This is a genomic window from Streptomyces sp. NPDC098101 (genome assembly GCF_044760185.1).
In the GTDB taxonomy this organism is placed as follows: domain Bacteria; phylum Actinomycetota; class Actinomycetes; order Streptomycetales; family Streptomycetaceae; genus Streptomyces.
Genome location: NZ_JBIWAS010000001.1, coordinates 330,421 through 388,091, shown reverse-complemented (window position 1 = coordinate 388,091; position 57,671 = coordinate 330,421). Strand labels below are relative to the sequence as shown.

Below are 57,671 nucleotides of genomic sequence, written 5' to 3'. Positions count from 1 at the left end.
TCCTCTGCGGGACCCGCGGGCCCGTTACGGGGCCTGCGGGCCCTCCGCGAGGCGGGTCAGCCGGATGCGGTTGATCTTGCCCAGTTCGGTGCGGACGATCTCGCGCTCCGCCTCGGGCGAGTTGCCGATCCGCTCGCGGACCGCGTCGCGCATCTGCTCGCCGCTCTTGCCGGTGGCGCAGATGAGGAAGACATGACCGAACCTGTCCTGGTACGCCAGGTTGAGTTCGAGCATCTCGGCCTTGAGCTCCTCGGAGGCTCCGGCCATCCCGCTCTGCTCGCGGGAGGAGGTCGGGTCCCCGGCCTTCGGACGACCGATCGGCGGGTGCCCGGCCATCGCCTCGGCCAGGTCCTCGGCGGTCAGCTCGGCCATGGCGGCGTCGCTGGCGAGGAAGAGGGCTTCGGCGGTGGTGTACGGGCGCTGGGCGAGGATCTTGCTCCCCCACGCCGAGCTGGAGCACACCTCGTGGAGCGCGGCGAGGGCCTCGCTGTCCGCCGAGGTGTTGAACCGGGCCAGGCCCGGTGTCGTACCTGAAGTCACGGGAAGCCTCCGTGGCTGTTTTTCGCTGTGCGTCGGACGGGCTGCGGATAGCTAACGCCCTCCGCAACACAACGTCAACACTTTGTTGAAAAGTCGGTGACACAAAAGCCGTCGTCCCGACATCCGGACGACGGCTTGTGGACACACATGATCAACTAGTCGGCCTTGACGGCCTTTTCCCTGTTCAGGGCGGTCTCGCGGTTCAGGTAGTTGTACACGGTGAAGCGGCTGACGCCGAGCGCGCCCGCCACCGTCTCCACCCCGTGGCGCACGGAGAACGCGCCGCGCGCCTCCAGGAGCCGGACGATCTCCTGCTTCGACTTGCGGTCGAGCTCCGCGAGCGGCGTCCCGTGCCGCCGCTCCATCGCGGCCAGGATGTGGTCCAGGGACTCCGAGAGCTGCGGGAGGCGCACGGCGAGCACGTCCTCCCCCTCCCAGGACAGGACGACGTCGTCGGGCTCGGCCAGCTCGGGCCCCAGCAGCTCGGCGCCCATGGCGTCGACCAGGGGCTTCACCGCGGCGATCAAGGGGTGTTCGTTCACTTCTCGCCCTCCCCGATCACGTTGACCTGGAGCGAGACGCGCGTGGCGCCGGCCGCGAGCGACTCGCGGAGCAGCGCGTCGACGGCGGTGAGGACCGCGTCGGCGCCACCCTCCGCCGTGTTGCCGAAGGGGCCGACGTCGACCGCGTCCAGGTCGGCCGACTGGATGACCTCACGGGCCACGACCGCGTGCGCCGGCGCCTCGTCGAGGTCGAACGGCTCGGTCGTGAACTCCACTCTCAAACGCACCATGGCCCCACGCTACGGCCCCTCCCCGGCCCCGCGGGAGCCCCGGACCTGCGGGGACCCCTTGACAAGCGCGGCGACCTGCTTGCAACATTCCGTCAGACAGAAACTTACTTCCGCGATACGGAAGGAGCGCCTACCCCTCATGGGATACTCCGATCAGCGCTTCGATGTGAACCTGTCGATCCTCTTCACGGAACTCCCGCTCCTGGAGCGCCCCGCGGCCGCCGCCGCGGCGGGCTTCACCGCGGTCGAGCTGTGGTGGCCCTGGATCGACACCGCCACCCCCGAGCAGAGCGAGCTCGACGCCCTCAAGAAGGCCCTCGAGGACGCCGGCACCCAGCTGGTGGGACTGAACTTCTACGCCGGGCAGCTCCCCGGCCCGGACCGCGGGGCCCTCTCCGTGCCGGGCGAGGAGTCGGACCGCTTCCGCGCCAACATCGACGTGGCCGCCGACTTCGCCGCCTCGGTCGGCTGCAAGGCGCTCAACGCGCTCTACGGCAACCGCGTCGAGGGCGTGGACCCGCAGGTCCAGGACGCCCTCGCCCTGGAGAACCTGGTCCTGGCCGCCCGGGCCGCCGACCGCGTCGGCGCGATCCTCCTGGTCGAGACCCTCAACGAGCCGGAGTCGCCGCTCTACCCGCTGGTGAGCGCCCCCTCCGCGATCGAGGTCGTCGACAAGGTCAACGCGGCGACCGGCCTCGGCAACGCCAAGTTCCTGCTCGACGTCTACCACCTGTCGATGAACGGCGAGGACGTGAGCGCGGTCATCGCGCGGTACGCGGACAAGACCGGCCACGTGCAGATCGCGGACAACCCGGGCCGGGGCGCGCCGGGCACCGGCGACCTGCCGCTGGAGCAGCTCCTCGACGAGCTGAAGAAGGCCGGTTACGACGGCTGGGTCGGCCTGGAGTACAAGGCCGCCGACACCGCCGCGTCCTTCGCGTGGCTCCCGGCCGAGGCCCGCGCGGCCCGCTGACCAGCGCCCCCTCCCCCGTACCACCAGTTTTCGAGAGGCACCCTCATGAGCAACAACCTCCCCAAGGTCGCCTGGATCGGCCTCGGCATCATGGGTTCCCCCATGTCCGAGAACCTCCTCAAGGCCGGCTACCAGGTCACCGGCTTCACCCTGGAGCAGGACAAGCTGGACCGCCTGGCCCAGGCCGGCGGCTCCGCCGCGGGCTCGATCGCCGAGGCCGTGAAGGACGCCGACGTGATCATCACGATGGTGCCCGCCTCCCCGCAGGTCGAGGCGATCGCCTACGGCCCCGAGGGCATCCTGGAGAACGCGAAGCGGGGCGCGCTGATCGTCGACATGTCGTCGATCACCCCGCAGACCTCGGTCGACCTCGCCAAGAACGCCGCCGAGAAGGGGATACGCGTCATCGACGCCCCGGTCTCCGGCGGCGAGGCCGGCGCCATCGAGGCCGTGCTCTCGATCATGGTCGGCGGCGAGCGGGCCGACTTCGACGAGGCCCTGCCGATCCTGGAGGCCCTCGGCAAGACGATCGTGCTGTGCGGTCCGCACGGCTCCGGCCAGACGGTGAAGGCCGCCAACCAGCTCATCGTGGCGGTCAACATCCAGGCCTGCGCCGAGGCCGTGGTCTTCCTGGAGAAGTCCGGTGTGGACCTCACCGCGGCCCTCGACGTCCTCAACGGCGGTCTGGCCGGCTCGACCGTGCTGACCCGCAAGAAGGACAACTTCCTGAACCGGGACTTCAAGCCGGGCTTCCGCATCGACCTGCACCACAAGGACATGGGCATCGTCACCGACGCCGCCCGCAACGTGGGCGCCGCCCTTCCGGTCGGCGCGGTCGTCGCCCAGCTCGTCGCCTCCCTGCGCGCCCAGGGTGACGGCGGCCTGGACCACTCGGCCCTGCTGCGCGCCGTCGAGCGCCTCTCCGGCCAGCAGGTCTGACCCCGTCCCCGCTTCCCCGGGGCCCCCGATTTCCGGTCGGCGGCGGCGCTGACAACTGTCCTGTCGCGCCCAGGCGCCGCCGCCGACCGGAACACCACACTTCATTTTCAACAAACTGTTGACGTTTTTCGGAGGGCGTACCTACGCTCCTGAGCACCGTCACACAGTGCAGCTCCCGTACGGAAGGTCACGATGTCGCAGCGCGTGCTTACGACCGAGTCCGGCGCCCCCGTCGCCGACAACCAGAACTCCGCCACCGCCGGCGTCGGTGGCCCCCTGCTCCTCCAGGACCAGCACCTGCTGGAGAAGCTCGCGCGCTTCAACCGTGAGCGGATCCCGGAGCGCGTGGTGCACGCCCGCGGCTCCGGCGCGTACGGGTACTTCGAGGTCACCGACGACGTCACCGGCTTCACGAAGGCCGCCTTCCTCTCCGAGGTCGGCAAGCGGACCGAGACCTTCATCCGCTTCTCCACCGTGGCCGACTCACTCGGCGGCGCGGACGCGGTCCGCGACCCCCGGGGCTTCGCGCTGAAGTTCTACACCGAGGAGGGCAACTACGACCTCGTCGGCAACAACACCCCGGTGTTCTTCATCAAGGACCCGATCAAGTTCCCCGACTTCATCCACTCGCAGAAGCGCGACCCCTTCACGGGCCGTCAGGAGCCGGACAACGTCTGGGACTTCTGGGCGCACTCCCCCGAGTCCACCCACCAGATCACCTGGCTCTTCGGCGACCGCGGCATCCCGGCCTCGTACCGGCACATGCACGGCTTCGGCTCGCACACCTACCAGTGGACCAACGAGGCGGGCGAGGCCTTCTTCGTCAAGTACCACTTCAAGACGAACCAGGGCATCCGCAGCCTCTCCGCCGAGCAGGCCGCCGAGCTGGTCGGCAAGGACGCCAACTCGCACCAGACCGACCTGCTCCAGGCGATCGAGCGCGGGGTCAACCCCTCCTGGACCCTGTACGTCCAGGTCATGCCGGCCGCCGAGGCGGCGGACTACCGCTTCAACCCGTTCGACCTCACCAAGGTGTGGCCGCACGCCGACTACCCGCTCCAGCGGGTGGGCCGCCTGGTCCTCGACCGCAACCCGGACAACGTCTTCGCCGAGGTCGAGCAGGCCGCGTTCTCCCCGAACAACTTCGTCCCGGGCATCGGCCCCTCGCCGGACAAGATGCTCCAGGGCCGCCTCTTCGCCTACGCGGACGCCCACCGCTACCGCCTCGGCGTCAACCACACCCTGCTGCCGGTGAACGCCCCCAAGGCGACCACGGCGCAGAACTACGGCCGGGACGGCTTCATGGCCACCCGCAACGGCTCGCGCCACGACAAGAACTACGAGCCCAACTCGTACCAGGGCCCGGCCCAGACCGACGCCGCGCTCTCCGCACCGCTCGCGATCCACGGCTGGACCGGCACCCACGAGGCGCCCGCGCACGTCAAGGACGACGACTTCTTCCAGGCCGGCGAGCTCTACCGCCTGATGTCCGAGGACGAGAAGGCCCGGCTGGTCGCCAACATCGCCGGCGGCCTGTCCCAGGTGTCCCGCGAGGACGTCATCGAGAAGAACATCGCGCACTTCGCCGCCGCCGACCCGGAGTACGGCCGGCGCGTGGCCGAGGCGGTCGCCGCCCTGCGCGACTGATCCACGGCGACACCCAGACTGCGTACGGCACTTGACGGGAGGTCAGCGCCGTACGCGGTCCGGAACACCGGCCCGAATGAGGGGTGGCCGGTGGACCGGACAGCGTGAGGACCGCGGCGGCTCCGAGCCAGTGCGGTGGTAAGGGCGACGGCCCCCTTCTTGACCTGAAGGAAGGACGGCCGCTCCGCCCGTCGGCACCGCCGCGGTCCCAACGCCCTCCCCTTATATAGGGGAAGGACATCCCGAGACTCCGCCCGGCGGCGCGAACGTCCTGTCGCGCCAGCCTCGCACCGTCGGGCGGTCATCAGACGGGAGAGCGCGGAACCAGGTTTACGGTCCCTGGTTCCGCGCTCTTCTTCGTCTCCCGGCGGTCGGCCCGCGCCAGGAGGAACGTCACGGCGAGCGAGGCGACGGCGAGGAGCACCATCCCGGTCCGCGGCGAGGCGTACTGGGCCAGGGTGCCGGCCAGGGCCGCGCTCACCCCCTGGAACGCGAGCATCCCCGAGGAGTGCAGACCCAGGGCGTGACCGCCCAGCTCCTCCGGCACCAGGGCCATCAGCCGCTCCTGGTGCAGCAGGCTCGCCCCGTACCCCACCGCCGACACGGTCACGGCGGCGAGCGCGAGCGGAAGCCCGGGGTCGAGGGCGAAGAGCAGGAACGGGGCCGCGAGCAGCACCTGGAGCGGGAAGCGGAGCCGGGCGCGCAGCCGCTCCGGCAGGAAGCGGCCGACGGCGGTGTCCCCGACCAGCATCCCGAACGCGCCGCAGACGAAGAGGAGTCCGGCGCGCTCGGGGGCGTACGGCACGAACAGCGACTCGCAGCCCACGATCAGCCCGTTGGGCACCCAGAGCGCGAGGTAGCAGCGGCGGCGGGCGGGCAGGGACAGGAGCCGGGCGTTGGTGCGCCGGGTCACGGCGATCGAGGGGCGCCCCTCCGCGCGCGGAGGGCGCGCCTCGAGTCCGAGCCGGGCGAGGAGGGCGGCGGCGAGGTAGAGCCCGGCGCCGGCGAGGACCGCGCCGCGCGGCGAGAGCAGAGCGACGAGGAGCCCGCCGGCCGCGAAGCCGCCGATCTGGCAGACGCCGGTGGCCGTGTTCGTCACCGAGCGGCCGAGGAGGTACGCCTCGCGCGGAAGGACCTCGTTCAGGAGGCCGTAGCGCACCCCGCCGCCCAGCGAGGCGGCGAGCCCCTCGGCGAGGAGGACCGCGAAGACCGCCCAGAGGGGCAGGGCGGGGACCGCCAGGACGGCCGTGCCCACCGCGAAGAAGAGGGCGGTGCCGGAGAGCGCGGCGCGCGGCGGCAGCCGGTCGGCGGCGGAGAGCAGCGTGGTCGCGCCGAGGAGCTGGGCGAGCGAGGGCCCGAAGAGGGCCAGGGCCGAGAGGAGCGGCGAACCGGTGGCGTGGAAGACGAGGGTGGCGAGCCCGAGCCCGGCCACCGTCTGCGCGGCGGTGTGGGCGGAGCCGGTGAGGAAGAGCGGGGTGAATTCGGGGGTGCGGAAGAGGGAACGGTAGCGGGGAGGGGACATGCGGGGAGTCTCGGGGGCGTCCGGCGCCCGCCGTTATCGTTTCGCACGGAGGCGAAACCGAGGGACTCGGGAGGGCGGCGGGAGGGCGGCGGGATGGGCTGGTGGCGGATCGGGACCGACTCGCTCGCGGGCGGCCGCTTCGTGGTCTCGCCGCTGGCCGAGACGATCGCCGCGCTCAAGACCCTGCACGCGGCCGCCGCGACCCATCCGGGCGAACGGGCCTGGCTGGCCTCTTCGCTGCCCGCCTACCGGGCGCGCCTGGCGGCCGAGCCGCTCGACGCCCTGCTCGTACGGGCCGCGATCGGGCCCACCTGGAACGCGGACTTCCTGACGCCGACGCCGCTCGGCGACGGCGAGCGGTCCTTCGCGGAGGAGGTCGGGGCCGTCCGCGCCGCCGACCCGGCCGGGGCGGTGCCGCAACTGGCCGTCGCCCTCGGCGGCCCCGTGCCGGAGCCGCTGCGGTCGGCGCGGGACCTGCCGGGGCGGATGGCGGAGGTCCTGACGTGGGTGTGGGAGGAGACCGTGCTCCCGGAGTGGCCGCGGCGGCGGAGGATCCTCGAAGCCGACGTGGTCGCGCGGACCGCGCGCTTGGGGCGGGCCGGCTGGGCGGCGGCCCTGGACGAGCTGTCGCCGGGCCGGATGCGCTGGCTCGGCGACGGCCGGCTCCAGGTCAACGCCCGCCCGTACCCGCCGCGTTCGGTCGACGGCGGCCGGCTGCTCTTCGTGCCGGTGACCCCGGCGACGGGCTGGGCGTCCTGGGAGGGCACGGAGCGGTTCGCGGTGGTCTACCCCTGCGCGGGCGTCCTGGCGGACGCCTCGGGCCCGGTCGTGCCGCAGGCGCTGGGCGCGCTCCTCGGACCGGCGCGGGCGGGGGTGCTCGTACGTCTGGGGACGCCGCTGTCCACCAGCCAGTTGGTGGCCCTGACCGGGCAGGGCCTCGGCTCGGTGGGCCGGCACCTGAAGGTGCTGCGGGAGGCGGGGCTCGTACGGCGGGGACGGGCGGGCCGGTCGGTGCTCTACGCATGGACGGAGGCGGGCGCGGTGCTCGTACGGGCGCAGGGGGCGGAAGGGGCGCGGGGCCGCTCGGGAGGGGCGTGAGGCGGGGGGTGTGAAGCGGGGGACGTGAGGGGCGGAAAGGGCGTGAGGCGGCCCCCGGCCCGGTGCTCCTCGGGACGGGGGCCGCCTCACGGCTCCGGGATCAGACCTGGAGGGCCTTGATCGCGGTCGGGGCGTGGCCGGGCTCGGTGGCCAGGTCCTCGAACTCGGTGACGTCGCTCATGTCGACCGTCTTGCTCATCGCGATGTTGGTGATGCGCTCCAGGATCGCCTCGACGACGACCGGGACCCGGTGCTCGACGGCCAGCTTCTTGGCCTGCTCCAGGGCCTCGCCCAGCTTCTCCGGGTCCTCGACGCGGATGGCCTTGACGCCCAGGCCCTCGGCGACCTTGACGTGGTCGACGCCGTAGACGCCGATCTCCGGGGTGTTGATGTTCTCGAACTCCAGGTTGACCTCGAAGTTGATGCCGAGGCCGCCCTGCGCCTGCCGGATGAGGCCCAGGTAGGCGTTGTTCACCAGGACGTGGACGTAGGGGACCTTGTGCTGGGCGGCGACCGCCAGCTCCTCGATCATGAACTGGAAGTCGTAGTCGCCGGAGAGCGCGACGACCGGGGTCTCCGGGTCGGCGGTGGCGGCGCCGATGGCGGCCGGGATGGTCCAGCCGAGCGGGCCGGCCTGGCCGCAGTTGATCCAGTGGCGCGGCTTGTAGACGTGCAGGAACTGCGCGGCGGCGATCTGGGAGAGGCCGATGGTGGTGACGTACCGGGTCTCCGGGCCGAAGGCCTTGTTCATCTCCTCGTAGACGCGCTGCGGCTTCATCGGGATGTTCTCGAAGTGCGTGCGGCGCTGGAGGGTGGCCTTGCGCTCCTGCGCGGAGGCGGCCCAGGCGGTGAAGTCGGGGAGGCGGCCTGCGGCCTTCCACTCCTTGGCGATCTCCAGGAAGAGCTCCAGGGCGGCCTTGGCGTCGGAGGCGATGCCGTAGTCCGGGGCGAAGATCTTGCCGAGCTGGGTGGGCTCGATGTCGACGTGGACGAACTTCCGGCCCTTGGTGTACGCGTCCAGGTTGTAGCCCGTGTGGCGGTTGGCCCAGCGGTTGCCGACGCCGAGGACGAAGTCGGACTCCAGGAAGGTCGCGTTGCCGTAGCGGTGCGCGGTCTGGACGCCGACCATGCCGGCGGCCAGCTCGTGGTCGTCCGGGATGGTGCCCCAGCCCATCAGGGTGGAGATGACCGGGACGCCCGTCAGCTCGGCGAACTCGACGAGCAGGTCGGAGGCGTCGGCGTTGATGATGCCGCCGCCGGCGACGATCAGCGGCCGCTCGGACTCCAGGAGGAAGCTCAGCGCCTTCTCGGCCTGGGCGCGGGTGGCGCGCGGCTTGTAGACCGGCAGCGGCTCGTACGTCTCCGGGTCGAACTCGATCTCGGTCAGCTGGACGTCGATCGGCAGGTCGATGAGGACCGGACCGGGACGGCCGGAGCGCATCAGGTGGAAGGCCTGCTGGAAGACGCCGGGGACCTGCGCGGCCTCCAGGACGGTGGTGGCGGCCTTGGTGACCGGCTTGGCGATGGTCGCGATGTCGACGGCCTGGAAGTCCTCCTTGTGGAGCTTCGAGACCGGGGCCTGGCCGGTGATGCAGAGGATCGGGATCGAGTCGGCGATCGCCGAGTACAGGCCGGTGATCATGTCGGTGCCGGCCGGGCCCGAGGTACCGATGCAGACGCCGATGTTGCCGGCCTTGGCGCGGGTGTAGCCCTCGGCCATGTGGGACGCGCCCTCGACGTGGCGGGCGAGGGTGTGGCCGACGCCGCCCACGTTCTTGAGCTCGCGGTAGAAGGGGTTGATCGCCGCGCCGGGGACGCCGAACGCCTGGGTGACGCCTTCGCGCTTGAGGATCTCAACGGCCGCTGCGGCGGCGGTCATACGAGGCATGGGAGTGCTCCTGCTTCGGCCGGGCGGATCCAGGCGGGCTCCTCCTCGACCGGGGAGTTCTCCACCTGTTTCCGTAATACGGAAAATCTGTTCTGCTATGTGGAAGCAATGTAGGTGGGGTGGCGAAGGGCCGTCAAGGGAGGTCCGCGCTGCGGGACGGTTCCGGGGTCCCGAAGTGGCCGAACAGCCTCCCCCGGGGCGGTGGATGGGTGGACGATGGGAGCGGACGACAGGGGGTTGGATCGTGGGCGATTCGGTACCGGTGCGCTGCCCGGAATGCCTGAGCACACAGGCGTACGCGGCACCCGTCTTCCCCTGCGCGTGCGGGAGCCCGGTGGCCCCGGCGGTGGCGGCGGGCGCGGTGGCGGAACCGCTCACGCGCCGGAGCTGGACGGACGAGTGGGTCACCGTCCGCTGCGGGGCCTGCGGCCGCGAGAACGACTGGCCCCACCCGGAGCTCGGCTGCCAGTGCGGGACGGTCCTGCGGGTGCGGGTGAGCCCTGCGGACGGCGGGGACGGCTCGGGCGGCTCGACGGAGCCGGGCGGGCCGGGTGACCTGGGCGGTCTCGACGGGCCGGATGCTCCGGGCGCTCCGGGTGCTCGTAGAGCCGGGAACGTGACGGGGGCCGGAGACGTGGCGGGCGGTCCCGATGTTTCGGGCGCCCCGGGTGCGGGGCCGTACCCCGGCGCGGTCCCGCCCCGGGCGGCGGACCCGGACGCCGGGAGCGGCACCGGCGCGTCCGGCCCGGACGCTTCCCGTACGGGTGGCTCCCGCGCCGGTACGCACGGACCCGACACCGGACCCGACACCGGCCCCGACCCCGTCGGCCCGCACGGGCACGGTACCGGCCCCGACACCGTCGGCCCGCACGAGCAGGACACAGACCCCGGGCCCGGAGGGCCGCCGCGACAGGAGTCGTACCGGGCGTTCGCGGAGCGCTACCCCGCGCACATCCCGCTGCCGCCCACCGGCCCGCGCCCGGTTCCGGGGCGGGGGATCTTCCGGCCCGTGACGATCAGGACCGGGCGGGACGCGGTGGCCGCGGCCGCCGGGTACCTGCGCTGGCTCGGCTTCCGGGACGTCGTCCAGCCCGAGGAGCGGCCCGCCTCCGGGGTGGACCTGCGGGCGGCGGGGCTCGTCGCCCAGGTGGACCCGAGCACCCGCCCCACCGGGCTGCGGGCAGTCGAGTGCCTCTGGCTCAACGGTCTGAGCACCTCGGCCGTGAGCGTGTTCTTCTCGCTCGCCGGCTACACCCCGGAGGCCCGTACGCGCGCCGCCGAGATCGGCCTGCCGCTCTTCGTCCTCGACCTGACCGGCACCCCGCAGCCGGTCAACCGCGCCGCCGACGACCTGGCGGCGGGCGGCGCCTGACCCCGGCGCCCGGACCCCGCGAAGCGCGCCCCCCGGCCTCCCCCCACAACACCTCGGCATCCGAAATCGGCCATTCACGCGTGAGGAACACGCTCCGCCGGGCACAACTCCCTTGGGGGGTGGGCGTCATGCCGACGGGGATGTGGTGGTTCATCGGAGCGGCCTGGGCCGAACTGCTGCTCGCCGCCGCGCTGCTGCGAACCTGCAGCCGGGAGAGCGCGGCACCGGACGCGGACGCCGTGCCGACGCCGCAGGCGCTCGCGCTGCTGCGGGGCGGACGGCGGGCCGCCGTCACCGTGGCGCTCGTGGCGCTGCACCAGCGCGGGGCGGTCGCGGCGGGCCGCAAACATACGATTCGGGCCAACGGCGGACCGGGCCGGACCCGTGACCCGGTCCAGCTCGGGGTGCACGGGGCGCTCCGCCGGGCCCTCGCCCTGGAGGACCTCACGCAGCGCCCCGAGGCGCGGCGGGCCGTGGACGCGCTGAGCGGCGAGCTGCGCGGGGCCGGGCTGCTGCGCCCGGTCGCGCAGCTGTGGGTCGTCCGGGCGCTGCTCGGCTGCGTGCTCCTGACCGTCCTCGTCGGGCCGCTCGCGACCGGCGCGTCCCGGGCGGACCTCCCGGGGGTGTTCGCGACCGGCCTTCCGCCGGTCCTCGGGGCAGCGGCGGTGCTGCTGCGGCTGCCGGTCACGACGGGCGCGGCGCGGCGGCTGCTCGCCGGGCTGCGGGAGCGGTACCCGCTGCCGGCCCACCGCCGGGAGGTGACGGACGGACGGCTCGTCCAGCTGTACGTGGCGCTGTACGGCGATCCGGCCCTCGCCCTCTTCCTGCCCCGCTTCTCCCGGGACGGCGGGCTGCTCGACCGGCCCCGGGACGCGGACCGGAACCGGCCGTCGCCGGGCGGCGCCGCCGGCCGCTGAGCCCGCGCCGCGCCGGCCCCGCGTCATACTGTCGTATGCGCATCAGAGCGGCCGTCGCGGCCGAACTCCCGCTGCTCCAGGACATCGAACGGGCGGCGGGCGAACCGTTCCGCTCCCTCGGCATGGCGGCGATCGCCGACGACGACCCGCCGCCCCTGGAGACCCTGGAGGCGTACCGCCGGGCGGGCCGGGCCTGGGTGGCGGCGGACGCCGCCGACCGCCCGGTGGCGTACCTGCTCACCGATCCGGTCGACGGCGCCGCCCACATCGAGCAGGTGTCGGTGCACCCGGACGCCGCCCGCCGGGGCGTCGGCCGGGCCCTGATCGAGCACCTGGCGGTGATCGCGGAAAAGGAGGGCCTGACGGCGCTGACCCTGACCACGTTCGCCGAGGTGCCGTGGAACGCCCCGTACTACGCCCGGCTCGGCTTCCGTCCGCTCGACGACTCCGACCCGGCCCTCACGGAGGGCCTGCGCGCGATCGCCCGCGCGGAGGCGGCCCACGGCCTGGCGGCCTGGCCCCGCGTCCTCATGCGCCGGGACCTCACCGACGCCCCTTAGCTCCCTGCGTACCGCTCCCGCAGCTCCACCTTCCGCACCTTTCCGCTCACCGTCATGGGGAACTCCGCGAGGATCTCCACCCGGCGCGGGATCTTGTAGTGGGCGAGGCGGTCGCGGCAGAAGGCCGTGACCGCCTCCGGGGTGGGCGGGTCGGCCGGGTCGCGGGGGATCACGCAGGCGAGGATCTCCTCGCCGTAGCGCTCGTCGGGGACGCCGACCACCTGGACGTCCGCGATCTTGGCGTGGCCGTGCAGGAACTCCTCGATCTCGCGCGGGTACACGTTCTCCCCGCCCCGGATGATCATGTCCTTGATGCGGCCGACGATCCGCACGTAGCCGTCGTCGCGCATCACCGCCAGGTCGCCCGTGTGCATCCAGCGGCCCGGGTCGATCGCCTCGGCGGTCTTCTCCGGCTCGTCCCAGTAGCCGAGCATCACGCCGTAGCCGCGGGTGCACAGCTCGCCCGCCGCGCCGCGCTCCACGGTCAGCCCGCTCGCCGGGTCGACGATCTTCACCTCGACGTGCGGCATGACCCGGCCGACCGTGCCGGTGCGGCGCTCCAGGTCGTCGTCGCGGCGGGTCTGGGTGGAGACGGGAGAGGTCTCGGTCATGCCGTAGCAGATCGACACCTCCGCCATGTTCATCTCGGCGACCACCCGCTTCATCACCTCCACCGGGCACGGCGAGCCCGCCATGATGCCGGTGCGGAGGGTGGAGAGGTCGTACGTCTTGAAGTCGGGGAGGTTCAGCTCCGCGATGAACATCGTCGGCACCCCGTACAGCGAGGTGCAGCGCTCCTCCTGGACCGCCCGGAGGGTGGCGGCGGGGTCGAAGGAGGGCGCGGGGATCACCATGCAGGCGCCGTGGGAGGTGGCCGCGAGGTTGCCCATGACCATGCCGAAGCAGTGGTAGAAGGGGACGGGGATGCAGATCCTGTCCTGCTCCCCGTAGGCGATCATCTCCCCGACGAAGTAACCGTTGTTGAGGATGTTGTGGTGGGAGAGCGTGGCTCCCTTGGGGAAGCCCGTGGTGCCCGAGGTGTACTGGATGTTGACGGGCTCGTCGCAGGAGAGCGGCTCCGGGCGCAGCTCCCCGGGCTCCCGGGTGAGGAACGCGTCCCAGCTCGCGTCCCCGAAGTACACCGCCTCGCGCAACGCCGGGCATTCCCCGCGCACTTGGTCGACCATCGCCCGGTAGTCGCTCGTCTTGTGGGCGAGGGAGGCGAAGAGCAGGGAGACGCCCGACTGGTTCAGCACGTACGCCAACTCGTGCGGGCGGTAGGCCGGGTTGACGGTGACCATGACGGCGCCGATGCGGGCGGTGGCGTACTGGACGAGGACCCATTCGGCGCGGTTCACGGCCCAGATGCCGACCCGGTCGCCCTTGCGGACGCCGCTGCCGAGCAGCGAGCCGGCCAGCCGGTCCACGTCCGCGCCGAACTCCGCGTACGTCCAGCGGCGTCCGTGGGGGACGTCGACGAGCGCCTCGCGGTCGGGCCAGGCGGCGACGGCCCGGTCCAGGTTGGCGCCGATGGTGTCGCCGAGCAGCGGGGTGGTGGACGCCCCGTGGGCGTACGAGAGTTCCTTCGGCGCGCTCACGCGAGGTCCCCTTCCGTGTACTCGGTGCCGCCGCCCTCGGCGGTGAGGCGGCGCAGCTCGACCCGGCGGATCTTGCCGGAGACGGTCTTGGGCAGCTCGGCGAACTCGATGCGCCGGATCCGCTTGTACGGGGCGAGGACCGCGCGCGCGTGCGCGAAGAGGGCCTTCGCGGTCTCCGCGCCCGGCTCCCAGCCCGCCGCGAGGACCACGTACGCCTTGGGGACGGCGAGCCGCAGCGGGTCGGGGGCCGGGACGACGGCGGCCTCGGCGACGGCCTCGTGCTCCAGGAGCGCGCTCTCCAGCTCGAAGGGGCTGATCTTGTAGTCGGAGGCCTTGAAGACGTCGTCGCCGCGGCCGATGTACGTGATGTAGCCGTCCGCGTCGCGCGTGCCGATGTCGCCCGTGCGGTAGTAGCCGCCGGCCATCGCCTCCGCCGTGCGCTCCGGGTCGCCGTGGTAGCCGGTCATCAGGCCCACCGGGCGGGCGGACAGGTCGAGGCAGATCTCGCCCTCGTCGGCGTCCGGGCGGCCGCTCACCGGGTCGAGCAGGGTGACCCGGTAGCCGGGGCTCGGGCGGCCCATGGAGCCCTCCTTGAGCCGCTGGCCGGGGCTGTTGGAGACCTGGACGGCGGTCTCGGTCTGGCCGAAGCCGTCCCGGATCGTGATGCCCCAGGCGCGCCGGACGGCCTCGATGACTTCGGGGTTGAGCGGTTCGCCGGCGGCGACGACCTCGCGCGGCGGGGACTTGAGCTGCCCCAGGTCGGCCTGGATGAGCATCCGCCAGACGGTCGGCGGGGCGCAGAAACTCGTGACCCCGTGGCGTTCCATCTCGTCCATGAGGCGGGCCGGGTCGAAGCGCGTGTAGTTGTGGACGAAGACGGTCGCCTCGGCGTTCCACGGCGCGAAGAGGTTCGACCAGGCGTGCTTGGCCCAGCCGGGCGAGGAGATGTTGAGGTGGACGTCGCCGGGCTTCAGGCCGATCCAGTACATGGTGGCGAGGTGCCCGACCGGGTACGAGGTGTGGGTGTGCTCGACCAGCTTGGGGCGGGCGGTCGTGCCGGAGGTGAAGTACAGCATCAGGGCGTCGTCGGCGAGGGTGGCGCCGTCCGGCGCGAAGTCGGCGGACTCGCGGGCGGCGAGGCCGTAGTCCAGCCAGTCCGGCCCGCCCCCGCCGACCGCGATCCGGGTGTAGTCGCCGGGGACGCCGTCGAACTTGGCGGTGTCCTCCGCGCGCACGAGGACGTGGCGGGCGCGGCCCCGGTCGACGCGGTCGCGCAGGTCGGCGGGGCCGAGGAGCGGGGTGGCGGGGATGACGACGGCCCGCAGCTTCATCGCGGCGAGGACGGTCTCCCACAGCTCGATCTGGTTGCCCAGCATGACGACGATCCGGTCGCCCGCGCGCACGCCGTGGGCCCGCAGCCAGTTCGCGATCCGGTTCGAGCGGGCGGACATCTCCGCGAAGGACGCCTTGGTCTCGGAGCCGTCCTCCTCGACGATGTGCAGGGCGGTGCGGTCGTTGCCCTCCGCGACGACGTCGAACCATTCGAGCGCCCAGTTGAACCGCTCGGGCCGGGGCCAGGCGAAGCCCGCGCGGGCCGCCTCGTAGTCCTCCCGGTGTTCGAGGAGGAAGTCCCGGGCGGCCCGGAACTCCTCGGTCGCACTGGTTGCCGTCATGTGTCCTCCTCATTGCGGGACCGGTCCCGGACATCGTGTAATCAGTGACCCCGGTCTCACTACCCCCGTTCGGGGGTGAACCGGCGGACGTCAAGGGCCGACCGGGTCGGCGGCCACGAAGGAGAGCGCGGTGCGCGAGCACGTCGAATCGTCGGTGGAGCTGCGCGGCGCGCTGCTGAGGCTGCGCCGGACCACCGGGCTCCCGGTGGTCTTCGGGGGGCTGCTGCACGAGGGCCGGGGGCTGCGGATCGGTGAGCTGAGCGGGGCGGTGACGCCGGCCCTGCGCGGGCTCGCGATCTCGGCGGGCTCCGGTCTGGGCGGAAAGTGCCTGGCGCTCGGGCGGCCGTGCGCGGTGACGGACTACCCCTCGGCCCGGCACATCACCCACGAGTACGACCGCCCGGTGTCGGCGGAGGGGCTGCGCTCGGTGATCGCGGTGCCGGTCGTCGTGCGCCGGAAGGTGCGGGGCGTGCTGTACGGGGCGCTGCGCGACGCGCTGCCGGTCGGGGAGCGGGTCTTCGACGCGGCGGTCGCGGCGGCCCGGGACGTGGAGCAGGCGCTCGCGGTACGGGACGAGGTCCGGGAGCTCCTGGCCCCGCCGCCGTCCGGGCCCTCCTGGGAGGAGGTGCGGCAGGCGTACGGGGAGCTGCGCGAGCTGGCGCCGAAGGTCACCGACCCGGAGCTGCGGGAACGGCTCCTCGCGGTGTGCGGCCGCCTGGAGACGGCCTCGGGCTCCCCCGCCCCCCTCCCCGGGGTGACCCTGACGCCGCGCGAGACGGACGTCCTGGCGGCGGTGGCCTCGGGCGCGACGAACGCGACGGCGGCGGCACGGCTCGGGCTGCGCCCGGAGACGGTGAAGGGCTATCTGCGCTCCGCGATGCGGAAGCTGGGCGCGCACACGCGACTGGAGGCGGTGGTGGCGGCGCGACGGGCGGGGGTGTTGCCGTAGGGCATCGGGCGGGGGCGCTGCCGCGAGGGCACGGGGCCGCGGCTGGGGCGCTGCTGTAAAGGGCGCGGGGCCGGGGACGCCGCCGCAAGGACACGGGGCCGGGGCCGGGGTATTGCCGCAAGGACACGGGGCCGAGGTATTGCCGTAAGGGCGGGGCGCTGCCGCGAGGGCGCGGGCCGGGATGGGGGTACTGCCGTAAGGGCGGAGGCACTGCCGCAAAGCGCACGAGGCCAGGGCGGAGCCGGGCCGGGGACGCTGTCGTGAGGGTGGGGCCCGCGTGCCGGCACGCGGGCCCCGGGGGCGTCAGGCCGTGGCCGCCGCCGGGGCGCTCAGGGCGACGACGATCTCCTCGTCCTCGAAGTCGCCGGTGGGCTCGAAGCCCAGCGACTTGTAGAGGGCGGCGGCGGGCGCGTTGTCCGGGTGGTACGAGAGGCGGACCTCCCGGCAGTCCGGCAGGGCCGCGAGGCGGCGCAGCAGGGCCCGCACCGCGGCGCGGCCGACGCCCCGGCCCTGCTCCCCGGCGTTGACGATCATGCCGCCGATCCAGTGGGTGCCGTCCTCGTCGTCGTACGCCCACATGACGTGGCCCACGACCTCGTCGCCGGCCCGGACGCCGAGGGAATTCCAGAGCCCGCCGCGCTGGGAGAGCAGCAGATAGCGCGCGCCGAGGGCGGCCACGAAGCGGCGCTGGTCGTCGGCGGGGGCCACGTCGGCGACGTCCCGCCAGTTCTCGTCGGTGATTTCCTCCAGCACCACGCGCCGGTCCCGGCGGTCGGTGATTTCCTGCGTCGGTTCCGTCATCGGTTCCGTTCTTTCGTTCGACGTCGTATTCATATCCATCCGCGGCGGACGGCCTCGGCGCCCACCTGGAATCTGCTCTGCGCGTTGAGCCTCTTCATGAGATCGGCCATGGTGCGCCGGACGGTCCGGATCGAGACGCCCATCTTCCGGCTGATCCCCTCGTCCGTGAGGCCGTCCTCCAGCATGGCCAGCAGGGCCAGGTCGCGGTCGCTCGGCCCGTCGGACACGGGCACCGACGGGGTGTTGAGCGGATCGGCGCGGTTCCACACGTGCTCGAACAGCTCCCCCAGGGCGAGGACCATGCTCTGGTAGCGGACGACGAAGGCCCCCTGCCGGCTCTCGTCGACGTTCACGGGGACGACGGCCGCCGACCGGTCGCAGATGATCATCCGCATGGGCAGGGAGGGGACCGTCCTGATCTCGCCGCCGCGCGAGGCGAGCCAGCCCGCGTACTCCACCGTGGCGCAGTCGTTCCGGACGCTGTCGAGGTAGAGGGTCCGCATCCGGACCCCCCGGGACAGGTGCTGCTCGTCCAGCGGCCGGCAGGCTTCGAGGGCGGCGGCGCTCAGCGCGCCGCCCGGCATGAAGGAGCGCACCTCGACCGTGGCCTGCCGGGAGAGTTCCGTCAGCCGGACCCGGACGGCCTCGACGCCCACCAGCCGCTCGATGCCGTCCCCGCCCCGCTGGGCCCCCAGGGCCGCGTACTCGGCGGCCAGGGAGGCCACGGCGGCCCGGTCCCGGGACAACGAGGCGCGCTGCTCGTCGAGTTCGGCCGTCCGCCGCTCCAGGAGCGGATAGATGCCGACCTCCGGATTGGCGGGGATGAACTGGGCGCTGCCCTCCACGCTGTGCAGGAGCGACAGGTCGGTGAGCCTGTCGAGGGCGTCCCGCGTCTCCTCCGGGGACAGTCCGGCCTCGCGCGCTATCTCGTCGAGGCCGCTGTCCGGCTTCAGCAGCAGGGCCCGGTAGACGTCGTGCGCCCGCCTGCCCAGACCCACACTTTCCAGCATCAGTTCAACTCCCCCGACCGCCCGGCGACTCTTCGGCTGCGTATGGACCGAATTCAGCCAATGAGCGGAGCATTTCGCCCTCATACGGGATGGAGGGCGAAAGCCTGTTCCCCTTGGTGATCACCGCGAGCATACCTGCACGTCAGCCCCTGGTAAAGCGTTTCCGCGCCGCCTCCATTCCCTCACCTGGCGGCCCGAAAGGTCGGAGCCGACCCGTTCCCTCCCTTTGGTTCACCGAGGATCCGCAGGAGGGAATGGAGTCCGCTTTTGACATCTTTTACCCTCGGAAACGTCGTCACTTCGGCATGATCTTCACCCACTCCGCATTGGCTTGAATATGCGGTCCGGACATCATCTCGGCGTGCCGGCCGGAGCCCCGCACCACCCGCAGGGCGCCCGTGGTCAGCCCGCGCCAGGCGGCCTCCTCGCGGGGGCCGAGCTCCGAGCCGTCCGCCGTCACCAGGAGCAGTTCCGCGGCGACCGGCCCGGTGTGGACGAGGGAGTCCCAGTACTCCGTGTACCGCACGCGCCGGGCGGCGGCCATCTCCTGGATCTCCGGGGCGGACAGCGCCTCGGCGAGCACCGGGTCGAGTCGGTCGAGGCCCTCCCGCATGTTCCTGCGGACCCGGTCGACCAGCGCCTCCCCGGTCTCCTCCGGCTCCTCGCCGGTCTCCCCGGTCAGCGGCGCGCTGTCGAAGAGGACGACGCGCTCCACCTCCCGTCCCCTGCGCTCCAGTTCGCGCGCCACCTCGAACGCGACGTTGCCGCCCGCCGAGTAGCCGCCGAGCCGCAGCGGGCCCGCCGGAGAGGCCCGCTCCACCAGGTCCGCGTAGAGGCCGGTCCGGTGCTCCTCCTCCACGAAGTCGAAGGCGTACACCGACTGTTCGGGCAGAAGCTCGGCGAGGGGCAGGTAGACCAGGCCCCAGCCGGCGATCGGTGGGAAGAGGAAGATCCTCTCCTCCCGCTCGGAACGGCCGAGCCTGGTCATCACCTGCTGCCCCGGCGTGCCGGGGCCGGCCTCGGCCGCCCGGTCCACCAGGGCCGCGACCTCCCGCACGGTCGGCCCCTGGAACACGCCCGCCAGCGGCAGCCGCGCTCCGGTGCGGCTCCGCAGGAGGGCGAGCAGGGTGACGACCTTGAGCGAGTGGCCGCCCAGGGCGAAGAAGTCGGCGGCCGCGTCCAGCGGACCGGTGCCCAGGACCTCCGCGAACAGCTCCGCGACCAGCTCCTCGGTGGCCCCGGCGAGCGGGACCTCCCGGACGCGGGCGGCGGCGGGCGCCGGCGCGGGGAGCGCCTTGCGGTCGATCTTGCCGTTCGGGGTGAGCGGGAACCGTTCGAGCGGCACCGTCACGGCGGGCACCATGTACGAGGGGAGCCGGGCGGCCAGCCGTTCGCGTACGGCCCCGGCCCAGGCCGGAAGGTCCTCCGGCCCGCCGGCCGGCACCACGTACGCCACCAGCCGCGGCCCGCTGCCGCCGTCGTCCCGGACGGTCGCGGCGGCCAGCGCCACCTCGGGGTCGGCGGCCAGCGCCTCCTCGATCTCGCCCAGTTCGATCCGGTGGCCGCGGATCTTGACCTGGTGGTCCTTGCGGCCGAGGAACTCCAGGGTGCCGTCGGGCAGCCAGCGCCCGATGTCCCCGGTGCGGTAGAGCCGGCCCCCGGCGGAGGGGCCGAAGGGGTCCTCGTGGAAGGCCGCCGCGGTCCGCTCGGCGTCGCCGACGTAGCCCCGGCCCACGCACGGGCCCGCCACGCAGATCTCGCCCTGGACGCCGCGCGGCGCGAGGGCGCCGCCGCCGGGAGTGTCCAGCGGGACCGTCGGGTCGACGACGTACAGGCGCGCGTTGCGGATCGGGCGTCCGATGGGGACGGAGCCCGCGCCCGGCGGTTCGGTGAGCAGGTGGTGGGTGATGTCGTCGGACGCCTCCGTCGGGCCGTACGCGTTGACCACGACGACGTCCGGGAAGGCCGTCAGCCAGCGGCGCGCCAGCGAGTGGGGCAGTGCCTCGCCGGTCGGGACGAGGGCGCGCAGCGCGGGCAGTTCGGCGGGCTCCCGCTCCAGGAGGTCGAGCATCACCTCCAGCATCGACGGCACCACCTCCAGGACGGTGGCGCGGCGTCCGGCGACCTCGGCGAGGAGCGCGCCGGGGTCGGCGGCGGTCGCGTCGTCGCAGACCAGGGTGCGGCCGCCGAGGACCAGCGCGCCGAACATCTGCCACACGGAGATGTCGAAGCACTGGGAGGCGTTCTGGACCAGGACCGTGTCCCGGCCGAGGCCCAGGTCCTCGGCCTTGGCCAGCATGTGGTTGAGCATTCCGCGCTGTTCGACCATGGCGCCCTTGGGACGGCCGGTGGAGCCGGAGGTGAACAGCACGTAGGCGAGGTCGTCCTGGGTGACGGCGGTGGCGGTGGTGTCCCCCGGGGCCTCCCCGGCCGGGTGCGGGGCGTCGGTCAGCGGCAGCACCGTGCCGTCGAACCCGGCGCGCAACTCCTCGGTGAGCAGGTGCGGTTCGGCCAGGAGCACCCGGCAGCCGGCGTCGGCGAGCACGCCCAGGCTGCGGGCCGCCGGGTGGCGGTGGTCCAGCGGGATGTAGGCGCCGCCGGCCTTCCAGGTGCCGAGGACCGCCTCGGCGAGCAGCGGCCCGCGCGCGGCGAGGATGCCGACGAGCTGTTCCCTCGCGAGCCCGGCACCGGTGCGCAGGGTCGCCGCCACGGCGGCGGCGCGGGCGTCGAGTTCGCCGTACGTGCGCCGCGCGGCGCCCGCCTCCAGCGCGATCCGGTCCGGATCGGCGGCGGCCACCGCCTCGATCCGCGACAGGACGGTCTGGCCGGCCGGGATCTCCGCGTGCCGCGCGCCGAGGCCGGCCGTCAGCTCGGCCCGCTCCCCCGCGGTGAGCACGTCGATCCGGGCGAGGGGCAGCTCCGGGGCCCGGCCGATCCGGTCGAGCACGGCGCCGAACCGGTCGCACAGCGCCTCGGCGGTCTCCCGGCGGAAGAGCCGGGTGGCGAAGTCGAGGCGGCACTCCAGGAGGCCGTCGCGGGGGTGGGCGAACAGCTCCAGGTCGAAGAGGCTGCGGCCGGTGTCGGTGTCGAGCTGCCGGACCGAGGTGGTGCCGTCCGGGCCGTCGAGGGCGGTGCCGTCGGCGGCGCCCGTCATGTTCTGGAAGGCGAACATCACGTCGAAGAGCGGGTTGCGGCTCGGGTCGCGCTCGACCCTGAGCCGGTCCACCAGCCGCTCGAACGGGTAGGCCTGGTGCCGCAGGGCCTCGGCGGTGGCGGTGCCGACCCGGTCGAGCAGCGTGCCGAAGTCCTCGGCGGGGTCGACGGAGCCGCGCATCGGCAGGGTGTTGAGGAACGGGCCCGCCATGGCCTCGGTGCCGGGGACGGTCCGGCCCGCGAAGGGGCTGCCCACGACCAGGTCGGTCTGCCCGGTGTGCCGCCACAGCGTGACGTACAGCGCCGCGAGCAGGGTCGCGTAGAGCGTGGTGCCCGCCTCCCGGGCGATCCGCTCCAGGCGCCCCGTCACCCCGGCCGGGACGGTGAACCGCACCGCGTCGCCCTCGGTCGCCTGGACCGGCGGGCGGGGGAAGTCGGCGGGCAGCTCCAGGCGCGGCGGGAGCTGGGCGAAGCGGGTCAGCCAGTACTCCTCGTGCTCGGCCAGTTCGGCGCGGTACTCCCCGGTGCGCTCGTGGGCGGCCCAGTCGCGGTACTGCCGCGCCGGCGGCAGCTCCCCGCCCGCGTACAGGGTGAGGAACTCCGAGACGAGCAGGGCGAGGCCGACGCCGTCCGCCGCGATGTGGTGGATGTCGAAGAGCAGCAGGTGGACCGGGCCGCCGTCCGGCGCGGGCGCGCGCCGGACCACGGACATCCGCATCAGCGGGGCGCCGCCGAGGTCGAAGGGCCGGACGAAGGCCGCGAGGACCCGGTCCGCCGGGCGGTCGTCGGACACCACGGCGACGTCGGCGCGCAGTTCCTCCGGCGGGCACACCACCTGGACGGGCTCGCCGTCCTCGACGCGCAGCGAGGTGCGCAGCAGCTCGTGGCGCTCCAGCAGGCCCCGGTAGGCCGCGCGGACCCGTGCGACGTCGAGGGCGCCGGAGACCTCCAGGGCGTGCGGGAGGTTGTAGTGGGTGCCCAGCGGGTCGAGTTCGTGCAGGACGAAGAAGCGGCGCTGAGCGGCGGAGGCCGGCTGGACGGCCCCCTCGGGCCCGTGGACGAGGGCGCGCGGGCCGCTCGTCGCCGTCCGGCCGAGGGCCCCGGCGAGCGCGGCGGGGGTCGGGTGGTCGAACAGCTGGTGGAGCTCGACGGAGACGCCGTCGTCCCGGCGCAGTCCGGCCAGCAGCGTGACGGCGCGCAGCGAGTGGCCGCCGAGGGCGAAGAAGCTGTCGTGGACGCCGACCCGGTCCACGCCGAGCACCCGGCCGAAGGCCTCGCAGAGCACCGCCTCCAGCGGGGAGCGCGGGGCCTCGTACGGGGTGTGGCCGGCCGCGGCCGTGCCGGAGGAGCGGGCGACGGCCGCCAGCAGGTCCCGGGCGACCGGGTAGCGCAGCGGGAGCAGGTGGGCCCGGTGCGCCATGGCCCCGGTGCCGGCCGGGGAGGCCTCCTCGTCCGGGGAGGCGGCGTCGGCCGGGAGGGCGGCGTCGAGGGCGGCCGGCCAGCGCGGGGCGGGGCGCCCGGCGCCGTCGCCCGCGGTCGTGGCGGGGGTCGGCGCGGGCAGGGCGGCCAGGTACGGCGGCCGGGTCCCGGCCCCTCCGTCCGGGGCGTCGGCAAGGTCCGCGATCCGCAGGCCGAGGGGGCGCGGGCCCCCCGCGTCCAGCCGGGCCGCCAGGTCGCTCCCCCGGTGCGGGTGGACCAGGAGGAGCGGGGCGGAGCCGGGGCGGCGCAGGGTGCGGGTGTCCGCGTCCGCCGCGTCCGGGTCGTCGGCCGCGGGCACGAGCGGGGCCCCCGGACGGTAGCCCAGCAGGGCGAAGAACGCGGCGGCCCGGTCCGGGTCGGCGACGAGCAGGGCGATCCGGGCCCCGGTCCGCTCGGGCCCGGAAGCCACGTCCTCCGGCTCCCCGGTCTCCAGGAGTTCGACCAGGCCGACCCCGGCGACGGAGAAGAACCGCACGCGCCGGCCGCCGAAGAGCACGGCGGGGGCGGCGTCGCCGACGGCCTCGAAGGCGATGCCCGCCGCCCGCCAGGCCCGCTGGGCCCCGTCGAGGGAGGGCACGCGGTAGCAGAGGTGGTAGGGGCGCTCGCCGAAGCGCTCCAGGACGCCCCGGCTGGGGGACGTGTCGTCCACGGGCGCGACGAGTTCGACCGAGGGGCGGTCGGGGTGGGTCAGCATCCGCAGCAGCGAGCGCTGCTCCGGGTCGTGGACGGTCCCGCCCGCCGTGAAGCCGAGCGCGGCGAGGGCGGCGGCCGGTGCCTCCGGTTCGGCGACGGCGACCCCGACGTGGTCGAGGGGCGCGCACGCGACGGGGGCGGCGTCCGCCGGGGACGCCGGGGCCGGGTCGGCGGGCCGCTCGTGGCGCAGGGCGACGAAGCGGGGCGTGCGCGGCAGGTCCGCCACGGGAAGCTCCCACAGGGTGCCCCCGGCGGCCCCCGCGGCCCCGGAGTCCGTACGGGTGAAGCCGTACCGGTCGAGGAAGGCGCGGGCGGGCTCGTTGCGCTCCGTGGCCGTGAAGCGGGCGCGCAGGACCGAGGCCCCGGTCTCCTCGCAGACCGTCCGGAGTCCGGCCAGGACCGCCTCCTCGACGGTCCGGCCGAGCACCCGGCAGCTCAGCAGGACGTTGTCCAGCTCCAGGACGGTGCCGTTCAGGGTGGACAGGACCACGCCGGTCAGGCCGTGGTCGCCGAAGCGGTCGCGGACGCGGACCACGTGGGCGGCCCTCCCGGGCTCCGCGAGCCGCGCGGCGAACCGGTCGGCCGTCAGGCGCAGTCCGCTCAGGTTGAACTGGTTGGTGCGGCGGGTGAGCTGGGCGGCCCGCTCCCGCTCGTCCTCCGCGACGGGGGTGAAGAAGGCCTCCAGCTCCATGCCCTCCAGGAAGGCCTCGACGGAGGGCGCGGCGCTCTCGTGCTCGCGGCGGGCCCGCTCGGTCCGGTAGCGGTCGGCGCGCCGCCGGTCGTCCTCGGTCACGACCGCGCTGTCGAACGCCCAGACGTGCTCCAGGAAGAGGGCGTGCTCGGCGCGGTCCTCCGGGAGGCGCAGGGTGAGCACCTGCGGGAGGGCGGCCGCGACCTCGGCGCACTCGGCGGGGCTGTCGTCCAGGAAGACGAAGGAGTCCGGGCCGAGGCTCAGCTCTTCGGCGATGTCGCGCAGGTTCCGCGACTTGGGCGCCCAGTCGGCCCGTACGGCGGCGAAGTGGTCCCAGTCGAGCAGCATCCCGGGGTGGGTGTCGAACACGGCGCGGGCGTCGGCCTCGGCGTTCTTGCTGACCAGGACGAGCAGCACGCCCTCGGAGCGCTTGCGCAGCAGCAGGCGCTGGACGGCGGCCGCGGCCTCGTCGACCTCCACGCCGAGCGGGCCGTCCTCGCCGACGACCCCGCGCCAGAGGGTGTTGTCGGCGTCGACCGCGATGACCTTGTAGGAGGGCAGCAGTCCGGCGAGGAGGCGGCGCGCGACCTCGGTCGCGGCCACGGCGAAGAACTCCTCGGTGTACGGGACGCGGCCCAGCGCGTACGCGGCGGGGTCCTCCCACCGGGTCAGGCCGAAGCGCTCGGCGGCGGCCGGCAGGTCGACGGCGGTGAGGCCGGGGAGCGCGGCCAGGTCCGTGCGCCACCGGGCGGCGAGCCGTGCGACGGCGGCGGCCACCGGGTCGGCGTCCCCGGCAACCGGGTTCGCCGGGGGGAGGGCGACGAGGCGGGGCGCGGAGGCGCGGCAGCCCCGGACGGCCTCCACGAGTTCGCCGTAGGTGCGTTCGAGCCGGGCGACCGTGGCGTCGGGGTCCTCCCCGGCGGGCGCGTCGGTGAGCCAGTCCTCGAAGCGCACGAGCAGCAGGGCGGGCCCGTCGGACGCGTTCCAGGCGCCGGCGGGGTCGAGGAGCTCCTGGAAGACCTGGCCGTATCCGGCGAAGTCCACGCGGGCGTCGAAGCCGAACCGGCCGCACCACCAGCGCAGCGGTTCGAGCAGCGGCTCCGCCGTGTAGGAGGCGACGACGGCGAGGTCGAGCGGGCGGCCGTGGATCCGCTCGCGGCGGGCGCGGAGGTCGTCGGCCTCCTCGGGGGCGAGCGGGGCGAGCTCCGGCAGGGGCGCGGCGGGGCGGTCGGCGGCCGCCGCGCACAGCGCGGTGAAGTGCTCGCCGAAGCGGGTGACGGTGTCCTCGTCGAAGAGGGCCCGGTTCGCCTCGGCCTTGACGCGCAGGCCGCCGTCGGGCGCGGGGAAGACGTCGAGCTTGAGGTCGAGCTTGGCGGTGCCGTGGCGGACCTCGACGGGGGCGAAGAGGAGGTCGCCGTGGCGGTCCGGGCCGTCGGCGCCCCGCTCGCCGTGGAAGATCAGCATGGTGTCGAAGAGCGGGTTGCGGCCGTCCCGGGCGGCGGCTCCGGCGAGTTCGACGATCTCGTCGAACGGCAGCTCCTGGTGGTCGTAGTCGGCCAGGACCGTGGTCCTGGTGCGGGCCAGGAGGGTCCGGAAGTCGTCCCCGGCGGCGGTCGCCACCCGGACGGGCAGGAAGTTGGCGAACATCCCGACCGTGCGGTCGAGGTCGGGGTGGTGGCGGCCGGCGACGAGCGAGCCGACGACGACCTCGTCCTGGTCCGCCCAGCGGCCGAGGACGGTGCCGAAGACCGCGAGGAGCGCCATGTTGAGGGTGGCGCCCTCGGCGCGGGCCCGGTCGGCGAGGGCGGCGGTCGCGTCCGGGGAGAGCGCGAAGGCGGTGGTGAAGCCCTCGGGGTCGCGCCGGTCGGACCGGGGCCGGTCCAGCGGCAGGGTCAGCCGCGGCAGGCCGTCGGTGCGGCGGGTCCAGTGCGCGCGCAGGGCGGGGGCGCGCTCGGTCTCGCGGGCGCGCTGCCAGTGGGTGAAGTCCCGGTAGCGGGTGCGGACCGGCGGGAGCGCGGCTCCGTCGAGGAGGGCCAGGAACTCCTCGACCAGGATCTGCAGGGACGTGCCGTCGGCGGCGATGTGGTGGATGTCGAGGAAGAGGACGCCGGTCTCCGGGCCGGTGGGCAGCCAGCGGGCGCGGACCAGCGGGCCGGACGCCAGGTCGAAGGGGCGCACCAGGGCCGTCAGGGCGTCGTCGAGCGCCGCGTCCGGGACGGTCGGGTGCTCGGCGAAGTCGACCTCCGCCGAGGGGCGGATCCGCTGGCGCACCTCGCCGGACGGGAGGTCGAGCCGGAAGGTCGTACGGAGGGACTCGTGGCGGTCCACGAGGCGCTGGAGCGCGGCGCGCAGCGCCGCCGGGTCGGCGGGGCCCTCGACGCGCAGCGCCACGGGCATGTTGTAGCCGGTGCCGGTGCCGGAGGAGTTCTGGATGAGGAAGATGCGGCGCTGGGCCGGGGAGGCGGGGTGCTCGTCGCCGGGGGGCGCGGGGGCGATCGGCGCGCCCGAGGAGCGGGCGGCGAGCGGGAGGCGGGCGGCCATCGCCGCGAGGGTGGGGTGGGTGAAGACCTCCGCGAGGGGCAGGACGCGGCCCAGGTCGCGTTCGACGCGGGAGGCGAGCACGGTGGCGGTCAGCGAGGTGCCGCCCCGGGCGAAGAAGTCGTCGTCCCGGCTGACCGGCCCGCAGTCCAGGACCTCCCGCCACAGTGCGGCGAGGGCCTCCTCGTCGGGTCCGGACGGCGGGACGGACTCGGTGCGGACGGCGGCGGGTTCGGGCAGGGCGCGCCGGTCGACCTTGCCGTTCGGGGTGAGCGGCAGGACGTCGTGGCGGGCGAATCCGGCCGGGACCATGTAGGCGGGGAGCCGGGCGGCGAGGTGCGCGGCGAGCTCGCCCGCGCCGGTGTCCCCGCGCAGGACCACGTGGGCGCCGAGCCGGTGGTCGCCCCGGCCGTCGGGGTAGGCGACGACGGCGCACTGGGTGACGGCCGGGTGGGCGGCGAGGCAGGTCTCCACCTCGCCGAGCTCGACGCGGTTGCCGCGGACCTTGACCTGGCCGTCGATGCGTCCGACGAACTCCAGGGTGCCGTCGGGGCGCCAGCGGACGTAGTCGCCGGTGCGGTACATCCGGGCGCCGGGCGCGGTGGCGTACGGGTCGGGGACGAAGCGGTCGGCGGTCGCGGCCGGGGCGCCGAGGTAGCCGAGGCTGACGCCGGCGCCGCCGACGCACAGCTCGCCCACGGCGCCGTCGGGGAGCAGCCGCAACCGCTCGTCGAGGACGTACGGGCGGTAGCCGGGCCAGGGGGTGCCGATGGGGACGTCCCCGGTGGCCGGGGCGCGGCCGGCGGTCCCGGCGACGGCGTGGGTGCTGGTGGTGACGGTGGCCTCGGTCGGCCCGTAGGTGTTGACCAGTTCGACGCGGGCGGTCGCGGGGTCGTCCTGCCAGCGGCGCACCGACTCGGGGTTGACCCGCTGCCCGGAGAGGGTGACCAGGCGGACGGAGGGGGCGGGGCCGCCGTCGCCGTCCCGCAGGTGCTCGTACCAGCGCTCCCAGTACGCGGTGGGCAGGCCGAGGACGGTGACGCCCCGGTCGGCGGTGAAGCGGTCGAAGCGGGGGAAGCTGGTGATGGCGTCGGCGGGGCGGCACACCACGCGGGCCCCGGCGGCGAGGGCCGGGAAGATCTCCTCGACGGAGGCGTCGAAGCTGGGCGAGGAGAAGTGCAGCACGCGGTCGCGGGCGGTGATCCCGAAGACCTCGACGCAGCCGAGGTTGTGGTTGACGACGCCCCGGTGGGTGACGCCGATGCCCTTGGGGGTGCCGGTGGAGCCGGAGGTGTAGATCATGTACGCCAGGTCGGCGGGGGTGACGCCGGTCTCCGGGTCCTCCGGGGACAGGGCGGCGAGTGCGGCGGTCAGCTCTTCGGGGACGAGGGTCGGGGCACCGGTCGCGGCGGCCCGGCCGGCCAGGTCCGGGTCGGCGAGGACGAGGGCGGCGGCGGAGCCCCGGACCATGGCGAGGGCGCGTTCGGCCGGGTAGGCGGGGTCGACGGGGACGAAGGCGCCGCCCGCGGCGGAGACGGCGAGCATCGAGACGACCAGGCCGGCGCCGCGCTCCATGAGCAGGGCGACCCGGTCACCGGTGGCCAGGCCCCGGGCGCGGAGCAGCCGGGCGAGGCGGTGGACCCGGTCGCGCGTCTCCGCGTAGGTCAGTTCGGTGCCGTCGTGGTCGACGAGGGCGACGGCGTCGGGGGTGCGGGCCGCCGAGGCCTGGAAGAGGCCGTGCAGGGTGGTGGCGGGGCGGGGGCGGTCCGGTCCGGTGCGGCCGGTGAGCAGCAGTGCGCGTTCGGCCGCCGGGACGAGGGCGATGCCGTCGAGCGGGGCGGCCGGGTCCGCCGTCATCTCCTCGACGGTCCGGACGAGGTCCGCGGCGATCAGGGCGGCGCCGTCGGCGTTCCAGCGGGCGTCGCGGTGTTCGAGGTAGCCCTCGAAGCCGCCGTCGCGCTCGTACAGGTAGAGGCTCAGGTCGAGCTTGGCCTCGCGCTTGGGCAGGGCGACCGGGGTGACGGTCAGCTCGTCCAGGTCGACGGGCTCGTACGGGTAGTTCTGCAGCGCGAACAGGGCCTGGAAGAGGGCCTGTCCGGGCCCGGCCTGCGGCCGGACGGCCTCGGTGATCTCGGCGAGCGAGACCTCCTGGTGGGCGAGGGCGCCCAGGGTCGCCGTGCGGCAGCGGCGCCAGAGGTCGGCGGCGGTCGCGGCGGCGGTGTCCACGGCGAGCGGGAGGGTGTTGGCGAAGTAGCCGATGACGTCCTCGGTCTCCGGCCGGAGCCGGCCGGCGACCGGCGTGCCGATGACGGGGCGGACGGTGCCGGTCCGGCGGGCCACGACCAGGGCGAAGGCGGAGAGCAGGGCCATGTACGGGGTGACGCGGTGCTCCCGGCAGGCGTCCTGGAGGCGTCGGGCGAGCGCCGGGGGCAGGGCGACGGGGACGCTGCCGCCCGCGCTGTCCGCGTCGGCGGGGGCGGTGCGCGGCGCGGCGGGCGCGTCGGCCGCCGCGAGGTGCTCCCGCCAGTGGTCGAGCTGCGCGGCGAACTCCCCGGCGGCCTGCCGCTCGGCCCGCTCCCGTACGACCGCGCTCCAGGTGGTGCGCAGGGGGGTCGGGGCGGGGGCGGGGCGGCCCTCCAGGCGGAGGTAGGCGGCGGTGATCTCCCGCACGAGCAGGGACATGGACCAGCCGTCGCCGACGATGTGGTGCATCGAGATGACGAGGACGTGGCTGCGCTCGGCCTCGGCCAGCAGGTCGAGCCGGAGCAGCGGTCCGGCCGCCAGGTCGAAGGGGCGGGCGAGGACCCGCTCGACGAGGGGGTCGAGGCCGGTGGACGCGGGGTGCACGGTCAGTTCGGGCGGCAGCGCGCGGTGGACGCGGGTGCGGGGGACGCCGTCCTCGGCGTGGAAGGTGGTGCGCAGCGCCTCGTGGCGGAGGGCCACCTCGGCGGCGGCGGCGCGCAGCGTCCCGGGGTCGAGCGGGCCGGTGAGGCGGACGGCGTCGCAGATGGTGTAGGCGGTGCTCTCCGGGTGCACCTGCTGGTGGGTCCAGAGGCGCAGCTGGGACGGGGTGGGCGGGACCGGCGCGCCGTCCGGGGCCGGGGCCGCCCCGGGGGCGGCCGGTGCGGCGGTGGCCGGGGCGGTCGTCGCGGTGCGGCGGGCGGAGGCGCCCGCGAGGCGCCGGGCGAGGAGCTTGCGGCGGGCCTCGGCGGCGGCCGTCTCAAGGGTCGTCTCGGCGGTCGTCTCGGGCGCCGTCTCAAGGGCCGTCTCGGGGGTCTGGATCTCGGTCATCGGGCGTCGTCCTCGCTGAGCAGTGCGGCGATCTCGTCATCGGTCAGGGCGTCGAGTTCGGCCTGGATCCGCTCCTCGACGAGGGCGGCCAGGGCCGCGACAGTGGTGGCGTCGAACAGGGCGGCGAGGTCCAGGTCGACGCCGAAGGCGCGGCGGATCCGGGCCAGGACCTGCGCGGCGGCGAGCGAGTGCCCGCCGACCGCGAAGAAGTCGTCCTCGACGCCGAACTCCCGGCCGGGCAGCACCTCGCGCCAGAGCGCGTGGACGGTCTCCTCGACCTCGTCGCGGGGGGCCACGAAGGGCGCGGCGGACGGGCGGTCCGCGCGGAGCGCCGCCTCGTCCACCTTGCCGTTGGCGGTCAGCGGCAGGGCGTCCCGGAGGGTGAAGCCTCCCGGGACCTGGTGTCCCGGCAGGGCCTCGCGGCACCAGTCGGCGAGTTCCCGTCCGGTGGGCGGGGTCCCGGGGGCCGGGACGACGTGGGCGTGGATCCCGTCGGGCGGGGCGGCCACGACGTGGGCGTGCGCGACGCCCGGGTGGGCGGCGAGCCGGGCCTCGGTCTCCCGGGGGTCGACGCGGTGGCCGCGGACCTTCAGCTGCCGGTCGGCGCGGCCCGCGTACTCCACCGCCCCGTCCGGCCGGTACCGGCCGAGGTCCCCGGTGAGGTAGACGCGGTCGCCGCCGGGGCCCGGCACGAAGCGGGCGGCGGTCAGGGCGGGGTCGTGCGGGTAGCCGAGCGCCAGGTACGGGGTGCGGACCGCGATCGGGCCCAGTTCGCCGACGCCGGCCCGGCGGCCGTCGGCGGTGAGCACCAGCAGCTGGACCCCGGGAACGCCCCGGCCCAGGGGGACGGTCCGTCCGTCGTGCGCCACGGGATCGGCGTCCTGGACGGCGATGCCCTGCGGGGTCTCGGTCGCGCCGTAGAAGGCGGTGCAGCGGACCCGCGGCGCCCGCAGGGCGAGCTCACGGCAGTCGCCGCCGGTGAGCGCCTCGCCGCCGAAGAACGCGCGGCGCAGGGCTGGGAGGCTCAGGGCGGGGTCAGCGGCGCCGAGCAGCCGTCCCAGGGAGGGGGTGAGGTGGACGGCGGAGACCTCCCCCTCCGCGAGGCGGCGGGCCAGCCGGTCGGGGTCCCGGACGTCCCCGGACGCGGTCAGGAGCAGGGCGCCGCCGCACCACAGGGGGGTGAACAGGTCGCGCAGGAAGGGGTCGTGGGAGGGCCCGGAGAGGGCGGCGAAGCGGTCCTCGGGGCCGAGGCCGTGGTGGCGCACGTGCCAGTCGAGGAAGTGGGTGAGGGCGCGCTGCGTCCCGGCGACAGCGCGGGGCTCCCCGGTCGATCCGGAGGTGAAGGCGAGGTACGCGACGGCGTCGGGGTCCTCGGGGGGAGCGGCGGCGACGGCCGGGGCCGCCGGGACTGCCCGGGTCGCCGGGGCCTCCGGGGCCTCCGAGGCCTCCGGGGCCTCCGGGGCCTCCAGCGGCGGCAGGGTCAGTACGGTGCAGCCGGGCAGCTCGGGGGCGGCGGGGGTGCTGGTGCCTGCGCCTGCGCCTGTGTCGGCGTCGGTGCCGATGCCGGTCCCGATGCCGGTCCCGGTGTCGGTCCTGGTGTCGGTCCCGGTCCCGGCGTCGGTTCCGGGGACGAGCAGGACGCGGCAGCCGGCCGTCTCCGTCCGGTGGCGCAGCACCTCGGCGGGGTGCTCGGGATCCAGGAGCAGGAAGGCGGCGCCGGCGCGCAGGACGGCGAGCACGGCCGCGGACAGGTCCGCGCGGCGGTGGGCGAGCACGGCGACGACGTCGCCGGGGCCCGCTCCGTGGCGGGTCAGGAGGGCCGCGCCCGCCTCCGCCTGGGCGGCCAGCTCCCGGTACGTCCGGCGGGTGGTGCCGTCGTCGGCGGCGAGGGCGTCGGGGGTCTCCCGGGCGCGCAGGGCGAGCCGTTCGAGGAGGCCTCCGGCCCACCGGGCCGGCAGCGGCAGGGCCGGGTCGGGAAGGGCGGCGTCGAGGGCGGTGGGGCGGGGGGCGAGGCGGTCGAGCGGGGTCTCCGGCGCGTCGGCGGCCGCGTCCAGGAGGGCCGTGAGCCGCTCCAGGAGGTCGGCGATCCGCGCGTCGTCGAAGAGCAGGCCGTTGTGCACGGCGGTCAGCCCGATGCCGTCGTCGCCCCGGTCCCTGACGTACAGGCTCAGGTCGAACTTGGCGCCGAAGCGCAGGAGTTCGGCGCCGTACGGCTCCACCGAGAGGCCCTCGGCCGGGTGCGCGGCCAGCGGGTCGTGCGGGTCGAGCATGTTGAACAGCACCTGGAACACCGGGGTGGTGGACCGGTCCCGGTCCGGGCAGACCTCGGCGACGATCCGCTCGAACGGCACGTCCTGGTGGGCGAAGGCGTCCACGGTGGCCGTGCGGACCCGGTCGACGAGGCCCGCGAAGCCGATCGCGGGGTCGACGTCGGTGCGGATCGGGAGGGTGTTGACGAAGCAGCCCACGGTCCGCCGGACGGCGGGGTGGGAGCGTCCGTCGACAGGGGTGCCGACGATGACGTCCCGCTCGCCGGTGAGCCGCTGGAGGGTGGCCTGGAATCCGGCGAGGAGCGTCATGAAGAGGGTGGCGCCGCGGCTCCGGGACAGCTCCCGCAGCCGTCGTGCCCGGTCGGCGGGGACGGTCGCGGTCACGAGGGAGCCCTCGAAGGTCTGCCGGGCGGCGCGCGGCCGGTCGGCGGGGAGGGCGAGCACGGGCAGCTCCCCCGCCAGCGCCTTCCGCCAGTGGTCGAGCAGTTCGTCGCCCCGGGGGCCGTCGAGCAGGGCGCTCCGGTGGCGCGTCCAGTCGGCGTACCGGGCCCGGCCGGCGTCGTCGGCGGGTTCGGCGCCGGAGTAGGCGCGGAGGGTCTCCTCCAGGAGGACGCCGACGGAGCCGCCGTCGGCGGCGAGGTGGTGGACCGTCACGAACAGCACCCACTCCTCCTCGTCGAGCCGGGCGAGGGCCGCGCGCAGCACCGGGCCCCCGGCCAGGTCGAAGACGTGGGTGGACTCGGCGGCGCCGAGGGCGGCGAGGCGCTCCTCGCGCCGGGCCGGCGGCAGGTCCCGCAGGTCGTGCAGGGGCAGGTCGACGGGCGCGGCGTCGAGGACGCGGGCGTACGGGACGCCGTCCTCGGAGCCGTACACCGTGCGGAGGGTGTCGTGCCGGGCCGCCGTGGCGGTGAAGGCCCGCGCGAAGCGGCCGGGGTCGAGGGGGCCGCGGACCCGGTACGCGCCGGACATGTTGAGGACCGGGGTGCCGGGGGTGTGCTGCTCGAAGAACCACATGCGCTGCTGGGCGGAGGAGAGCTCCTCGCGCCCGCCGGGCGCGGTGGCCTCGACGGGGGCGTCGGCGTACGGCGCGGTGAGGGTCCGCACGGCCGCGGCGAAGTCCTCGGCGACGGGGGCGTCGAAGAGGGTCCGCAGCGGGATGTCGCGGGAGAGCTCGGTGCGCAGGGCCGCGACGGCGCGGACCGCGAGCAGGGAGTGGCCGCCCAGGTCGAAGAAGTCGTCGGTGGCGCCGACGCCGCCGGGCAGGCCGAGGACCTCGGCCCAGACGCGGGTGACGGCGCGCTCCACGTCGTCGCGGGGCTCGACCCGGGTGCGGGGTCCGGCGGCGGAGCCCCAGTCGGGGGCGGGCAGGGCCTTCCGGTCGACCTTGCCGTTGGGGTTGAGCGGCAGGGCGTCGAGGACCACGAGGTGGCCGGGCGTCATGTGCTCGCCGAGCAGGGCGGTGACGTGGTGGCGCAGGTCGCGGACGGGCGGCAGCACGTCGCCGACGACGTAGCCGACGAGGCGGAGTTCGCCGTCGGGGCCGGGCAGGGCGGCGGCCGCGCAGTCGCGCACGGCCGGGTGACGGGAGAGCGCCGCCTCGACCTCGCCGAGCTCCATGCGGTGGCCCCGGATCTTGACCTGGTGGTCGACGCGGCCGAGGAACTCCAGGGCGCCGTCGGCGCGCAGCCGCACCAGGTCGCCGGTGCGGTAGAGCCGGCCGCCGGGCCGGGTGCCGTACGGGTCGGGCACGAACCGCAGTGCGGTCTGGACCGGGTCGCCGAGGTAGCCGCGGCCGACGCCGACGCCGCCGACGTACAGCTCGCCGGGGACTCCGGCCGGAACGGGCCGGCCGTGGGCGTCCCGCACGTACAGGCGCATGTTGGGGACGGGCAGGCCGATCGGGGTGCGGGTCTCCAGGGGGCCGGGCGGGGTGGTGAGGGTGGCGTGGGTGACGTCGTCGGAGCACTCGGTGGGGCCGTAGGCGTTGACGACCGGGACGCCGGGGTGGCGGGCGAGCCAGGCGCGGACCAGGGCGGGGTCGAGGGCCTCGCCGGTCAGCATCAGGAGGCGCACGCCGGGGGCCTCGGGCAGCGCGGGGTCGGCGAGGGCCGCCCGGAGCATCGAGGGCACGGTCTCCAGGAGGGTGGCGCCGTGGTCGCGGGCGGCCGCCCACAGGAGGGCGGGGTCGTGGGCCTGCTCGTCGGTCACGATGGCGACCCGGCCGCCCAGGAGCAGCGGGGCGAGGAACTGCCAGACGGAGATGTCGAAGCAGACGGAGGCGTTCTGGACCAGCGTGTCGTCGCCGGTCATGCCCAGGTCGTGGATCTTCGCGTAGAGGTGGTTGACCATGCCGGCCTGCTCCACCATGGCCCCCTTGGGGACCCCGGTGGAACCGGAGGTGAAGATCACGTACGCCAGGTCGTCGGGCGCGTCCGCGACCGGGGCGGGGGCGGGAGCCTCGGCGGGCGGCGCGGCGAGCACCTCCTCCAGGGCGACGGTCCGGCCCGCCGGGGCGCCGGCCGCGACGATCCCGTCGAGCAGGGCGCGGGTGCCCCGGGTGTGCGCGGTGAGCACGGCGCCGCTGCCGGTGAGGATGCGGGCGAGCCGGGCCGTCGGGTACATCGGGTCGAGCGGGACGTAGGCGCCGCCCGCCATGAAGACGCCGATGACGGCCGTGAGGAAGAGGGTGGAGCGCTCGGCGAGCAGGGCGACCCGCTCGCCGGGGCGCAGTCCGGCGGCGCGCAGGGCGGCGGCGCACCGGGCGGCGTCCGCGCGGAGCTCCGCGTAGGTGACGGCACCGTCCGCGTCGACGGCGGCGACGGCGTCGGGGGTGCGCGCGACCTGGGCCTCGAACAGCTCGCGGAAGGTGCGGTCGAGGGGGAACGGGACGTCGGAGGCGCCGGGCCCGGCGAGCATCCGGCGCTCCTCGTCGGCGGCCATGACGGGCAGGTCGCCGACGGGGCTCGCCGGGCGGTCGAGGGCGCCGCGCAGCAGCGCCTCGTACCGCCGGGCGAACAGCTCGGCCGTGGCCGGGTCGAAGAGCCCGGCGTCGTACTCCAGGCGCAGGCGCAGCGCGCCGTCGCGGGGTTCGAGCAGCACGGTCACGTCGAAGCGGGCGGTGCCGGAGTGGACGGGGAGTTCGGTGACGTCCAGGCCGGGCAGGGCGAGCGCGGACCCCGGGGTGTTCTGGAGTCCGAACATCACCTGGAAGAGCGGGGTGCGGGTCTGGTCGCGTCCCGCGCCCGTCTCCTCCACCAGCCGCTCGAAGGGCACGTCCTGGTGGTCGTAGGCGTCGACGGCCCGTTCCCGCACGTGCCGCAGCAGGGCCGCGAAGGACAGGTCGCCGGTGACCCGGGCGCGCAGCGGCAGGACGTTGACGAAGCAGCCGGCCAGGTCCTCGGTGTCCCGGTGGGTGCGTCCGGCGACCGGGGAGCCGACGATCACGTCCGTCTGGCCGGTGTGGCGGTGCAGGAAGGCGTGGAAGGCGGTGAGCAGGGTGACGAACGGGGTGACGCCGTGCTCCTTGGAGAAGCGTTCCACGGTACGGGTCAGGTCGGCGTCCCAGTCCCGCAGCAGCTCGGCGCCCCGGCGGGGGCCGGCCGAGCGCGGCCGGTCGGAGGGGAGGTCGAGCACGGGCAGCGGTCCGGCCAGCCGCTCGCGCCAGTGGGCGAGCTGCCCGTCGAGGGCCCCGCCGTCGAGGGCGTCGCGCAGCCGGTGGGCGTGGTCGGCGTACCGGGCGCGCAGCGCGGGGAGGCGGGCGGGGGTGCCGTCGAGCCGGGACCGGTACAGCTCGGCGAGGTCGCGCAGCAGGACGCCCACGGACCAGCCGTCGGAGACGATGTGGTGCACCGTCACCAGGAGGACGTGCTCGCGCTCGGCGAGGGTGAGGAGCCGGGCCGTCCACAGCGGGGCCCGCGCCAGGTCGAAGCGGGTGCGGGCGGCGAGTCCGGCGAGCCGGTCGGTCTCCCGGTCGCGCTCCTCGGCAGTGAGGCCGCTGAGGTCGGTCTCGGTGAGCGGGAGTTCGACCGAAGGCGGGGTCGTGGGGCGGCAGGTGCCGTCGGCGTCCGCCGGGAACGCGGTGCGCAGGGCCTCGTGGCGGTCGGTCAGGTCGCGCAGCGCGCCGGTGAGGGCGGCGCGGTCGAGCGGGCCGGTCAGCCGGAGCGCGGCGGGCACGTTGTAGAGCGGGCTGCCGGGGTCGAGCTGGTCGAGGAACCAGAGCCGCTGCTGCGCGAAGGAGAGCACGTCGGGACGGGGGGCTCCGCCGGTGGGGGCGGTTCCGGTGCCGGTGCCGGTGTCGGTGTCGGTGCCGGTGTCGGTGCCGGTGCCGGTGTCGGTGTCGGTGTCGGTGTCGGTGTCGGTGTCGGTGTCGGTGGGGGCCTCGTCGGTGGAGGCGGCGGCGGTGACGGGTCCGGTGTGCGCGGGGCCGGCGTGTTCCGGAGCGTCGTTCTCCGGGGCGTCGGCGGGGTCCTCCTGCGCCGGGGGCGTGGCGGGCGCGTGGGCGGGTGCCGTTGCCCGGAGGTCGCGCAGGCGGTCCACCGCCGCCGCGAAGCCCGCGAGGGTGGGGGACTCGAAGAGGGCCCGCAGCGGGACGTCCACGCCGAGCCGCTCGCGGACGCGGGAGACGACCCCGGTCGCGGTGAGCGAGTGCCCGTCGAGGTCGAAGAAGTCGTCGGCGCGGCCGGGCCGTTCGATGCCCAGGACCTCGGACCAGATGCCGGCCAGGATCCGCTCGGTGCCCTCGCGGGGCTCCTCGTGGGCGGGCCGGGCGTAGTCGGTGCCGCCGGGCGCGGGCAGCGCGGCCCGGTCCACCTTGCCGTTGTGGGTCAGCGGCAGCGCGGGCAGGACGACGACGGCCGACGGGACCATGTAGGCGGGCAGGGCGGCGGCGAGGCCGGACCGTACGGCCGCCGGGTCGACGGGTCCGGCGTCCGCGCCCGGGACGACGTACGCCACGAGCCGGGGGCCGGTCCCCTCGTCCGTACGGGCGAGGACGGCGGCCTCGACGACGCCGGGCCGGGCCAGCAGGGCCGCCTCGATCTCGCCAGGTTCGATGCGGAAGCCGCGGATCTTGACCTGGTGGTCGAGGCGGCCGAGGAACTCCAGGCCGCCGCCGGGCAGTCGGCGGACCAGGTCGCCCGAGCGGTACATGCGCGCGCCGGGGCCGCCGTACGGGTCGGGCAGGAAGCGCTCGGCGGTCTGGCCGGGCGCGCCGAGGTAGCCCCAGCCCACCTGGCCGCCCGCGATGAACAGTTCGCCGGGCACGCCGTCGGGCACGGGCCGGAGCGCCCCGTCCAGGACGTGGAGGCGGGTGCCGGGGACGGGGGTGCCGATGGGGACGGTGACGGCGGCGGAGTCGGCGGCGGTCGCGGTGTGCACGCAGCATCCGACGACGGTCTCGGTGGGTCCGTACTCGTTGACGATCCGGACGCCGGGGGCCGTGCGGGCGATCCGCTCGACGAGCGCGGGGGCCAGTGCCTCGCCGCCGACCACGAGCGTCCCGGCGGCCCGGGCGAGCCGCCCGGGGTCGAGGGTCCGCTCCAGGAGCTCCAGGTGCGCCGGGGTGATCTTGAGGAGGCTGAAGCCGTCCCGGCGGGAGAGGAGGGAGGTCAGCCGCTCCACGCCCTCCCCGCCGTCGACCAGCACGGCGGTCCGTCCGGCGGCGAGCGGGGTGAGCAGGCTGGTGAGGGTGAGGTCGAAGCCGAGGGGCGAGTGGACCGGGGCGCCGGAGCCGTCGGCGACGGCGTACTCCCGCGTCGCCCAGTGGACGTAGCGGGCGAGGGCGTCGTGCGGGATCATCACGCCCTTGGGCGTGCCGGTGGAGCCCGAGGTGTAGAGCACGTACGCCAGTCCGCGGGGGTCGGTCGGCGGCAGCGCGGGCCCGTCCTCACCGGGCAGTTCCCCGGCGAGCAGGTCCTCGACCGCGAGGGCGCCGGGCTCGGCCGTGCCGGCGGCGAGGCGCTCGCGCGTGGTGAGGACCGTGCCGGCGCCGCAGGCGGCGAGGATCCGCTCGGCCCGCAGCGGGGGCAGGGAGGGCTCGACGGGCACGTAGGCGGCGCCGGCCCGCCAGATCCCGAGCATCGCGGCGACGGTCGCGGCCGACGGCCCGCAGCGGAGGGCGACGAGCTGTCCGGGGCGCACGCCCCGGGCGCGCAGCGCGCGGGCCGCGCGGTCGGCGGCGGCGTCCAGTTCGGCGTAGGTGAGGGTCCGTCCGGGGTCGGTGACCGCCGGGTGGTCGGGGTGGGTGCGGGCCCGGTCGGCGACGAGCGCGGGGACGTCGCGGGCGGGGCCGTCGTCGGCGGGGCCGGTGAGCAGCGAGGCGTCGTCGGGCCGGAGCAGGTCGGCAGCCGGGGTCGCGGGGGCCGCGACGGCCTCCTCCAGGACCTGGAGCCACTGGCGGAGGAGGCGGGCGCCGCTCGGGGCGGCGAGGACGTCCGCGTTGGTCTCCAGGACGGCGTGGAGTCCGGCGGCGCGCTCCTCGACGAGGAGGCTGACGTCGTACTTGGCGGTGCCGCCGTCGACATCGAGGAGTTCGGTGTCGAGGCCGGGCAGGGCCACGGGCTCCGACGAGGCGTTCTGCAGGGCGAACATGGCCTGGAAGAGCGGGGAGCGGCGCCGGTCGCGGTCCGGCCGGAGCTCTTCGACGAGGGTGTCGAACGGCAGGTCCTGGTGGGCGAAGGCGTCGAGGGCGGTGCGCTTCACGCGGCCGATCAGCTCGTCGAAGGACGGCGTGCCGTCCAGCGCGACGGCCAGCGGCAGGACGTTGACGAAGTAGCCGATCAGGCCCTCGGTGTCGACGGCGCTCCGGTTGGCGACCGGGGTGCCGAGGACGACGTCGTCCTGGCCGGAGTGCCGGTGGAGGACGGTGGCGTACGCGGCGGCCAGCACCATGAAGAGCGAGACGCCGTGGCGCCGGGCGAGCTCCCGCAGGGACGCGGCGAGTCCGGCGGGAACGGTGGCGGAGGAGCGGTGGCCCGCGCCGCTGGGCTCGGCGGGGCGCGGGTGGTCCCAGGCCAGTTCGAGCGGTTCGGCGCGGGCGACCGGGGTGCTCCGCCAGTGGTCGAGGAGCCGCTCGCGCTCGCCCTCGTCGAGGCGGCCCCGGTGCCAGACCGCGTAGTCCGCGTACTGCAGGGGGAGTTCGGCGAGCCGGGCGGGGGTCCCGGTGGAGCGGGCCCGGAAGAACTCCCCCAGCTCCCGGAGGATCACGCCCACCGACCATCCGTCGGCCACGATGTGGTGGAGGGTCAGGAGCAGGACGTGGTGGTCGTCGGCGAGCTTCAGGAGCCGGGCCCGCAGCAGGGGTCCGGTCGTGAGGTCGAAGCCGCGGGCCGCCTCCTCGCGGGCGAGCAGGAGCGCGCGCGGCTCCCGGGCGGGGGCGTCGAGCCCCGTCAGGTCCTCCACGCCGAGGGCGACCGCGAGCCGCTCGTGGACGAACTGCGCCGGCGCGTGGTCCACCTCCCCGAACGTGGTGCGCAGCGCCTCGTGCCGGTCCACCAGGTCCTGGAGGGCCCCGGCCAGCGCGTCCGGGGACAGCGGGCCCCGCAGCCGAAGCGCTGCCGGCACGTTGTACGCGGCGGTGCCGGGGCTCAGCCGGTCGGCCAGCCACAGGCCCTCCTGGGCGTACGAGCAGGGGAAGGCATAGACGGTGTCGGCGGCGGCGCCGTCGGGCGCGGCCTGCGGGAAGGCAGTCATGTGCGTGCTTTCGCTCGGAGGGTGGGCGGGGCGGCCGTTCGGGGCCGGGACCGTCAGACGAGGGGGGCGAAGAAGTACGTGTCGCGGCGGGTGAAGAGGCCCTCGGGCGAGAGGGCGAAGAAGTCGGCGTACCGGAGCGCGACCGTGCCGCCGTCGCGCAGTTCGCCCCGGAAGCCGCCCTGGACGGCGACGGCGCCGCCCGCGGCGGTGACCGAGGTGAGGGTGTGCCGGCCCCGGGCGACGACCCGCTCCTCGCGGTAGAAGCGGCCCAGCTCCGCCCGCCCGGTCAGCGGCTCGTAGCCGGGGCGGTGGTAGACGGCGTCCGGGGCGAACAGGGCGAGCAGGCCCTCGACGTCCCCCGCGTCCACGAGCCGGTAGTAGGCGCGGACCTTCTCGACGTCCGCGGAGAGGTGCCGGGCGACGGTCATCTGCGGTGAGGTCCCTTCGGGAGCGGATCCTGCGGCGGTACGGGCGGACGCGGGGACGGGGCCCGGGCCCGGGCCCGGGACGGCGCGGACCGGGACGGACGGGGACACGGGAGCGGATACGGATACGGGTACGGGCGTGAGTACGGCGGGCAGGGTGCCGCCGGTGGTCAGGGCGCGGGGCCGCTCCGGGCGGGCGACCGTGATCACGAAGCCGTCCGCGACGCGGAAGCGGCCGTGGACCGGGAACGGGCCCCGGTCCAGCCGGAATCCGCCGCCGGGCAGGTCGAGGGCCAGCTCCACGTCGTGGAAGTCCCAGAAGCGGCCGGTGATCGGGGAGAGCACCTTGTAGACGCTCTCCTTCGCGCTGAACACGACCTTCGCGAAGAGCGGCGCCGCGGGCCCTGGCGGGAGCTGGTGGCGCTCCCCCGGGGTGCACACCAGCGTCAGCACCTCGTCCGGCAGCGGTTCCGCCGGCTCGATGTCGATGCCGAGCCCGGCGACGTCGGCCGCCGGGGCGACGGCGGCCGCGCACACGCCCCCGGCGTGCGTGATGCTGCCGACCACGCCCGGCGGCCAGACGGGCGCGCCTCCCGGCCCCCGGCGGATCACCGGGGGCGCGAACCCGAGGCCGCCGAGCGCGATCCGGGCGCTGTGGCGGCCCACGGCGAACTCCCGCCGGCGGTCGGCCACGGCCGTCCGCACGACGTCCTCCTCCTCGGGGTGGAGCGGCGGCAGCGGGCCGAAGTCGCCGCCCAGGGCCGCCACGGCGGCGCCCCGGGGGGCGAGGGAGGCGACGTGCAGGCCGACGGCCTCGGCCGCGGCGGCGGTGCCGAGCGTGCTGGTGTTCGGCGCGGTGGGGCCCAGCGTGGTGGTGGGGTTGAGCGCGGTGGGGTTGAGCGCGGTGATGTTCAGCGCGGTGGGGTTCACGCCGCCCTCCGGGCCGCCGGGAGGGCCCGGAGGCCGTCGGCGAGGAGGGCCAGGACGTCGGGCAGCCGGTCGTGCAGGTAGAAGTGGCCGCCGGGCAGGAGGTGGTGGCGGAACGGTCCCGTGGTCAGCTCCGCCCACGCCGCCAGGTGCGCGGGCGCCACGCCGGGGTCGGCGTCGCCGCCGAGCGCGGTGACCGGCACGGAGAGCGGCGGCCGGGGGGTGTGGCGGTGGGTCTCGCAGAGCTCGTAGTCGGCCCGGAGCACCGGGAGCAGGAGGTCGAGCAGCTCCGGGTGGGCGAGGACCTCCGGGTGGGTACCCTCCATCCGCCCCAGGTGGGCGATCAGCTCCTCCCGGGGCAGCCGGTGCACGTCCTCGGAGGGGCGTGGCAGCGAGGGGGCCCGGTACCCGGAGACGAACAGGTGGTCCGGGGCCCGCCCCCGGTCGGCCAGGGCGTGGGCCAGCTCGTGGGCGAGCAGCGCCCCCATGCTGTGTCCGAAGACGGCGAGGCGCGGATGGCGGGCCGCCCGGTCCAGGACGTGGTCGGCGAGGGCGTCGACGACCTGGGCCGTCCGGGTGCACCGGGGTTCGCCGAACCGACTCTCGCGGCCCGGGAGCTGGACGGGCACGACCTCGGCGACGTCCGCGAGGAGGGCGGGCCAGCGGCGGTAGGCGGAGGCGCCGGCCCCGGCGTGGGGCAGGCAGAAGAGCACGGTCCCGGGGTCGGCGGCGGGCTCCGGCGGCAGCGGGAACCAGGGCGACGGCGCGGACGCGGCGGGGTGCGGGGTCACCGGGTCACCGCGCTTCCGGGCACGTACGCGCGGCGGGCGAGGCGCGCGGGACCCTGGACGGCCGGGGCCGGGGCGGCGGCCCGCCGGGCGAGGTGCGCGGCGACGGCCCGGACCGTCGGGTCGGCGAAGAGGTCGGCGATGGGCAGGTCGACGCCGTACCGCTCGCGGACCCGGACCAGGAGCTGCATGGCGAGGAGGGAGTGGCCGCCGAGGAGGAAGAAGTCGTCGGTGGCCCCGACCTCCCCGCCGCCGAGGAGTTCGGCGAAGAGGGCGGCGACCTCCCGCTCCAGCGGGGTGCGCGGCGGCTCGGACACGGCCGGCGCGGCGGGGTTCGGGCGCGGTGCGGGGAGCGCGGCCCGGTCGACCTTGCCGTTGCCGGTGAGCGGCAGCCGGTCCATCGGGACGAACGCGGCGGGCACCAGGTAGTCCGGCAGCAGTTCCCGGAGGTGGGCGGCCGCCTCGTCGGGGCCGGGGGCGGCGTCGCCCGCGTAGTAGCACACGAGCCGCTTGTCGGCGGCCTCCCCGTGGACGACGGTGAGGGACTCGCCCACGCGGGGGTGGCGGAGCAGGGCGGCGTCGACGTCGCCCGGTTCGATGCGGAAGCCCCGGATCTTGACCTGGAAGTCGGCGCGGCCGAGGAAGTCGACCGAGCCGTCGGGCAGTCGGCGGCCGAGGTCGCCGGTGTCGTACATCCGGGACCCGGGGGTGCTCGCGAACGGGTCGGGGAGGAAGCGCTCCGCGGTCAGTTCCGGGCGTCCGAGGTAGCCGCGACCGAGGCCGTCGCCGCCGATGTGGATCGTGCCGGGGACGCCCACGGGGCACGGGGTCAGACGGGCGTCGAGGACGTGGACCGTGGTGTTCTCGATGGGCCGGCCGATCGGGACCCGCCGCCCGTCCGCCGGGCCGGTTCCGACGGTGTGGGCGGTCGCGAAGGTGGTGGACTCGGTGGGGCCGTAGCCGTTGACGAGCCGGGGTCCGCCGTCGAGGGCGAGGACGCGGGCGGCGGCCCCGGCGTCGAGGACGTCGCCGCCGACGACCAGCTGGCGCAGCGGGGCGAAGATCCCGGGGTCGTACGCGGCGAGCTGGTTGAACAGGGAGGTGGTGACGACGGCGGTGTCGACGCGTCCGTCCCGCAGTTCCCGGGCGAGCCGGTCGGGGGTGAGCACGCTGTCGCGGTCGAGGCCGACGAGGGTGCCGCCGTTGAGGAGGGCGCCCCAGATCTCGAACGTGGCCGCGTCGAAGGCGGCGTTGGAGAGCTGGGCGATCCGGTCGCCCTCGGCGAAGGTGGCGTAGCGGGTGCCGAGGACGAGGCGGGCGACGTTGCGGTGGGTGACGCCGATGCCCTTGGGGACGCCCGTGGAGCCGGAGGTGTACATCACGTACGCCAGGTCGTCCGGGCCCGCGGGGTCGGCGGGGCGGTCCTCCGGCGGGGTCCCGCCGGCGGGGGCGGCCGCCGGGTCGAGCAGGGCGGCGACGCCGAGGACGGGCACGCCGGGCGTGCCGGTCGCGGCGCGGGTCCCTTCCCCGGAGGGCGCCCCCTCGGCGGGGTCGTCCGCGAAGGGGTCCTCCCCCGAGGCCGTCAGGACGGCCGAGACGGCGGCCTCGGCGAGGACCTGGCGGCGGCGCGGCAGGGGGTGGGCGGGGTCGAGCGGCACGTAGGCCGCGCCGGTCCTGACGACGGCGAGGGCGGCGAGGACGACGCCGGGGTGGCGGTCCATGTGCAGGGCGACCCGGTGGCCGGTCCCGACGCCCAGGGCGCGCAGCCGGTCGGCGAGCAGGTCCGCCGCCCGGTCGAGCTGACGGTAGGTGAGGCGGGTCCCGCCGTGCTGGAGGGCGGGGGCGTCCGGGGTCCGTGCGGCCTGCCGGGCGAAGAGGGCGCCGAGGGACAGATCGCGGGGGTACGGGGAGCCGGTGGCGTTCCACCGCTCCAGCTGCCCGAGCTCGTCCTGCGACAGCAGGGCCGCTTCGCCGATCGGGGTGCCGGGGTCCGCCGCGAAGGCCTCGGTCAGGGCGCGGAAGTGGCCGGCGAGCCGCTCGACGGTCTCCCGGTCGAAGAGGGCGCGGGCGTAGTCGATCATTCCCTCGACGCCGTCCGCGGTCTCGGTGAGGACCATGTTCAGGTCGACGAGGGTCGTGCGGTGGGTCAGCGGCAGCGACTCCGCGTCGAGGCCGCCGAGGCGGACGGCGGCGCCGCCGCGGCCGGTCTGGAGCGCGCCGAGGCCGGAGTCCTTGCCCTGGTGGGGGGTGGTGAGGGTGAAGAGGACCTGGTAGCCGGGGGCGCGCGAGGCGTCCCGGGTCAGCCGCAGCCGCTCGACCAGCGCGGGGAAGGGCATGTCCTGGTGGCGCAGGGCGTCGCCGACGGCCTCCTTGGCCGCGCGGACCTGGCCGAGGAAGTCGCGGCCGGCGGCGACCCGCGAGCGGATCAGGACCGGGTTGACGAAGTAGCCGACGGTGCCGTGGGTGGCCGGGTCGGTCCGTCCCGCGGTCGGCACGCCGACGAGGAAGTCCTCGCGGCCGGTGTAGCGGTGCACGAGCGACTGGAAGACGCCGAGCAGCACGGTGAAGAGGGTGGTGCCCTCGCGGGCGGCGAGCGCGCGCAGGGCCGTGACGGCCGGTCCGTCCAGGGCGAAGGGGACGGAGCCGCCCTCGTACGACTGGCGGGCCGGGCGGGGCCGGTCGGCGGGGAGTTCGAGGACGGGGTCGCAGCCCTCCAGGGCGTCCCGCCAGTGCTCCCACAGCTCCTCGCCCCGGCGTTCGGCGGTCGCGGCGTGGCGGCGCATCAGGGCGGCGTGCTCGTGGCGGGGCGCGGGCAGGGGGTCGGCGCCGGGCGCGCACAGCGTGCTCAGTTCCTCGGCGAGGAGGGTGAGGGACCACATGTCGGCGGCGATGTGGTGGACGACCAGGCAGAGCACGTCCCCGTCGGGGTGGGTGAGGAGCAGGGCCCGCAGGAGCCGTCCCCCGGTGAGGTCGAAGGCGGTGGCGTCGATCTCGCGGGCGGCCCGCTCGCGCAGGGCGTCGGCGTCCAGGTCCGCCGCGTCGACCACCGCGAGGTCGGCGGTGGTGTCCGCCGTGACCCGCTGGAACGGCAGGCCGTCCGCCGAGCCGAAGGCGGTCCGCAGCGCGGGGTGGCGCTCGACCAGGGTGTCCAGGGCCCGGCGCAGCGTCCGCTCCGCGAGGGGCGTGCGCAGCCGGAGGGCGACGGCGATGTGGGGGGCGGCGCCGGGGTCCTGGCGCTCCAGGTACCACAGGGCGCGCTGGCCGCTGGTGAGGGGAAGCGGGGCGCCGGGGTCCCCGGCCTCCTCCGGGGCGTCCGCGCGCGGGGCCGCCGGGACGCCGGTCCCCTCCCGCTCCAGGAGCCGTACGACGTCGTCCGCGCTCGATCCGTCGAGCAGGGCCTCCAGGGGGAGTTCGACGCCGAGCTCCTCGGTCACGGCCGCCTTGAACCGCAGGGCGGCGAGGGAGTCCATGCCCTGGCCGACGAGGGCCGCGGCCGGGTCGACGGGCCGGCCGAGCCGGTCGGACGCCAGGCGCAGGACCACGGCGCGTACGTCCTCGTCCCGCTCCGGCTCCGTCCCGCCGGCCGGGTCCTGACGGCCGTCCTCCCAGTGGTGCACGGTCTTGAGGCCGTCGGAGGCGAGCAGTTCGCGGCAGTGCGACCGCTGGACCTTGCCGCTGGAGGTGCGGGGCACGCCGCCCGGCCGGACCAGGACGACCGCGCCGGGGGTGAGCCCGTGTTCGCGTCCGAGCGCCGCGAGGACGGCGGCGACCACGTCGGCGTACTCCTCGCCCGCCTTGGGCCGGGAGACCTCCAGGACGAGGACGGCCTCCTCGCCGTGCGCCCCGGCGCGGGCGAACGCGGCGCCGCCCCGGCGGACCAGGGGGTGGGACTCGGCGGCCGTGTGCTCCAGGTCGGAGGGGTAGTGGTTGCGGCCCCGGACGACGATCAGGTCCTTGCTGCGGCCGACGACGTGGAGGTCGCCGCCGTACAGGAAGCCCAGGTCGCCGGTGCGCAGGCCGGGGGCGCCGGGGGTGGCGGCCCGGAAGGTGGCGGCGGTGGCGTCGGGCCGGTTCCAGTAGCCGGCGGCGACGCCCTCGCCGCCGACGACGATCTCCCCGACCTCGCCCTGGGCGCAGGGGGCCCCGCTGCCGGGGTCGACGACCGCCACGGACACGCCGTCGGACGGCGGGCCGCAGCTCACGACCTCGGTGCCGCCGTCACGGGGCGCGGGCACCCGGCCGGGCGCCAGGCTGTCGGCGTCGAAGGCGACCGGGCGGGCGTCGCTGAAGGAGCGGCCGGAGACCAGCAGGGTCGCCTCGGCGAGCCCGTAGCAGGGGAAGAAGGCCTCCTTGCGGAAGCCGGTGGGCGCCATCTTCGCGGCGAACCGGTCGAGCGTCTCGGCCCGCAGGGGCTCCGCGCCGTTGAAGGCGACCTCCCAGCGGGACAGGTCGAGCCCCTCCAGGTCCTCGTCCGAGAGCCGGTCGACGCACAGGTCGTACGCGAAGTTGGGGCCGCCGCTGACCCGGGCGCCCTCCCGCGAGATCAGCTCCAGCCACATCCGGGGGCTGGTCACGAAGGAGAACGGGGACATCAGGGTGGCGCCGAAGCCGGCGTAGAGCGGCTGCAGGATGCCGCCGATCAGGCCCATGTCGTGGTACGGGGGGAGCCAGCTCACGGCGTGGCTGTGCGGGCCGCTGCCGAAGGTCCGCTGGATCTCCCGGGAGTTCGCGAGCAGGTTGCCGTGGGTGACCATCACGCCCTTGGGCGATCCGGTGGAGCCGGAGGTGTACTGGAGGAAGGCGAGGGTGTCGCCGTCGATCTCGGGGCGGCGCCAGGCGTCGGGGTCGGGCATCGGGTCGGTCGGGGAGATCAGCCGCGCGGCGGCGTCGCCGGTCAGGTAGGGCGCGATGGAGGCGCCGTCCTCGTCGGCCAGGACGGCGGCCGCTCCGGCGTCGGCGAGCACGGCCGCGTGGCGGGCGGAGTGCCGGACGCGCGGCGGCGGGTAGAGCGGGACGGCGGTGGCGCCGGCGTAGAGGCAGCCGAGGAACGCGGCGATGTAGTCGAGGCCGGGGCTGAGCAGGACGAGCACCCGCTCGCCGGTGAGGCCGCGCTCCTGGAGGTGGGCGGCGATCGAGCGGGCCCTGGCGTCGAGTCCGGCGCGGGAGAGCCGGTCGCGGTCGCCGCCGTGGCGGTGCACGAAGGAGAAGGCGGTGCGGTCGGGGTCGGCGGCCGCCCGCTCGCGGACGAGGTCGGTGAACGTGCCCGCCGGGGCAGGGGGGTGAAGGGCCACGGGAAGTCTCCTAGGGGTCGGCGGTGCGCGGGGCTCAGGCGGTGCGCCAGCGCAGCCAGCGGGCGGCGGCCGCCAGGCCGGCCGCCGCCATCGCGGTCAGGACGAGAAGGTCGACGAGGAGGTCGGTGCCGAGGTCGCCGGCCAGGCTGAGGCGCAGGCCGTCGGCGGCGTACGTCGGCGGCAGCAGCACGCCGATCAGGCGCAGCGGCGCCGGGAGGGACTCCGGCGGCATCAGGACGGGGGACGCCAGCAGGAGGACGAAGACGAGCAGGTTGGTGACGACGACGGTCAGTTCGACGTCGTCGATGAGCGAGCCGATGGTCAGGCCGAGCGCGGCCAGGGCGAGCGCCGCCAGCGGCAGGACGAGGAGCAGGACCGGCGACAGGACGACGTCCGCGCCGAAGAGGTACTTGGCCGCCAGGACGGGCGTGAGGAGGCCGGGGGCGACCAGGACGAGCCGGGCGCAGACGAGGGCGGCCACGAAGGACGCCTTGCCGATGGGCAGGGAGGCGTAGTACAGCATCTGGCCCTGGCTCTTGAGGTGCCCGATCCGCTGGGCCAGGGTGGCGATGCCCTCGGTGGCCAGGGCGAAGACGGCGGCGCCGCTGGTGATGAAGAGCATGTTCTCCGGTCCGGCGGGGGCCGTGCCGATGCGCGAGAGTCCGAAGACCATGGCGAGCGGCATGAGGAAGCCGAACATCAGCGTCCACGGCCAGGTGGTCCGGACCTCCAGCATCTGTTCCAGCCAGAGGTACGCGAACTCCACGCCGGTCCGTCGCGCCCGCTCCCGCAGGGTCCGCCGGGCGGGCCGGACGGCGGGCGGCGCCCCTTCGGGGGCGGGCGGCGCGGCCTCCGGGACGGCGACGGCGGTCCCGGCGGCGGGAGCGGTTCCGGCGACGGAGGCGGTCTCCGGTGCCGGGGCCCCGGCCGGGGCCGGTTCCTTGCCGTCCAGGGCCAGGTAGACGTCCTCCAGCGACGGCCGGGCGAGCCGGAAGTCCTCGACGCGGGCCATGCCGACCGAGCTCACCAGCCGCTCGATGAGGACGGGCACCCGCTCGGCCTCGGTCCGGATCACGTATCCGCCCTCGTCGCCCGTGGCGGAGACCTCGCCGACGGCGGCCAGCTCCCGCGTCTCCGCCTCGGTGAGCGGCGCGGAGTCCCGTACGAGCAGTTCGAGCCTGGTGCGGTCGCCGACGAGCCGCTTCAGCTCGCCCGGCGTGCCGTTCGCCACGACCCGGCCGGCGTTCATCACGGCGACCCGGTGCACGGCGGACTCCGCCTCCAGGACGTTGTGGGTGACGAGCAGCACCGTGGTGCCGTCCTCGGTGTTGCGCCGGGCGACGGCGTCCCAGATCACCCGCCGGTTGCGCGGGTCGAGTTCGTTGGTCGGCTCGTCGAGGACGAGGACCTTCGGCCGGCCCATGAGCGCCATGCCGATGTTGACGAGCCGCATCGAGCCGCCGCTGAGCCGGTCGACGTACCGGTCCGCCCGGTCGCCGAGGCCGAACTCCTCGATGACCTCCCGGGTCTGGAGCCGGGCGTCGCGGTCGCTCTGGCCGCGCAGCCGGCCGGTGAAGTACAGGGCGCGGCGCACCTCCACGCGGCGCATGGGGAGTCCGGCCTGCGGCAGGAACCCGGTGATGCGCTTGACCGCGTCGGGATCGCGGGCCGGGTCGAGGCCCTCGACCCGCAGGGTGCCCGAGGTGGGCAGGGTCAGGCCGAGCAGCTGGGAGACGAGCGTGGTCTTCCCGGCGCCGTTCGGACCGAGGAGGCCGAGGACCTGGCCGCGCGGCACGGTCAGGGTGACGCCGTCGTTCGCGCGCACGCTCTTTCCGTCACGTCCGGTGTACTCCCGGGTCACGTCGTGGATGTGGATGGCGGCATCGCGAGCTTCCCCGGACACGGCTCCTCCTCACAGGGTCGTGACGCCGCGGGCCACCACGGCGTCGGTGGGTGCGAATCCGAACGGGGCGGCCGCCACGCCGCCGGGGCGCGGTCCGGTGAGGGCCAGCACCTCCCGGGGCAGTCCGTCGGTCAGGTCGAGCGCGTCGACGCGCAGCTTCCGGCCGGCGACGGTGTCGCAGCTGAACTCCGCCGAGTCCGTGCCCCACCACTGGACGACGAGGTACGGGCCGTCCTCCTCCGGCAGGTCCTCCGGGACCAGCCGCTCGCCGTTGACGCGGCACTCGGTCACGGCGGCCTTCTCCAGCCGGACCTGGAGCATCCAGGCGTCGCGGGCGGTGCTGACCCGCACGTCGACGGTGCGGCGGCCCGCGGCGGTCCGCTGGCCGGTCGCCACGATCCGGGGGGCGGGCACGGGGAGCGCGGGCGCGTCGGCGGTCAGCGCCTCCGGCTCGAAGGGGAAGTAGTGGTCGACGGGGGCCCTGCGGGGCCGGTCGCCGAGGACGCCGGAGGTCCAGGCGTCCGGTTCGGGGTCGGGCGACACCCACAGGGTCCGCCGCTCGGCGGTGTCGTGCACGTACACCAGGGCGTCGGGGCGCGGCCGTTCGCGGGCGTAGTCGTACGGCAGCGCCGTCGCCACGAGCAGCGCGCAGGCGGTTCCCGCCGCGACGGGGAGCGTGATCCGGGCGCGCGGGACGGCGCCGGACAGGGCGAGCAGCGGGAGCGCGCCGAGGGTCACGACCGCGAAGGCGACGGCGGCGAGCGGCAGTCCGAGGGCGGTGAGCAGCATGTCCGCCAGCGGGGCGTAGAGCACGGCGGCGACGGCGAGCGGCGCGGTGAGGCACAGGGCGGCGGTGCCGGGCCGGGCGGGCCGGCCGGGCGGGGCGGCGAGCAGGAGGGCGGGCAGCACGGCGAGCAGCGGCCACTGGAAGAGGTAGCCGACGCCCGGGGCGAGGACCGTGACGGCGACGAGCAGGACCGCCCAGACGGCCGCCGTGCCGGCGAGCCACTCGGCCGGGCGCAGCCGGCCCCGGGCGAGCCGTGCCGCCGTCGCCGCGAGGACGAGGACCGCGAGGGCCATGGCGGCGACGTATCCGCCGCGGGCGTACGGCTCCTGGAGCGGCAGGGCGCCGGTCTCCGGGCTCAGGGCGAGCGCCGCCCGCCACAGGGCGGTGACGGTCAGGGCGGCCGTCGCCGTCAGGAGGAGGGCGGCTCCGGCGGCGGCCGCCGCGCGCAGGGGGCGCAGGGCGCCGCGCCGGGCGCCGAGGACGAGCAGGACGGCCAGGGCGAGCACGGTCCCGGCGGCCCCGGCGGCGGCCGGGCCGGTCGGGTAGGTGACGAGGAGGCGGCCGAAGAGGTCGAAGTAGACGGCGGTGCCGTCGGCGCGCAGGGCCCCGGGGTCGTTCGCGAGCTGCCGGATCAGCGCGAGCATGGTGTCGCCGTGGTGCTGGAGGCTGCCGCGGTCGAGCCGCTCCACGCTGTCGGAGGCGGCGTGGTAGTCGTGGAAGCCCTCGATGAAGGCGAAGTTGAGGCCGGTGGCGCCCGCGTCCCGGAAGGCGGTGAAGTCGCTGCCGTTGGGCATGTGCCGGTAGACCTCGTACGAGAGGGAGTTGGCGAAGGTCGCCGTTCCCGTCCCGGCCAGGGCCCGGACGAGCCGGGCGTTGCCGTCGCCCGCCTCGAACATCAGGGAGGGTCCCGAGCTGCCGCGCGCCTCCCAGTTGAGGACGGCGGCCACCTCGTCGACGCCGTGGCGCCGGACGTGGGAGCGGGCGCCGAGGGCGCCGAGCTCCTCGCCGTCGGTGAGGAGGAACACCACGTCGCGGGCGGGCCGTTCGCCGGTGCCGAGGGCGCGCAGGGATTCGAGCACGGCGGCGACGGCGGCGCCGTCGTCGGCGGCTCCGGGCGCGCCGGGCGCGGAGTCGTAGTGCGCCACGACGAGCAGCGCGCCGTCCTTCGCCGGGGCGCGGCCCGGCAGGGTGGCCACGATGTTGTGCACGGTGGCGACCGGGTACGGGCTGCCCCAGGCCCGGGTGGTGACCCGGTCGGTCTCCACGGCGACCTCGGCGCCCAGGGCTTCGAGCCGGGAGACCAGGTGGCGGCGGACCTCCGCCTGACGGGGGCTGCCGAGCGGGTGGGGCGCGGCGGCGACGACCCGCAGGTCGGCCTCGGCGCGGCCGGCGGAGAAGCGGGCCGGGTCCGCGTCGCGGGGCAGGGGGTCCGGCGGTGCCACGGCGAGGACGGCCAGCACCGCCAGGAGGGCGGGGACGAGGAGCGGGACCCACCGGAGGATCGGGACCCACCGGAGGGGCGACCGCCGGCCGGGGGGCGCCGCGACGGCCGGCGCGGCGGTTCCGCTCGGCGCGGTGTCCGGTGTCGTTGTCGGGGCGCCCACGGGGCGGTCTCCTTCGCTGTGCTGTTCCCGGCCGCCGGTCGGCGGCCGGGCTGTGGGGGGGCGGGGGTGGGGGGTTACGGGCGGTGGCGGGTCACGGGGTGGCCGGGGCGGCTTCCTCGTGGCGCTCGCGGACGCTGCGCGGACGCATGTCGGTCCACACCTCGCCGATGTGCGCGAGGCAGCTCTCCCTGGTGCCGGTGTGCCCGGCCTCGTGCCAGCCGGCGGGCAGCGGGCGGTCCGCGGCCCAGAGGGAGTACTGCTCCTCGTCGTTGCGGACGACGTGGTAGAGCTCTTCGGTCTGCGTTTCGGTCTGCGTTTCGGTCATGGGGGCCGTCACCTCGCTGCGTTCTGGAAGAAGTCGGACACGGTGGTTCCGGCGCCGTCGGCGACGGCGCCCTCGTACGCCCAGCGGCCGATCGCGAGGTCGAGCACGCCGAGGCCGAAGGGGGAGAAGACGGCGGGCCGGCCGGGGTCGCGCGCGACGCGGCCGCGGAGCAGGTCGGCGAGGGTGCCGTCGATGAAGTCGCGGTGACCGACCCGCTGTTCGGTCAGATGGAGGGAGGTGCGCTCGCGCACCGCGTGGTCGACGTCGTCCGTGAAGTTCTGGGACGCCAGGACGAGTTCGGGGGCGAGGTCGCGCAGCGAGAGGTGCAGCACGACGGGGTTGTGGGCGAGGAGCGCGGGGTCGTGCAGGTGGGGCTCGCCCGCGACGGTGGTGAGGACGACCAGGTCGCAGTCGCGGAAGGCCTCCTCCACGGTGTCGACGGCCCGGATGTCGGTGCCCTCGGGGGCGTGCTCGGCGAGCCCGGCGGCGAAGCGCTCGGCGTTCTCCCGCCGGAGGTCGAAGACCCGGTAGCCGTCGGCCTTCCAGTCCAGGTCGGTGAGGAAGCGGGTGACGTGGCCGGCGATGAGGCCGCTGCCGACGATGCCGATCGTGCCGGCCGTGCGGGAGCCGATGAGCGTCTCGGCGCCGAGGACGGCCGAGGCGGCGGTGCGGGTGGCGGAGATGATCGAGGACTCGACGCAGGCGTACGGGTAGCCGGTCTCGATGTCGTTGAGCAGCAGGATCGCGGAGGCGCGGGCGAGGCCGTGCCGGGTGTTCTCGGGGAAGCTGGCGATCCACTTGATGCCGGCGGTCTCCGTCTCGCCGCCGAGGTAGGCGGGCAGGGAGATGATCCGGGAGGAGGGACGGTCCGGGAAGCGGAGGAAGGCGCTGTGCGGGTTGGCGCTCTCGCCCGCGTCGTGGGCGAGGTAGGCGCGGCGCACGGCGTCCACGCACTCCTCCCGCCGGCCTTCGATCCGGCGCAGGACGTCGGGCGCGCCGAGCACGGTCAGGGTGGGCAGCGGGGCGTCCGCCGCGGGGGGCGCGGGGTGGGTCACGGGAGCTTCCTTTCAGCCGCTGAGGGCGGCGAGGTCGTCGGCGGTCGCGGCGGCGGCGCCGGTGGGTAGGGGCGGGTCGGTCGGGGGCGCGGGGACGGGCGCGGGGCTCACGCCCAGGTGCTCGGCCGTCCAGGCGGGGTCGTAGATCGTGTCGGCGTACGCCTGGCCCCGGTCGGCACAGAGGAAGGCGACGGTGGGGCGCCGGACGGGAGGGCGCGCCTCGAAGTAGCGGCCGATGGCGGCGTACACGCTGCCGGTGGAGCCGCCGCAGTACAGGCCGTGGTGGCGCAGCAGCCGGTGGCAGCCGTCGGCCGCCTCCGCCTCGGGCACGATGACGACGTCGTCGATGAGGGCCTCGCCGACGAGCGGCGGGACCATGCTGGAGCCGAGCCCGGGGATACGGCGCACGCGGGGCGGGCGGCCGAAGATGGCCGAGCCCTCGGCGTCCACGGCGATCACGCGGACCCCGGGGTACGTCTCCTTGACGCGGCGGGAGAGGCCGGCGACGGTCCCGCCGGTGCTGACGCCGACGAAGAGGTGGTCGAGGTGCGGGAGTTCCTCGCAGAGTTCGCCGCCGGTGAGGGTGCGGTGCGCGTCGACGGCGTCGCCGTTGGCGTACTGGTTGGGCCAGTAGGCGCCGGGGATCCGGTCGACGAGCTCGCGGACCCGGTCGAGCCGGGTGGTGAGGTAGCCGCCGCTGGCGTCCCGCCGGGTGACCTTCTCCACGCGGGCGCAGACCATCCGCAGGTACGTCTCGGTGGAGGCGTTCACGTTCGGGTCGAGCACCGGCACGAAGTCGATGCCGAGGGAACGGCAGAAGGAGGCGAGCGAGATGGCGAAGTTCCCCGACGAGGACTCCACGACGGTGCTGCCGACGGTGATGTCGCCGCGCTCGATCGCCCGCTTGAGGATCCAGAAGGCCGAGCGGTCCTTGCTGCTTCCGTTCGGGTTGCTGAACTCCAGCTTGGCGAAGAGGTCGAGGCTCTCGTGGGCGAGCTGGACCAGCGGGGTCCGCGGCATCGCGGAGCGCAGTGCCGTGATCCGTGCGGCGAGCACATCGGCACCGCCCGTGCCGGACGGCCGGGTGTGGTTCACGTCAGTCCATTCCTGTCGGTGGGAACCGTCCCGGTCGTGCGGGACGTCGGATCGGCCTGTCCGGCCGCTCCCGGGTGGGGAGGGGAGAGAAAAGGGGGGTCGCCCTCGGGGCGGCGGCGCGCACGGCGACCTCACGCGGGGCCGGCCGGGGCGCGGTGCGGTACGGGACGGTGCGGTGGCGGCCCCCGGGGCTCGGGTTTGGGGCCCCGAGCCCCGGGATCGCGGGGCCGGTGGCCGGTAGTACGGGTGGCCGGACCGCGCGACCGGACGCGGGAAAGCGGTACGGGGGTCAGGAGCGGCGCTCAGGGCCCCGAAGGCGCGCTTCCGGGGCGGGGAAGGAGCCTTCCGGGGAGCCCGAGGGCTCGTGAAAGCCCATGAGGGCTCGCGGCCGGGCACGGGACGGTCGGACCGGAGGTCCGAGACCTGAGCCGGGCCCCGGGGTAGGGGCCGGATTCCGGGCGCGGGAGACGGGGGTCGGGGCCGGGACCGGGACCGGGGACGGAGGGAGTTCGGGAACCTCGCGGGCGCCGGGGTCCGAAGCGGACCGGGGCCAACGAGAACCGGAGTTCGGAGAGGTCCGGGACCCGGGGAAGGCCGGGGTCCGGAGGAAACCGGGGTCCGGAAGGAACCGGGGTTCAGAAGGAGCCAGGGTCCGAAAGGAGCTGAGGTCCGGAAGGAGCCAAGACCAGAAGGGAGCCGGGAGCCGGAGGGATCCGGGGTCCGGGGGGAGTCCGGGTTCCGGTCAGTCCCAGGCCCAGTTGTCCTGGCTGTCGACCGTGCCGGCCTTCTGGACCGCCGCGAGGTTCTCGGCCGGCACGGAAGTCCCCGCCGCGGCCGTGCTCACGGAATTCGCCGGGCCGGCCGGAGCCGCGATCGCCGTGGCCGAAAAAGAAAGTCCGGAAACCGTCAGAGAAACCGCGACGACGGCCACGCGGACGGAGTTCTTGATACGTGCGGACATGTCATTCCCCCAGGAAGTCTTCGTCGAATGTTTCGTCGTGCCGTCTTCGGCCCGCCGGAAGTGTTCCGGCGGCGCCCCGTTCGGCGACGTCTCGATCCTGACCCCTCCCCGGCGCCGTGTCAGCACGTCCCGCATGGCCGCTGGAGGACATGTCCTCCCCCTGCCAGGCGGCCCGGCCGCGTCACCATCCGGACACCGTCCCCTCCTCGTCGCCGGCGGCGGCCACGCCGAGGAGGAGGTCCCCGGCGCACTCCACGAGCCGCCAGGAGCGCAGGACTTCGCTCTCCAGCCAGCACGTCCAGGCGGCCCTGGCGACCTCCTCCGCCGCCAGGAGGTGCGGCGCGGTCACGAAGGTCATCGCGACCACGAACCACGGCAGCCGCCGCAGGGTGACGTGTTCGACGCCCCGGCCCGGGCGCGCGGAGAGCAGGGCGGCCAGTCCGCCGAGACCGTCCTCCCCGGGCGGCCCGGGAGGAGCCGGGGGAGGCTGGAGGATCACTTTGATGGCATACACGGAACGCACCCTAGGGGGAATTCCGGAAAGGGCTCCGGAGCGTCCGCGTGGCCGTTTGGAGCCATGGCAGACAACGGCCACCCCGTCGACGCCGATCATGACCGAAAAGCGTCGACAATCGAGGAACTCACCACCCCGAAAGCCGTCTGAGGAATCATTCCCCCCAAGCGAGGTATGGCACGTGCCGGACATGTCAGCGACCGTCGGTCGAAGCGCCCCCCACGGACCGGACGAGCAGCCCTACGCGTACCGCAGACAAGAGCTGCGGGAGCCCGACTGGAGCCGTTTCCCCGGCTGGCGGGACGTCACCGCGGCCGAGTGGCGCGACCCCCAGTGGCAGCGCGTGCACTGCGTGCGCAACGTGCGCCAGCTCCGCGCGGTCGTCGGCGACGCCCTGTCCGACGCGTTCTACGAGGACCTGGCGGGCGACCAGGCCGAGTGGGCCACGATGTCGCTGCTGCTGCCCCCGCAGATGCTCAACACCATCGCGCCGGACGCCGTCCCCCGGGGACCCGGCAGCCTGACGGAGGCCTTCGTCCTGGACCCCGTCCGCCGCTACATGCTGCCGCTGCGGAGCGACCGCACCGATCCGGCGCTGGACGGCTGGAGCAGCCACCCCTTCGCCTCCCGCGACTCCCTGCACGAGCAGGACATGTGGATCACCGAGGGCCTGGTGCACCGCTATCCGACGAAGGTGCTCGCGGAGCTGCTGCCGACCTGCCCGCAGTACTGCGGGCACTGCACGCGGATGGACCTGGTGGGCAACTCCGTGCCCCAGGTCACCAAGCTCAAGTTCACGGCCAAGCCGGCCGACCGCCTGGACGCGATGCTCGCCTACCTGTCGTCGTCGCCCCAGGTCCGGGACGTCGTCGTGTCGGGCGGCGACGTGGCCAACGTCCCGTGGCCGCGCCTGGAGGCCTTCGTCTCCCGGCTGCTGGAGCTGGAGAACATACGGGACGTCCGGCTGGCCTCGAAGGCGCTGATCGGCCTCCCCCAGCACTGGCTGGCGGCGGACGTGCTCGCCGGCCTGGAGCGCCTCGCGACGACCGCGCGGGCCCGTGGCGTCAGCCTCGCGCTGCACACCCACGCGAACGCCGCGCAGTCCGTCACCCCGCTCGTCGCGGAGGCGGCCCGCGCCGTGCTGGGCACGGGGCTCCGGGACGTGCGGAACCAGGGGGTGCTGCTGCGCGGCGTCAACGACTCCCCCGAGGCGCTGCTCGACCTGTGCTTCGCCCTGGCCGACGACGCCTGCGTCACCCCGTACTACTTCTACATGTGCGACATGATCCCCAACGCCGAGCACTGGCGGATCGCGCTGCACGAGGCGCAGCGCCTGCAGACGAGCATGTTGGGCTGGCTCCCCGGCTTCGCCACGCCGCGCATCGTCTGCGACGTGCCGCTGGTCGGGAAGCGCTGGGTGCACCAGACCACGGAATACGACCGGGTCCTGGGCGTCAGCCACTGGGACAAGAACTACCGCACCCGTCTCGACACCTCGTCCGACGAGCTCGGCGACGGCTCCTACGTGTACTACGACCCGATCCACACCCTGCCGGAGGAGGGCCGCGCGTGGTGGCGGGAGCGGGCGGGCACCCCCGGCGCCTTCCCGGCCGCCCCGCTGCCCGCGTCCCACGAGCTGGCGGCCTTCGCCTGACGGCCCCTCCCCCGGACCGTCACCCGTGTCATCCCTCGGGCCGGCCCTAGAACAGGGCCTGGGCCGCGTACAGCGCGCCGAGGCCCGTGGCCAGGGTGCCGAGGAGGAGGCGGAGGGCGGTTTCGGGGAGGTGGGGCTGGAGGCGGGCGCCGAGGTAGCCGCCGATCAGGCCGCCCAGGCCGCAGGCGAGGCCCAGGGCCCAGTCCGGGGCGGCGGCCTCGGTGGTGGTGAGGGAGAGCAGGGCGAAGGTGGCGGCTC

At 75.3% G+C, this 57,671-nt stretch carries 31 protein-coding genes (1 of these 31 running past the window's edge); 9 read left to right on the top strand and 22 right to left on the bottom strand.

The window, feature by feature from the left end; genetic code table 11:
• Nucleotides 1-24: 24 nt before the first annotated feature.
• From uraD to ACIQVI_RS01520, 3 genes are all read right to left on the bottom strand, one after another.
• On the bottom strand, nucleotides 25-540 hold the full coding sequence (gene uraD, locus ACIQVI_RS01530; protein ID WP_351970390.1) for a 2-oxo-4-hydroxy-4-carboxy-5-ureidoimidazoline decarboxylase: 516 nt from the start codon (nucleotides 538-540) through the stop codon (nucleotides 25-27).
• Between the two features lie 155 nt (nucleotides 541-695).
• The gene (locus ACIQVI_RS01525; protein ID WP_351970409.1) at nucleotides 696-1,034 is read right to left on the bottom strand and encodes a helix-turn-helix domain-containing protein; all 339 of its coding nucleotides are present in this window, start codon (nucleotides 1,032-1,034) and stop codon (nucleotides 696-698) included.
• A gap of 44 nt (nucleotides 1,035-1,078) precedes the next feature.
• Nucleotides 1,079-1,330, bottom strand: a complete 252-nt coding sequence (locus ACIQVI_RS01520; protein ID WP_121829437.1) for a hypothetical protein — start codon at nucleotides 1,328-1,330, stop codon at nucleotides 1,079-1,081.
• A gap of 142 nt (nucleotides 1,331-1,472) precedes the next feature.
• Between ACIQVI_RS01520 and ACIQVI_RS01515 the strand changes: the two genes are divergently transcribed.
• From ACIQVI_RS01515 to ACIQVI_RS01505, 3 genes are all read left to right on the top strand, one after another.
• The gene (locus ACIQVI_RS01515; protein WP_403589832.1) at nucleotides 1,473-2,306 is read left to right on the top strand and encodes a TIM barrel protein; all 834 of its coding nucleotides are present in this window, start codon (nucleotides 1,473-1,475) and stop codon (nucleotides 2,304-2,306) included.
• Between the two features lie 45 nt (nucleotides 2,307-2,351).
• Entirely contained in the window at nucleotides 2,352-3,245 is an 894-nt protein-coding gene (locus ACIQVI_RS01510; RefSeq protein WP_403589830.1) for a 2-hydroxy-3-oxopropionate reductase, read from the top strand.
• Between the two features lie 192 nt (nucleotides 3,246-3,437).
• Nucleotides 3,438-4,892, top strand: coding sequence for a catalase (locus ACIQVI_RS01505; protein WP_403589829.1), 1,455 nt, complete (start codon nucleotides 3,438-3,440; stop codon nucleotides 4,890-4,892).
• Nucleotides 4,893-5,196: 304 nt separating this feature from the next.
• Here ACIQVI_RS01505 and ACIQVI_RS01500 read toward each other — a convergent pair whose 3' ends face one another.
• The gene (locus tag ACIQVI_RS01500) at nucleotides 5,197-6,414 is read right to left on the bottom strand and encodes an MFS transporter (RefSeq protein WP_403589827.1); all 1,218 of its coding nucleotides are present in this window, start codon (nucleotides 6,412-6,414) and stop codon (nucleotides 5,197-5,199) included.
• Nucleotides 6,415-6,507: 93 nt separating this feature from the next.
• Between ACIQVI_RS01500 and ACIQVI_RS01495 the strand changes: the two genes are divergently transcribed.
• Complete coding sequence (locus ACIQVI_RS01495) at nucleotides 6,508-7,512, top strand: ArsR family transcriptional regulator (RefSeq protein ID WP_403589825.1); 1,005 nt, start codon at nucleotides 6,508-6,510, stop codon at nucleotides 7,510-7,512.
• A gap of 100 nt (nucleotides 7,513-7,612) precedes the next feature.
• Here ACIQVI_RS01495 and gcl read toward each other — a convergent pair whose 3' ends face one another.
• Entirely contained in the window at nucleotides 7,613-9,400 is a 1,788-nt protein-coding gene (gcl, locus tag ACIQVI_RS01490) for a glyoxylate carboligase (RefSeq protein WP_079130960.1), read from the bottom strand.
• A gap of 1,009 nt (nucleotides 9,401-10,409) precedes the next feature.
• On the opposite strand from gcl, the gene ACIQVI_RS01485 reads away from it, so the two are divergent.
• The 3 genes from ACIQVI_RS01485 (at nucleotide 10,410) to ACIQVI_RS01475 (ending at nucleotide 12,249) form a co-directional block, all read left to right on the top strand.
• On the top strand, nucleotides 10,410-10,772 hold the full coding sequence (locus ACIQVI_RS01485; protein ID WP_403589823.1) for a hypothetical protein: 363 nt from the start codon (nucleotides 10,410-10,412) through the stop codon (nucleotides 10,770-10,772).
• A 128-nt stretch (nucleotides 10,773-10,900) separates the two neighbouring features.
• Entirely contained in the window at nucleotides 10,901-11,689 is a 789-nt protein-coding gene (locus tag ACIQVI_RS01480; protein WP_403589821.1) for a TIGR04222 domain-containing membrane protein, read from the top strand.
• Nucleotides 11,690-11,724: 35 nt separating this feature from the next.
• Nucleotides 11,725-12,249 carry a GNAT family N-acetyltransferase gene (locus ACIQVI_RS01475; RefSeq protein WP_403589819.1) on the top strand — a complete coding sequence of 175 codons (525 nt, stop codon included), beginning with the start codon at nucleotides 11,725-11,727 and terminating at the stop codon, nucleotides 12,247-12,249.
• Here ACIQVI_RS01475 and ACIQVI_RS01470 read toward each other — a convergent pair.
• Nucleotides 12,246-13,847, bottom strand: a complete 1,602-nt coding sequence (locus ACIQVI_RS01470; RefSeq protein WP_403589817.1) for an AMP-binding protein — start codon at nucleotides 13,845-13,847, stop codon at nucleotides 12,246-12,248. The two genes, ACIQVI_RS01475 and ACIQVI_RS01470, sit on opposite strands and share 4 nt — an antisense overlap.
• Nucleotides 13,844-15,520, bottom strand: coding sequence for an AMP-binding protein (locus ACIQVI_RS01465; RefSeq protein ID WP_403589815.1), 1,677 nt, complete (start codon nucleotides 15,518-15,520; stop codon nucleotides 13,844-13,846). Before ACIQVI_RS01465 ends, ACIQVI_RS01470 begins: the two co-directional genes overlap by 4 nt.
• Before the next feature lie 130 nt (nucleotides 15,521-15,650).
• Here ACIQVI_RS01465 and ACIQVI_RS01460 point away from each other — a divergent pair, with 130 nt between their 5' ends.
• Nucleotides 15,651-16,469: a response regulator transcription factor gene (locus ACIQVI_RS01460; protein ID WP_403589813.1), complete on the top strand. Its 819-nt coding sequence runs from the start codon at nucleotides 15,651-15,653 to the stop codon at nucleotides 16,467-16,469.
• A 303-nt stretch (nucleotides 16,470-16,772) separates the two neighbouring features.
• Here ACIQVI_RS01460 and ACIQVI_RS01455 read toward each other — a convergent pair whose 3' ends face one another.
• The 14 genes from ACIQVI_RS01455 to ACIQVI_RS01390 form a co-directional block, all read right to left on the bottom strand.
• Nucleotides 16,773-17,270: a GNAT family N-acetyltransferase gene (locus ACIQVI_RS01455; protein WP_403589811.1), complete on the bottom strand. Its 498-nt coding sequence runs from the start codon at nucleotides 17,268-17,270 to the stop codon at nucleotides 16,773-16,775.
• A 29-nt stretch (nucleotides 17,271-17,299) separates the two neighbouring features.
• Complete coding sequence (locus ACIQVI_RS01450; RefSeq protein WP_403589809.1) at nucleotides 17,300-18,280, bottom strand: LuxR C-terminal-related transcriptional regulator; 981 nt, start codon at nucleotides 18,278-18,280, stop codon at nucleotides 17,300-17,302.
• A 295-nt stretch (nucleotides 18,281-18,575) separates the two neighbouring features.
• Complete coding sequence (locus ACIQVI_RS01445) at nucleotides 18,576-30,125, bottom strand: amino acid adenylation domain-containing protein (protein ID WP_403589807.1); 11,550 nt, start codon at nucleotides 30,123-30,125, stop codon at nucleotides 18,576-18,578.
• Entirely contained in the window at nucleotides 30,122-40,084 is a 9,963-nt protein-coding gene (locus ACIQVI_RS01440; RefSeq protein ID WP_403589805.1) for an amino acid adenylation domain-containing protein, read from the bottom strand. Before ACIQVI_RS01440 ends, ACIQVI_RS01445 begins: the two co-directional genes overlap by 4 nt.
• A gap of 53 nt (nucleotides 40,085-40,137) precedes the next feature.
• Nucleotides 40,138-41,439: a nuclear transport factor 2 family protein gene (locus ACIQVI_RS01435; RefSeq protein ID WP_403589803.1), complete on the bottom strand. Its 1,302-nt coding sequence runs from the start codon at nucleotides 41,437-41,439 to the stop codon at nucleotides 40,138-40,140.
• Nucleotides 41,436-42,227 (bottom strand): thioesterase II family protein, encoded by a 792-nt coding sequence (locus tag ACIQVI_RS01430; protein ID WP_403589801.1) that lies wholly within the window; start codon nucleotides 42,225-42,227, stop codon nucleotides 41,436-41,438. The genes ACIQVI_RS01435 and ACIQVI_RS01430 overlap by 4 nt, the downstream gene beginning before the upstream one ends.
• Entirely contained in the window at nucleotides 42,224-47,515 is a 5,292-nt protein-coding gene (locus ACIQVI_RS01425) for an amino acid adenylation domain-containing protein (RefSeq protein WP_403589799.1), read from the bottom strand. The genes ACIQVI_RS01430 and ACIQVI_RS01425 overlap by 4 nt, the downstream gene beginning before the upstream one ends.
• Nucleotides 47,516-47,549: 34 nt before the next feature.
• The gene (locus ACIQVI_RS01420; protein ID WP_403589797.1) at nucleotides 47,550-49,418 is read right to left on the bottom strand and encodes an ATP-binding cassette domain-containing protein; all 1,869 of its coding nucleotides are present in this window, start codon (nucleotides 49,416-49,418) and stop codon (nucleotides 47,550-47,552) included.
• A 9-nt stretch (nucleotides 49,419-49,427) separates the two neighbouring features.
• The gene (locus ACIQVI_RS01415) at nucleotides 49,428-51,809 is read right to left on the bottom strand and encodes a M20/M25/M40 family metallo-hydrolase (RefSeq protein WP_403589795.1); all 2,382 of its coding nucleotides are present in this window, start codon (nucleotides 51,807-51,809) and stop codon (nucleotides 49,428-49,430) included.
• 91 nt (nucleotides 51,810-51,900) lie between these two features.
• Nucleotides 51,901-52,134, bottom strand: a complete 234-nt coding sequence (locus tag ACIQVI_RS01410) for an MbtH family protein (RefSeq protein ID WP_403589793.1) — start codon at nucleotides 52,132-52,134, stop codon at nucleotides 51,901-51,903.
• Nucleotides 52,135-52,142: 8 nt separating this feature from the next.
• On the bottom strand, nucleotides 52,143-53,189 hold the full coding sequence (sbnB, locus tag ACIQVI_RS01405) for a 2,3-diaminopropionate biosynthesis protein SbnB (RefSeq protein WP_389668981.1): 1,047 nt from the start codon (nucleotides 53,187-53,189) through the stop codon (nucleotides 52,143-52,145).
• A 12-nt stretch (nucleotides 53,190-53,201) separates the two neighbouring features.
• Entirely contained in the window at nucleotides 53,202-54,284 is a 1,083-nt protein-coding gene (gene sbnA, locus ACIQVI_RS01400) for a 2,3-diaminopropionate biosynthesis protein SbnA (RefSeq protein WP_403589791.1), read from the bottom strand.
• Between the two features lie 742 nt (nucleotides 54,285-55,026).
• A complete protein-coding gene (locus tag ACIQVI_RS01395; RefSeq protein ID WP_403589789.1) occupies nucleotides 55,027-55,380 on the bottom strand; it encodes a hypothetical protein in 354 nt (117 codons plus the stop codon).
• A gap of 46 nt (nucleotides 55,381-55,426) precedes the next feature.
• Nucleotides 55,427-55,759 carry a hypothetical protein gene (locus tag ACIQVI_RS01390; protein ID WP_403589787.1) on the bottom strand — a complete coding sequence of 111 codons (333 nt, stop codon included), beginning with the start codon at nucleotides 55,757-55,759 and terminating at the stop codon, nucleotides 55,427-55,429.
• A gap of 190 nt (nucleotides 55,760-55,949) precedes the next feature.
• Here ACIQVI_RS01390 and ACIQVI_RS01385 point away from each other — a divergent pair, with 190 nt between their 5' ends.
• A complete protein-coding gene (locus ACIQVI_RS01385) occupies nucleotides 55,950-57,413 on the top strand; it encodes a KamA family radical SAM protein (protein ID WP_403589785.1) in 1,464 nt (487 codons plus the stop codon).
• Between the two features lie 46 nt (nucleotides 57,414-57,459).
• Here ACIQVI_RS01385 and ACIQVI_RS01380 read toward each other — a convergent pair whose 3' ends face one another.
• Nucleotides 57,460-57,671, bottom strand: the 3' portion of a protein-coding gene (locus ACIQVI_RS01380; protein WP_403592184.1) for a TSUP family transporter. 559 nt of this gene lie beyond the right edge of the window; the window shows 212 of its 771 coding nt (coding positions 560-771); its start codon lies off the right edge, out of view; its stop codon occupies nucleotides 57,460-57,462.

Bases quoted from the DNA above. Each gene is read 5' to 3' on its own strand.
- ACIQVI_RS01525 (WP_351970409.1), bottom strand. From the start codon at position 1,034: ATGGGCGCCGAGCTGCTGGGGCCCGAGCTGGCCGAGCCCGACGACGTC.
- ACIQVI_RS01515 (WP_403589832.1), top strand. From the start codon at position 1,473: ATGGGATACTCCGATCAGCGCTTCGATGTGAACCTGTCGATCCTCTTC.
- ACIQVI_RS01510 (WP_403589830.1), top strand. From the start codon at position 2,352: ATGAGCAACAACCTCCCCAAGGTCGCCTGGATCGGCCTCGGCATCATG.
- ACIQVI_RS01505 (WP_403589829.1), top strand. From the start codon at position 3,438: ATGTCGCAGCGCGTGCTTACGACCGAGTCCGGCGCCCCCGTCGCCGAC.
- ACIQVI_RS01500 (WP_403589827.1), bottom strand. From the start codon at position 6,414: ATGTCCCCTCCCCGCTACCGTTCCCTCTTCCGCACCCCCGAATTCACC.
- ACIQVI_RS01495 (WP_403589825.1), top strand. From the start codon at position 6,508: ATGGGCTGGTGGCGGATCGGGACCGACTCGCTCGCGGGCGGCCGCTTC.
- gcl (WP_079130960.1), bottom strand. From the start codon at position 9,400: ATGCCTCGTATGACCGCCGCCGCAGCGGCCGTTGAGATCCTCAAGCGC.
- ACIQVI_RS01480 (WP_403589821.1), top strand. From the start codon at position 10,901: ATGCCGACGGGGATGTGGTGGTTCATCGGAGCGGCCTGGGCCGAACTG.
- ACIQVI_RS01475 (WP_403589819.1), top strand. From the start codon at position 11,725: ATGCGCATCAGAGCGGCCGTCGCGGCCGAACTCCCGCTGCTCCAGGAC.
- ACIQVI_RS01465 (WP_403589815.1), bottom strand. From the start codon at position 15,520: ATGACGGCAACCAGTGCGACCGAGGAGTTCCGGGCCGCCCGGGACTTC.
- ACIQVI_RS01455 (WP_403589811.1), bottom strand. From the start codon at position 17,270: ATGACGGAACCGACGCAGGAAATCACCGACCGCCGGGACCGGCGCGTG.
- ACIQVI_RS01450 (WP_403589809.1), bottom strand. From the start codon at position 18,280: ATGCTGGAAAGTGTGGGTCTGGGCAGGCGGGCGCACGACGTCTACCGG.
- ACIQVI_RS01445 (WP_403589807.1), bottom strand. From the start codon at position 30,125: ATGACCGAGATCCAGACCCCCGAGACGGCCCTTGAGACGGCGCCCGAG.
- ACIQVI_RS01440 (WP_403589805.1), bottom strand. From the start codon at position 40,084: ATGACTGCCTTCCCGCAGGCCGCGCCCGACGGCGCCGCCGCCGACACC.
- ACIQVI_RS01410 (WP_403589793.1), bottom strand. From the start codon at position 52,134: ATGACCGAAACGCAGACCGAAACGCAGACCGAAGAGCTCTACCACGTC.
- ACIQVI_RS01395 (WP_403589789.1), bottom strand. From the start codon at position 55,380: ATGCGGGACGTGCTGACACGGCGCCGGGGAGGGGTCAGGATCGAGACG.
- ACIQVI_RS01385 (WP_403589785.1), top strand. From the start codon at position 55,950: ATGTCAGCGACCGTCGGTCGAAGCGCCCCCCACGGACCGGACGAGCAG.